The sequence below is a fragment of the Litoreibacter sp. JB4-2 genome (assembly GCF_055693445.1).
The window spans coordinates 1,521,945-1,576,070 of record NZ_CM146334.1 but is presented as its reverse complement, the minus strand read 5'-3'; the positions used below and the strand labels follow the sequence as shown (position 1 = coordinate 1,576,070).

The following is a 54,126-nucleotide window of genomic DNA, read 5'->3' as shown; positions in this document are numbered from 1 at the left end:
TAGGGTTCTTGCTGGGCATCCAGCTCGTCTTCGGCGTTCTCTTTGGCGGCGGGCTTGACTGGATCGCAGATGTGGCCGGCTTCGTCTGCGGCTTCTTGCTGTCCTTTCTGGTCAGCCCCGGCGGCTGGTCACGGGTCTTGGAAAAGATGCGCAACAGATAGCGTCAGCTATTGGGCCGCAAGGTCGGGTCTGCGGACAAAGCTGCCGTTCCAGCTTGGTGCTACGCTCCCGTACTTAGTCGATAGTCCTGACGACTTGTGCTCGGAAATCCGCGAAAGCGCCTATCAGTTCCGTCTCAGACCCAATATCGTAGTGGTTTGCAAAGACTTCGGCGCCCGACACGATTTCCAAGACCTCGCAAAATGCTGTGCCTTGTTCCCAGTAGGTAAGCCGACCAACTGCTGAGTTACTCTCGAATTCAACGTATACCGCCGGATTTGACGTCGGCTTACAAATCACCAGTCTGGGGTTTGGCAAAGCGGGGAGCAGTTGATGTTTGGCAAGCTCTGAAAACTGTCCGACGGATGGAGTCATCGACTTCACAAAACCAAACCTAAACTTTGTAGCCAACTTGTTGCCGGTTTGGCCGACCGTCAACACGCCAGTAGACTTGGAACATCGCCGCTGTTTCCTTTTATCTGCTAAGGGCTCATTGCCGCCGTAGAAAATCTGGTTGCTCCCTCTAACGCCGCAGCGCCTGCCTGATTTCGCTGGGGTGGAACGCTCCCAATGCCTTTCCGACAAGCACGTAAAACGCCCCGCCGCCGATCAGTAAAATCGCGAGTGCCGGGTACCGCACGCCGGGGGAGCCGAGCGCTTGTAGCAGCACGATCTGCAGAACATAAAGCATACCCCCCATCAAAAGGGACGCGATTACGATCCGTGGCATGCGCTTGGAAAACCGTGCATCCATTCGCGCCGCCGTGCCGAATTTGCGTGCCGAGCGCCACAAAAGCCACGCCATGGTCCAGCCTGCCAATGTGGTCGCCAGTGCTGCGGCGAGGTAGTCGAGATAGGCCCACAATCCAACGGCAATCACCGCATTCACAACCATAGCGACCACAGCGAAATAGAATGGGCGCTTCGTGTCTTCGCGGGCAAAGAAGATCGGCTGGTATATCTTTTGCAGAACAAACGCCGGAAGCCCCAGCCCGTAAACTGCAACAGCCAGAGCGGTCGCCGCCGCGTCATCCGACGTAAACGCCCCGCGCTCAAACAGGACCGAGATGATCGGCAAAGGAACCACCATTAAGGCCACTGCGCAAGGCAGGGTCAGGGCCAAAGCGACCTCACCTGCGCGGCTCAGGGCTTCTTGCCCACCGGCCTCATCGCCCGCTTGTAGACGGCGTGACAGCTCCGGCAACAGCACCACCCCAATCGCAATCGCGACGACGCCCAAAGGCAGCTGATAGAGGCGGTCCGCGTAGTTTACCCATGCAATCGCGCCCTCCGTCCAACTGGCCACATTGCGCCCGACCAGCAAGTTGATCTGCACCACGCCGCCTGCAAGCGCTGCGGGTGCGGCAATGATCGCCAGGCGTTTCAGCTCCGGCGTCATGCGCGGGCGGGTCGGGATCAGCCGGTATCCTGCTTTGGCGGCGGCCCACCAGACCAGTGCAAGCTGTGCTATGCCCGCAACGGGTACCGTCCAGGCGAGCGTCAAACCAAGGTCGAAGCCCAAGTAATAAGCCCCGCTTACCGCGACAATGAAAAGGATGTTGAGCAAAACCGGTGCGGCAGCAGCGGCTACAAACCGACCGGTCGCGTTCAAAACGCCAGACAAAAGCGCGGCCAGTGAGATGAACAAGATATACGGAAACGCGATGCGTCCAAACAGCGTTGCCAGCTCTAGCCGCTCATCGGCGGCAAATCCTGAGGCCATCAAAAGCACCAGCCCGGGCATGAAAATCTGGGCCAATGCGGTGAACACGATCAAGAGCGTCGCCAGCCCCGTAAAGGCGTCACGCGCGAATTCATGTGCGCCGTCACCGCTTTCGACTTTTTTCGAAAACATCGGCACGAAGGCCATGTTGAACGCGCCTTCCGCGAAAAAACGTCGGAACATGTTGGGCAAGGAGAAGGCGATGAGAAATGCCTCGGCAACCGGTCCCGCGCCGAGAAAGCCCGCGATCAGAACGTCGCGCACGAAGCCCAGAATGCGAGATAAAAGCGTCCAGATCCCGACCGTGGCAAAGCCGCGCATCAACCCGGACGGCTTGCTCACGGTTTGGCCCTTTCGACGCCCTGCGTGATCGCTGCGCGCAGTTTTTTCTCGATGCTGGCCTGCTTGTCTTTGGCGTGGAACTTCAACCCGAACATGTCCTTGACGTAGAACGTGTCTACCACCTGCTCGCCGTAAGTCGCTATCACGGCAGAGGCGATGTAGATGTTCGACGCCGCCAGGGTCCGTGTCAGATCGAACAGCAATCCGGGCCGGTCGCGGGTGTCGACTTCGATGATCGTGTAAATCTCCGAGCCGTCATTGTCGAAAGTGATCGAGGTGGGCACGCGGAATTGGCTTTCACGTTTCTTGACCTTGTCACGCGGCGCAAGCGCATCGCGGGCCAGTACTTCGCCCTTCAACGTCTTGTCGATCATGTTTTTCAGGCGCGGCAGTTTGCTCGCTTCATAGGGGTGGCCTTCAATGTCTTGCACCCAGAAAGCAGAGGTCACGAAGCCGTCTTTTGTGGTGTAGGTTCTTGCGTCAACGACATTGGCCCCGACAAGGGCAAGTGCGCCGCAAATGCGTGAGAAAATGCCGGGGTGATCGGCCATGGCAAAGCAAACGCGCGTCGCGTCGCGATCCTCATCGGGGGTCAGACGTGTTTGAATGTCCTCCGTCGCAAGCCCAAGCAGCAATTCCGCAAAATCAACATGGGCGGTGACATGCAGGCCTTGCCAATAGGGTGGGTAATGGCGCTGGGTTTCGCGACGCAAGGCTTTGCTGTCCCAGCCGGGAAGCGCCTCGCGCAGATTGCGTTTTGCCTCCGACCCGCGTGCTTCGCGGTTCAGCGCTTCCATCCCGTCCTCAAGGCCGCGCTTGGTCTGTCGATATAGCGCCCGAATGAGCGAGGCTTTCCAATTGTTCCACGTATTGGGCCCGACGCCGCGAATGTCGCACACGGTCAGCACGCAAAGCAGGTCGAGCCGTTTGACCGTTTTGACCGCCTTGGCAAAGTCGCGCACGGTGCGCGGGTCGGCAATGTCGCGCTTTTGGGCCATATCCGACATCAGCAAATGGTAGCGCACCAGCCATTCGACCGTTTCGCATTCCTCAGCGTTCAGGCCCAATCGCGGGGCGACTGTGCGCGCAATCTTGGCGCCAAGGATGGAATGGTCCTCGTCGCGGCCTTTGCCCATGTCATGGACCAGCAGGGCCACATAAAGCACCCGACGGTTGATCCCGCGCTTCAAGATGGAGGAGGCGACCGGAAGCTCTTCGATCAGCTCTTCGCGCTCGATTTGCGCCAACACAGAAATCGTCTGGATCGTATGCTCATCGACTGTGTAGCTGTGATACATGTTGAACTGCATCATCGCGACGATCTTGCCAAATTCGGGGATGAACGCGCCCAGAACGCCCAGCTCATTCATCCGGCGCAGCGCACGTTCCGGGTTGCCGTGCTTGAGCAGCGTATCAAGGAAGATTTTCGCAGCGTCCTTGTTCCACCGGGTTTTCTCATCCAGCAAATGCAGGTTGGCGTCGATCAGCCGCATCAGGTCGGGGTGAATCAAGTAGCCCGTGCGCAGTGCTTCTTGGAACACCCGCAACAGGTTGAGCGGGTCGCGCAAGAACGTCTTTGGCCCGGAAATATCCAGCCGGTTCTGGCGCAGCTTGTAGCCGGGTTTCAGCTTTTTGCGGCGCGCGTTGCGGAACATGGAAAAGAAGGTGGGCTCTTGTTTGACATGCTGGGCTTCCAGATCGGTCAGGATGATCCGGGTCAGCTCGCCCACGCGGGTGGCGTGGCGGAAGTAATCCTGCATGAAATGCTCAACCGCCCGCCGGCCGCCATGGTCGCGATAGCCCATGCGGGAGGCGACCTCTACCTGCATGTCGAAGCTCAGGACCTCATTGGCGCGGTTTGAGGCCAGGTGCAGATGCGACCTTGTGGCCCACAGGAAATTCTCCGCGGCGGCAAAATCTTCGCGCTCCTCTTCGGTGAAAACCTTGGCGTCCACCAACCCCGCGACTGTTTTGACGTGGCGGGTATATTTTGCAATCCAGAACAGCGATTGCAGGTCGCGCAGCCCGCCTTTGCCCTCTTTGATATTGGGCTCCACAAGATAGCGTTGCCCGCCATGGCGCTTCAGCCGGTCTGAGCGCTCGCTCAGCTTAGCCTCGACAAATTCGCGCTTGGTGTTGTCGAACAGCTTGGTCCAAAGCTTTTCGTCCAGCTCGGTCGCAAGTGCCGCGTCGCCCGCAATCAGCCGATGTTCCAACAGCGCGGTACGGATGGTGAAATCTTCCCGCGCAAGCCGCAGGCAGTCATTGACCGTGCGTGAGGCATGGCCGACTTTCAGCTTCAAATCCCACAGGATGTAGAGCATGGATTCGATCACGCTCTCTGCCCAGGGCGTTATTTTGTAGGGCGTCAGAAACAGCAGATCGACGTCCGAAAACGGTGCCATTTCCCCGCGCCCATACCCGCCAACGGCCATCAGGGACAGCCGCTCAGCTTCGGTCGGATTGGGCAGCGGATGCAGATATGTTTGCGCCACGTGCAGCGCCGCGCGCACCAGCCCGTCTGTGAGATAGGTGTAGGAATGGGTCAGCGGGTAGGCCGCCATCGGCTCCGCCACAAAGGCCTGCGCAATGTGCTCGCGGCCCAGCGCCATAGCGTCTTTCAACGTGGTCACGGTGGCGGCACGTATCGATTTCGCGTCGGTGGCATCAGACATGGCCACCTCTAGCGTTTTGCGCACCGCGTCCGCGTCAAAGATCTGTTGCGCGGGGCAAATCAGGTCGCCCAGATCGGCGGGCGACCCCATCAGCGATAAAGGATCAGAACCCGCCAGTGCTGAAGGATTTTGGAGCTGGGTCAATGATCTGGACCTGCGCGTCAGTTACTTGGGCCACGGCCAGAGCACGTTCGATGGTGCCATCCGCTTTCAGGCGGAATACCCCGTTCACCCCGGCAAAACCAGAGGCTTGCGTCAGGTTTGCGGCTGTAGGCGCCAGGTCTTTGGCGGCCAAAGCGCCGATTGCCGCTACGCCGTCATAGCCAAGCCCCGCAATCGCGCCAGGCGAAAACCCGTGCACCGCTTGGTAGCGCGCGTTGAATTGCGCCGTCAGGTTGGGGTCGGGCAGGGCGAACCAACCGCCTTGCAGGCCGCTCAGCTGCAGGGTCTGGGGCGGCACGTTCCAAGGCGTCAGGCCGATATATTTGGTGCTGGCCGGGTTGATGCCTTGTGACGGCAGCAATTCTGCAAGAAACGGCAGAGCGCCGGCGCTGCCATCGGTGATCATGATGGCATTGGCCGCATTGTCGCGCACGCTGGCCTTGATCTTCGGCATGGCCGAAGCGATGCCCGGCTGGCTGAATTCGAACGAGCCGTCGCCGACCACTTGCACGCCCGCATTGCCAGCTGCCCGCGCAATGGATGCGCGCGCGATCTGGCCCACAGGCGTGGTCGGATGCACGATCACCAGCCGGTTGCGCCCTTGGGCCGCGGCGTAGCGCATCAGCCGCGTCGCGGTGTTGTCAAATGTGTTGCCCAGCACGAACAGGTTGCCGCCCGCGATAGACGTGTTGTTGGAAAAGGCCAAAACACTGATGCCGGATTCCTGGGCTGCAACGGCCGCGGCATTGGCCGCATCAGACCGTAGCGGGCCCAAGATCACATCGGCCCCGTCCGCAATGGCTTGTTGCGCGGCGCTTGCGGCACGCGCGGACTGGCCTGCGGTCGGATACACCGTGATCTCAATCGTGCCGCCAAGGTCAGCTGCTGCAAGTCGCGCGGCGTTTTCCAGCGAGCGCGCAATCGCGTCGTCGCCGCTGTTGGGCGAGCCGTAGGGCACCAAAAGCGCAACCTTGCGGTCTGCACCGGGCGTTGTCACTGGCGATGTCGTGGGGGCGGGCAGGTCGCAGGCGGCGACGATGGCTGCCAGCCCAAGCGCGGCCCCCCAACGCGCGCCCTTGCGCACGGCTTTGAAAAGGTTGAACATCGTCGAAATCTCCTTGCTCCCCACTGGCGCGCGCATGACGCTTCCAGACTGTCTGAGCGCAAACTAGGCGTTCCGGGGAAGCAAGTAAATGTGAAGGATGGCGCAAAATTCCCATGACAGCGGCAAATCGCGTAGCTCTGGCGCCGGGGCTCTACTTTCTGGCAACTCCGATTGGCACGGCGCGCGACATCACGCTGCGCGCGCTTGATATCTTGGCCTCTGCTGACGTGTTGGCGGCAGAAGACACGCGGTCCTTGCGCAAACTGATGGACATTCACGGCGTGCCCTTAGAGGGCCGCCCGCTGATCGCCTATCACGACCACAATGGCGGTGCCGCGCGGCCAAAATTGTTGCGCGCCTTGGAAGAAGGTAAATCCGTGGCCTACGCCTCGGAGGCCGGAACGCCCCTGATCGCTGACCCCGGCTACCAGCTTGGCCGCGCGGTACGTGAGGCGGGCCATCTGGTCACGGCAGCGCCGGGCCCTTCGGCAGTTCTGAGCGCACTTGCCATCAGCGGGCTGCCCACGGACAGCTTCTTCTTTGCAGGTTTTGCACCCAACGCATCAGGGCCGCGCCAAACCTTCTTTCGCACGCTGGCAGAGGTGCCGGGCACGCTGGTTTTTTACGAGTCCCCCAACCGTGTTGCGAAATCTCTGGCCGATATGGTCAAGGTGTTCGGCCCGGAGCGGGAAGCCGTCATGGCCCGCGAATTGACCAAGAAATTTGAGGAGGTCTGCCGCGCGCCGTTGGGCGAGCTGGCGCAGGACATGGCGGCGCGCAAGCTAAAGGGTGAGGTCGTGTTGCTGGTGTCGCGCGGCGCGCAGGTCGTACTTGATGAAAGCTCTCTGGAAAAAATGCTGCTTGAGGCGCTGAAAGAGGGCTCTGTTAAAGATGCCGTAAATCTTGTCGTGCAAGAAACGGGCGAGAAACGCCGCAAAATCTATCAGATGGCGCTGAAGCTTGGGGATGACATATGAGCGGGATCGTCAGCTACCATGCCGGGTTAAGCGCAGAGGACTGCGTTGCGCGGCGTTATGTCGAGAATGGGTATGCGATCACCGCAAACCGGTTTCGTGGCGCCGGCGGCGAGATTGATCTGATAGCAGAACGTGACGGCGAATTGGTCTTTGTCGAAGTCAAGAAAAGCAAAACCCATGCCTCCGCCGCTGAACGGTTGCTGCCACGCCAGGTCGCGCGGCTGTTTGCGACAGCGTCAGAATTTCTGGCAAAAATGCCAAATGGCCAAAACACTGTCAGCCGCTTTGACGTTGCATTGGTCGACAGCGCTGGTCGCGTCGACATTTTGGAAAACGCGCTCTCCGCGTAACAGCGCACATCCCCTTTGCGCGGATCACGCATTGCCAGCCCCACAACTTCGCGGCATGTAGAGCCTGTCAAACGGACAGGAGACAGCGCCATGGCCCTCAAAGTTGCGATCCAGATGGACCCGATCGACGCGATTGATATCGACGGCGACAGTAGCTTTCGCATCGCCGAAGAAGCGCAGACCCGCGGTCATGAGCTGTTTTTCTATACGCCCGACCAACTTGCCTACCGCGAAGGCCGTGTCTTGGCGAAAGGCTGGCCGCTGACGGTGCGGCGCGAAAAGGGCAACCACTTTTCTTTAGGTGAAAAGCAGGAAATCGACCTCGCTGATTGGGACGTCGTGTGGCTGCGCCAAGACCCGCCTTTTGACATGGGCTACATCACGACAACGCATCTTTTGGACCGCATTCACCCGAATACCTTGGTCGTCAATGACCCGACATGGGTGCGCAACTGGCCTGAAAAGCTGAAAGTGCTCGACTACCCCGACCTGACCCCGCCCACAATGATTGCGCGCGATCTGGACACGCTGAAAGCCTTTCGCGACACGCATGGGACCGTGATCCTCAAGCCACTTTACGGCAATGGCGGCGCGGGCGTGTTCAAGTTGGGGGCGGATGACAGCAACATCAATTCGCTGCATGAGCTGTTCACCGGCATCAATCGCGAACCGCTGATCATGCAGAAATTCCTGCCCGATGTGTCAAAGGGCGACAAACGAGTGATCCTGGTGGATGGCGAACCCGTGGGCGGCATAAACCGGGTGCCCGCCAAGGGTGAGACACGGTCGAACATGCATGTCGGCGGCAGGCCAGAGCCGACCACCCTGACCGAGCGCGATTTAGAGATTTGCGCACGGATCGGCAAAGATCTGAAAGACCATGGCCAGGTATTCGTCGGCATCGACGTAATCGGCGGCTGGCTGACGGAGATCAATGTGACATCCCCCACAGGCCTTCAGGAATTGGAGCGCTTTGACGGGGTCAATGTCACCGCCAAAATCTGGGAAGCGATTGAGGCGAAACGCGGCTAACGGCGCGGTTTTGGAACTTTCGCACGCGAAAGCTTTTTGGCTAAGTCGTTGAAAGAAACCAGTCGGGACGCAGCTAGTTTGGTTTGGCAACGCTATGTTTTATATAGGTTTTGTTAACTTTTACGAGGCTAGGCCGCCACGCGAAAACTGACGGCCTCAGCCACATGGTTCGACAAGACCTGCTCGGATCCGGCCAGATCGGCAATCGTGCGTGAGACGCGCAAAATGCGGTGGTAGCTGCGTGCAGACAGCCGGAAATGCTCCGCCGCGCGGGTCAACAAAGCCGCGCCTTCCGCGTCCGGGGTGGCGACTTTTTTTAGGAATTCGCCCTCAATATCGGCATTCACGCGCAGCTCAGGGTGGTCGCAATATCGCGCGGTTTGCAACGCCCGCGCCTTCGCAACGCGCGCGGCGACCACGTCTGACGTGTCACCGCTTGCTGGCAAATCGAGATCGGTGAACGCGACGGGCGGCACGTCAATGCGCAGATCAAACCGGTCCATCAGCGGGCCGGAAATTTTGCCCATATAGTCTTCGCCGCAGCCGGGGACGCGGGCGCAAGCGCGTTCAGGATCGGACATGTAGCCGCAGCGACACGGGTTGGCGGCGGCCACCAGCATGAATTTGCAAGGGTATTTCACATGCGCATTGGCGCGCGCGACGACGACGTCGCCGGTTTCGATGGGTTGGCGTAGGGTCTCCAACACGGCGCGGGGGTATTCGGGAAATTCGTCCATGAACAAAACGCCGTTATGCGCCAACGAAATTTCACCGGGTTTTGCGCCGCGCCCACCGCCAACGATGGCCGCCATTGAGGCGGTATGATGCGGCGTGCGGAACGGGCGGTCGCGTGAGATGCCGCCTTCTTTTAAGAGCCCGGCCAACGAATGGATCATCGAGGTTTCCAAAGCCTCTTCCGGCATAAGCGGCGGCATGATGCCGGGCAAGCGCGCGGCGAGCATGGATTTGCCGGACCCCGGCGTGCCGACCATCAGCAGGTGATGCCGTCCGGCGGCGGCGATTTCCATCGCCCGTTTGGCGCGTTCCTGACCTTTGACGTCGCGCATGCATTTGGCATGCGTGGCACTGGCGACCTCCCCCGGAAGCGCGGTTTGCAGTGGCTTTTGGCCAGTAAAATGCTGGATGCAGGCATGTAAGGACGCCGCACCCAGAACTTGTGTGCTGTCTACCCACGCGGCTTCGGGGCCGCAGGTGTCGGGGCAAAGAAGTACGCAGTTTTCTTCGGCCGCGGCGAGGGCGGCGGGCAGGGTGCCGAGGACCGGAACCAGCGACCCGTCGAGCGACAGCTCCCCCAATGAGACCACGCCCGCGACATCTTCTACGGGCAGAATGTCAATCGCCGCAAGCAAGCTCAACGCGATGGGCAGGTCGAAATGGGAGCCTTCCTTGGGCATGTCTGCGGGCGACAGGTTGATCGTGACGCGCTTGGACGGCATCGCGATGGAAAGCGCAGACAGCGCGCTGCGCACCCGGTCACGGGCTTCACTGACGGCTTTGTCGGCAAGGCCAACGATGGAAAAGGAGGGCAGCCCGGGTGCGACGGCGCATTGCACCTCGACCATCCGCGCTTCGATCCCCTCAAAAGAAACTGTGTATGTGCGCGCGACCATGACCCATCCAAACCGACTCAACTTGGTTAACGGGTACGGAAGGATGGTTTATGTTTCGTAAATTGCCATGAAGGCGGGCCATGCGGCGGCGTCTATGACAGTTTTGTCGCGGCAAAAGGCGTTGCAGAAGCCGAAAACCCGACCCTCGATCCGCGCAAAATCCGTCACGGGCTTGCCAGAATAGGGGCAAACGTCGTTTACGGACGGGCCGTCCTCAACGCTCTCTGCCACCAGTGGGGTGGGGCCAGGCCAGATGGTTTGCGGAAAATCGCGGTTGTACCAAAGCAGTTCGGTCCCGCCCGCCAACCCCATGGCGCGCCAACGGCGCAACGCGGGATCGTTAAGGTGAGCGTCAACGTAGGTTTGCGCCTCCGGGCTTACCTTCAGGCCGTATCCTGCGATGCGCATAGCAATGGGAGCGTAAAACGCGTCGGCAATCGAATAGCCACCGGCCAACCATGGACCATCTGGCGCGGTCGCGGCGCGGGCGCGCGACCAGATATCTTCGATGCGGGCCAGGTCTTTTGCCACATCATCCGGAACAGGTACGTCTGTGTAAGCGGCGCCCAGATGCATTGGGCAATATTCGCGCAGCGCGCCGAAGCCTGCATGCATTTCAGACGACAGGTTTCGCGCAATCGCGCGGGCGCTGGGGTCTGCGGGCCAAAGGGCGAGGTCGGGGTGACGCGCCGCGAGTTCTTCGGCGATTGCGAGTGATTCCGAGATCACCGTGCCATCTTCGAGGCGCAAGGTTGGGACAGTGCGCGCCGGGGCGACGGCGGTCATTTGTGCCGCGACGCTTTCGGGTTTGTTGAAATCAACAAAATGCGTGCGCTTGGGGATTTCGAAAATCTCGAACAAAAGCCAAGCACGAAGCGACCAGCTGGAATAGGTGCGGTCGCCGAGGTAAAGATCATAATCCATACCGCGAAGCTTAAGCGGGGTGGCAGCGCATTGCCAAACCGCAATTTTTGGAGCGCTCCATCACGCGATTTGATTGACGCCGTTCACCGACCAATTGCCTGCCGCGAATGTCAGTTGCGTAAGCGATAGCGGCTCTATCTCTTGCGCAAGGGTTTGGTAGGCCGTTTTGCCGGAGGCGCGTTGCAGTTGCGTCAGGATGATGCCGAAATGGGCGACGGCGATGATGTCGCTATGCCCTTGCGCGTTGAGATCGTCGACGACCTGCGCTGCCCGCGCGGCGGCGGCATTCCAGCTTTCACCGCCCGGTGGCGCGACGTCGCCGGGGTCTTCCCAGTAGGCGCGTGACAGCTCAGGGTGGCGTTCGGACACCTCGCTGAAATGGAGGCCATCCCATTCACCGAAATTGAATTCCCGTAGCCCAAAGGCATGCGGCAAGCGTGTGAGCGCGCCTTGCAGCGCGTCGGCGGTTTGAATGGTGCGCCTCAGATCGGAAGAGATCATGACGGCGCTTTTTGGTAGCAATTCTTGTAGGCGCGCAATTTGGTCCGTGTCGCTCAGATCCGCAGGAACATCGCGCCAGCCGGTGAAACTGCGTTGATGCGTGGGCCCGTGGCGTATCCACCACCAGCGCGTCATGTGAGGCCTTCGGGCAGCGTACCTTTTAGCACCAGTGGCAGTCCGACCGTGACTTGGACCACCAAATCGGCCCGCTTGGCGAGAATGCGGTTTAACTGGCCCTGCGTTTGGCGAAACCGGCGGGCGAGCGCATTGTCGGGCACGACGCCCTGGCCGACCTCGTTTGTCACAATAACGACCGGGTAGCTCAAGCCATCGAGCGCCGAGATAAGCTTTTCAGCCTCCCGATCCAGATCGGCGTTTTGCATCATCAGGTTCGACAGCCACATGGTCGCGCAATCCACCAATGCAACCCCGCCGGCGGGCAATTCGGGCAGTGCGCCGGCCAGATCGAGCGGCTCTTCGAATGTGGTCCAGCCGTCTTCGGATCGGGCGTCTTTATGGGCCTCAATCTTGGCTTCCATTTCGGCGTCAAAGGCTTGCCCTGTCGCGACATAAAACCGGGGCCGGGAGGAGGCGCGCACCAGCGCTTCGGCGAAGTCTGATTTGCCCGACGCGGCCCCGCCGGTCACAAGGCTGATGGGCGAAAGTTGGGTCACCTTGAAATTCCTTTGATCCGACTTAGTGCACCCTCCGTATCAATCATGAGAAACGCCAAAAGGCTACGTAAAACTGACAGTGGAGAAAGCATATGGCTCTGGATGCAGACTACGACCGCACGTTATCTCGGACCGCGATGAAGGCGGAGCTTTTGGACGCGGAAACGGAACTCCGATTGGCCTACGCCTGGCGCGACGAGCGCGACGAGGAAGCGTTGCACCGCCTGATCACCGCTTACATGCGCCTCGCGATTTCGATGGCCGCCAAGTTCAAACGCTACGGTGCGCCGATGAACGACCTTATCCAGGAAGCGGGTCTGGGCCTGATGAAAGCCGCAGACAAATTTGACCCGGATCGCGGCGTGCGGTTTTCGACATACGCCGTGTGGTGGATTAAAGCGTCGATTCAGGACCACGTGATGCGCAACTGGTCTATGGTGCGCACCGGTTCGACATCGTCGCAAAAGTCGCTGTTTTTCAACATGCGCCGAGTACAAGCCCAGCTGGAGCGCGAAGCTGCACAACGCGGCGAAACGCTGGACCGGTTCCAACTGCGCGAGATGATCGCCGTCGAAGTGGGCGTGCCGCTACATGACGTGGAGATGATGGAGGGGCGCCTGTCGGGCTCCGATTTTTCGCTGAATGCGACACAATCGACCGAAGACGAAGGCCGCGAATGGATTGACGCGCTGGAAGATGACAGCCCGCAAGCCGCCGAACATGTCGAACATGAGCATGACACCGACACTTTGCGCCGCTGGCTGGTTGAGGCTATGACCAAGCTCAATGAGCGTGAACAATTTATCATTCGGGAGCGCAAACTGCGCGACGGGCCGCGGACGCTGGAAAGCCTTGGCAACGAGCTGGGCCTTAGCAAGGAGCGCGTGCGCCAGTTGGAGGCAGGTGCCTTTGCAAAGATGCGCAAGTCCTTGGAGCGTGACGCCAGTGAGGTGCAGGAGTTTCTGGCGCATTAACCTGATGCGCCAGTTCTGCCTTGTGATTGTGCTGGCGCTTGCCCCGTTTGCGGCTGCGGCCTCAGACCCCATGGCGGTCGCGATTCCCAGTGATGCGGACATCTACCTTTTGGGCGAGATCCACGACGACACGCGTCATCACCAAAAACAGGCGGCGATTGTGAAAGGGTTGCAGCCCCGCGCCATCGTGTTTGAGATGCTGCCCGCACCGCTTGAATTGGACCTGTCCGCGGTTGATGTACGCGATTTGGACGCGCTGGACGCGGCGCTTGGCTGGTCCAATTGGGGTTGGCCCGATCTGGAAGCCTATCAGCCGATTTTTGTCGCCGCCCGTGACGCGCTTGTGTTCGGGATGGCCTTGCCACGATCCGAGGTTAAGCGCGCCATAAGTGATGGCGCCGCTGATGTCTTCGGTGCTGATGCGGAGACCTACGGATTGACGGAAGCGCTACCGCCTTCGCAACAAAAGACCCGCGAAACGCTGCAAGATGAGAGGCATTGCAACGCTCTGCCACCCGAAATGCTGCCGGGCTTTGTCGAGGCGCAGCGCCTGCGGGACGCGGGTTTTGCCCGCCGAACATTGCAGGCGTTGGAAAGCACAGGCGGGCCTGTCGTTGTGATCACCGGCAATGGGCATGTCCGCGACTGGGGCATGCCTGCGTTTTTGGCCCGCGTTTCGCCGGATGCCAAGGTGGTCGCACTGGGCCAAGTTTATAGCGATGCGGAGGCGGGCGCCTACACCCATACCATGCTAAGCGAGCCAATTGAGCGTGAGGCCGACCCCTGCGCCGCGTTCCAATGATTGCCCTGACCCGCCAAAGCCCTTACCTATCATAGCGTTGACGGGTGAAGGACCATTCCCATGCTGGCTGGAAAACGCATTTTGCTGATCATTGGCGGCGGCATTGCCGCGTTCAAATCGCTGGACCTGATCCGGCGGTTGCGCGAGCGCGGCGCGACAGTGACACCGGTTTTGACCAAAGCGTCCGAGGAATTTGTGACGCCGTTAAGCGCGTCTGCCTTGGCCTCGCAAAAAGTCTACCGCGACCTGTTTGACCTGACCGACGAGGCCGAAATGGGCCATATCGAACTGTCGCGCGCCGCCGATCTTGTGGTCGTGGCCCCTGCCACAGCGGATTTGATGGCAAAAATGGCGGGCGGGCATGCGAATGACCTGGCCTCCACCCTTTTGATGGCCACCGATAAGCGCGTGTTGATTGCACCGGCCATGAACGTGCGCATGTGGGAGCATCCCGCGACCCAGCGCAATTTGGCGACATTGCAAGGCGACGGGATTTTGGTCGTGGGCCCCGATGAGGGCGACATGGCCTGTGGCGAATACGGGCCGGGCCGCATGTCTGAGCCTTTGGCGATTGTCGCTGCGGTCGAGGCCGCGCTGATGGATGGGCCGTTGAAGGGCAAGCGTGTCTTGGTGACCTCTGGTCCCACGCATGAGCCGATCGACCCGGTACGCTATATTGCCAACAGATCTTCCGGCGCGCAGGGTACGGCAATCGCGCGGGCGCTGTCTGCTTTGGGCGCGCAGGTGAGTTTTGTGACCGGCCCGGCGGATGTACCGCCGCCATTGGGTGTGGATGTGATCCGGGTCGAGACCGCTCAGCAGATGTTGGAAGCGGTCGAGGGCGCGCTGCCCGCCGATGCCGCTGTCTTCGCCGCAGCCGTCGCAGATTGGCGTATGGCAGAAGCTGCGAGCAGCAAGATTAAGAAAGGCAAAGACGGCACGCCGCAGCTGGAATTCGCGGAGAACCCGGACATTTTGGCGACCGTGTCGCAGATGAAAAAAGGGCGGCCCGGTTTGGTGGTCGGCTTTGCGGCCGAGACCGACGACGTTATTGAGAATGCTACCGCGAAGCGGAAACGCAAAGGCTGCGACTGGATCATCGCCAATGACGTGAGCCCGGAGACAGGGATCATGGGCGGGTCGGAGAACGCGGTGACGTTGATTTCCGTTGACGGGGCAGAGGCCTGGCCGCGCATGAGCAAGGAAGATGTGGCCCGCAAGATTGCGGCCCAGATCGCGGATGCGCTCGCGTGACGCCGGTTCTGCGGATTGTCTGGACCGAAAGCGCGGATCAAACGCTGGGCCTGCCACGATATGAGACGGCAGGTGCGGCGGGGGCCGACCTGCGTGCGAATTTCGACGATCGTGGCGGGATTGAACTTGCTCCGGGCGCGCGGGCTTTGATCCCCACGGGGCTGCGGTTGGCGATCCCTGAAGGGTTTGAGGCGCAGATCAGGCCCAGATCAGGGTTGGCGCTGAAACATGGGATTAGCCTGCCGAACACGCCCGGCACAATTGACAGCGACTATCGCGGGGCATTGGGGGTGATCGTGATCAACCATGGGACGGAGCCGTTTCGCATCAACCATGGCGACCGGATCGCGCAGTTGATCGTAGCCCCGGTGGTGCAGGCGCTGTTTGAGTTGGCGGAGAATTTGGACGACACCGCGCGGGGCGTGGGTGGCTTCGGATCAACGGGACGAGGCTGATGTTCGTTGTCTTGTTGATCATGGCTGGGCTCTACGTGCTGGGCGGCTATATGGGCGCGTCAAAACAAGCGCGGCTGATGTTACCGGCACTGGTCTTGCTGGCGGTTTTGTTGATCCAAGCGACCTTGCCTGCAGGCAATACATTGAAAGAGGCAACCGGCGGGAGCCTCGCCAATTGGTTGATTGTATTAGCGTTGGGCGCGTTGGTGCTGGCTTACCGGTATGGCCTGTCGAAACTACGGGCACGTCATGAGAAGACAGAGGCGGTTCTGGCCCCTCAAACAGGAACATTTTCGGATGCGGAACTCAACCGGTATGCGCGCCATATAGTATTGCGCGAAGTCGGCGGGCCGGGACAGAAAAAGCTGAAAAATGCGAAGGTTCTGGTGGTGGGCGCAGGTGGCCTAGGCGCGCCGGCATTGCAATATCTGGCGGCCGCTGGTGTTGGCACGATTGGGATCATTGACGACGACACGGTCTCTGTCAGCAATTTGCAGCGGCAGGTCATTCATCGGGACGATGATATAGGGAGGCCAAAGGTGCAATCGGCGATGGACGCTTTGCGGGCGCAAAACCCGCATGTTTCCATTAAAACCTATAACCGTAGGCTAGACGCTGAGATTGCGCCTGAATTGATCGCGGAGTTTGATTTGGTGCTGGATGGGTCCGACAATTTTGAAACGCGCTATTTGGTGAACGCGTCTTGTGTGGCGGCGGGCGTGCCGCTGGTTTCCGCCGCGATCACGCAATGGGAAGGGCAGATCAGCCTCTATGACCCCGCGCAGGGCGCGCCGTGCTACGCCTGTGTTTTCCCGAAAACGCCCGATGCGTCGCTGGTGCCAACCTGCGCGGAAGCGGGCGTGATCGGCGCATTGCCGGGCGTGGTCGGCGCGATGATGGCTACCGAGGCGATCAAATGGATCACTGGCGCAGGTGAGACGCTGTCGAGCCGCCTGATGATCTACGACGCGCTTTACGGTGAGACCCGGGTGATCAGCGCCAAGAAGCGCCCGGACTGCGCGGTTTGCGGAACTGGTGGATAACTCGCCATAAATAGCGAGGTATTTAGGCAAAACCACAATCTCTTGTGGGCAAACCCAAATAAAGCCTTTACAGAGTCCGCGCTTCGGCACACCATATGTTGTAAGGGGCGCAAAAACCGTAGCGACCCTTTGATTTGGACCCAGTGTTTAGCGGCGATCAACGCGGCAAACACCAGAGCAGTTAGGGGCCGCATATGTCGCAGCTTGACCATTACCTTGAGACCGAGGACCTTCACCCTATCGATCTGGTGGAAACCCTCGCGGAACATCATGACTGGGATTTCGACCGCATTGCCGAGGACCAGATCGCCATGGCCATCGAAGGCCAGTGGCGCACCTATTCCATCACCCTGGCCTGGTCCGGCTATGACGAGACCCTGCGCATGGTTTCCACCTTTGAGATGGAGCCGCCAGAGGAGCGGATGCCAGCGTTGTATGAGGTGCTGAACCGCGCCAATGACCAGACCTGGACGGGCGCATTCACCTATTGGCGGGCGCAGAAGCTGATGGTGTTCCGCTACGGGTTGCTGCTGTCTGGCGGAGCAGGCGCGGGCGCGGACCAGATCGACCGGATGCTAAGCGCGGCCGTGCTGGCTTCCGAGCGGTTCTATCCGGCGTTTCAGCTGGTTTGCTGGGGCGACCGAACCCCGGCGGAAGCGATGCAGGTTGCCATTGCGGAGGCCTACGGGCGCGCCTAATCTTTGCCCTCGAATGACGCGAGGGCAGATATGGATTTATCAGACGTAAACCGCCGCGGGCTTGTGCTTTTGGGCTGCGGCAAGATGGGATCGGCCCTGTTGCAGGGCTGGCTGGCGCAAGGCGTTTTGCCGAGTGCTGTGCATGTAATCGATCCGCACCCCTCGGAGTGGCTGCTCGCGCAGGGCGTGGGCGTGAACGGCGATTTGCCTGCCGCGCCCGCCATCGTGTTGATCGCCGTGAAGCCGCAAATGATGGGCGACGCGTTGCCCAGCTTGCAGGCGTTTGGCGCGGACACGGTCTATGTCTCGATTGCTGCCGGAACCGCGATTGCTGCGTTTGAAGCGGCGTTTGGCGCGGGTGCGGCGATCATACGCTCCATGCCCAACACACCTGCCGCCGTTGGGCGCGGTATCACCGCAATTGTCGGCAACGCCAATGCGACGCCGGCGCAAATGGATTTGGCGGAAGGTCTGCTCGGCGCGGTCGGCCAAGTGGTGCGGCTTGACGAAGAAGACCAGATCGATGCCGTGACGGGCGTCTCAGGCTCGGGCCCTGCCTACGTCTTTCACATGATCGAGACGCTGGCAGCCGCGGGCGAGGCGGAGGGTTTGAGTGCGGAATTGTCGATGCAACTGGCCAAGGCCACGGTCGCAGGCGCGGGGCATCTGGCGATGGAAGCGACCGAAAGCCCCACCCAATTACGCATCAATGTCACCAGCCCAAATGGCACCACGCAGGCGGCGTTGGAGGTGTTGATGGACGAAGAAAACGGATTGCCAGCGCTTCTGCGGCGCGCGGTCAAAGCCGCCGCGTCGCGCGGGCGCGAATTGAAAGGCTAGGCCATGGCGCAGATCACATTCGACGATTTCGCGAAGGTCGACATTCGCGTGGGCCAGATCACTCGGGCAGAACCTTTCCCCGAGGCGCGCAAGCCCGCGATCAAGCTCTGGGTCGATTTTGGCCCGGAAATTGGTGTGAAAAAAAGCTCGGCGCAGATCACGGCGCATTATTCTGTTGACGATCTTCCCGGTAAACGGGTGCTCGCGGTGGTTAATTTTCCGCCGCGCCAGATTGGGCCGGTGATGTCGGAGGTGTTGGTCCTAGGCGTGCCGGACGCGGAGGATGAGGTGGTTCTGCTGACCCCCGACAAAGACGTGCCTTTGGGCGGGAGGATGTATTGATGAAGAGGTTGCTGATTTCGAAAAAACTGCCGGAAAGCGTGCTGGAAGCGGCGCGCGACCGGTTCGATGTGACCCTGCGGGAGACGGAGGCCTCGATGACCGAGGCTGAGGTCACGCACGCGTTGGAGCAGTTCGACATCGTCCTGCCGACGCTTGGGGACCAGTTCAGTACCGCCGCGATCAACGCGGCCAACGAACCGCGCTGCGGGCTGATTGCCAATTTCGGGGTAGGCTACAACCATATTGACGCTGCAACGGCGCAGGCGCGTGGAATCGCGGTAACGAACACGCCGGGTGCCGTCACGGATGCGACGGCCGATATCGCTTTGATGTTGATCCTGATGACCGCGCGGCGCGCGGGAGAGGGTGAACGGATGGTACGCGCGGGTGAGTGGATTGGTTGGCAACCCACGCAGATGCTGGGGATGCATATCAGCGGCAAAACCGTCGGGATCATCGGCATGGGCCGCATCGGACAGGCGATCGCGCATCGCTGTCGGGCAGGGTTTGGCTGCAAAATCGTCTTTGCGAACCGGTCTGAAAAGACAGTGGAGGGGGCTACGCAACTGGCGTCCCCCAATGCTGTGGCAGAGGTCGCCGATATCGTGGTTCTGGCCACGCCGGGCGGCGCTCAGACGCGTCACCTGATCGGGGAAAGTTTCTTTGACGCGATGCAATCCCACGCCATCCTCGTTAATATTTCACGCGGCGATGTAATCGACGAGGCGGCCCTGATTTCAGCTCTGGAAGACGGCATCATCGGCGGCGCCGGGCTGGATGTCTATGAGCAAGAACCGGTCGTGCCCGAAGCACTGATGGCAATGGAAAACGTGACGTTGTTGCCGCATCTGGGCACCGCAGCCTTGGAAGTTCGCGCGGATATGGGGCGGATGGCGCTTGCCAATGTCATCGCTTTTGCGGAAGGCGCGGAGCTGCCAAACCCGGTCTAGCTACCTTCCAACGGCCTCACGCCAGTGACGGCGGCATAGCGAGGCATAGGTCTCATTGCCACCGACCTGCACCTGCGCGCCATCTGTCAGCGCTTTGCCGTCGGACCCCTTTCGGATCACCATCGTGGCCTTCTTTCCGCAATGGCAGATCGTGCGAACCTCCCGCATCTCGTCGGCCAAAGCGAGCAGTGTGGCAGAGCCGGGAAACAGCTCGCCCCTGAAATCGACGCGCAGACCATAGCACATGACCGGCACATTCAGATCATCGACCGCGCGGGCCAATTGCCAGACCTGATCCTTCGACATCCACTGCGCCTCGTCGACCATCACACAGGCGATTGGGCCTTTGTCCAGCCGCGCGGCGATCATAGCGTAGAGATCCGAGCTGTTGCCATACATGTCAGCCGGGCGCGCGATGCCGATGCGCGACCCGATCTGCCCGGAGCCGGCGCGGTCGTCGAAATTTGCGGTCAGCAAATAGGTTTCCATGCCCATTTCCTGGTAGTTATGGGCGGCTTGCAGCAGCAGCGTCGACTTGCCGGCATTCATCGTGGAATAGTGGAAATAGAGCTTGGCCATGCCGTGTGATTAGCGCGCCGGAAAACCCGTTGCAAGCAACGCTGCCGACGCTACGGCAGCGGAATTTTTGCTAGACTTTGCAAGGATTTGCCTTAATGGGAATGCAGCGCTATTTTTCACCTTCTGGGGAAGTCTGAAACGTCGCGATAGGGAGTGGCATGAGCGAGAATTACAGATATTTGCGCAAGCATACGGAGGCCCTCGTCAAGGATGTGGGGCTGCAGATGGCTTGTGAGCTAACGGGGCGGTCCAAGGCCACTTTGGGACGCTATTATTCGGACGCCGAAGAGCATTCGGATCGGTTTATGCCGATTGATGCGGTGGTCGCTTTGGAGAGCAAATCTTCCTACCCGCATGTCACCTCTGCCTTGGCGGAGGTGAACGGTAACCATCTGAATAAAAGCGATTATTCGGGGCGGAACACCGACACGGTGAACTCTGATATTGTCAATCTGGCGCAAAGATTTGCGCAGTTGATGAGCGAATATAACATCTCGATCGAAGATGGTGTCATCACCGCGAATGAGGCCAAACGGATGCTTCAGGAAACGCTGGCGCTGCAGAAGGTGCTGGTCGAAATGAAGCTTCATCTGGAAGAAGAATCCAACTGATCCGAGTGCGTTAACCTTCGCGGCTTTGGAAAGAATCAGGCGTACACAGCCCGTACACAACGCGTACACACCCCGTCGTGACACGGTGGTGTGACGCGTCGTTAACCTTTGGGTGGCAATAATCGGCCTCTTTCACCAAAGGGGGCCTTTATGGGTGAGCCGACGATACGCAAAAAGATGACGCGCGGGCAGCGCAACCACCATTCCGAACTGGTCGATCTGATGCGTCAGATGACGTTCGATCTGCACCACCGCGCCTTTGCGGAGGGGTTCGCATTGCCGTCCGGCTGGCAAGAGATTGCGGACCAGCCGGCGCGGCCGGGCAAGGAACGGATGACGCTGCGGCTGGACGCGGATGTGGTCAAATTCTTCCGCGCCACGGGGCAGGGATTTCAAACCCGCATGAACGACGTGCTGCGCGCCTATATGAAAGCGCGGCTGAGCGGGTTGCTGGAGGACAGCGCCCGATGGGACGACTATACCGACGGTGTGCGGTACGAGGAGCGGCCTTTGCCGGGCACATATAATCCGGCGACGGGGTCAAATGATGGCGGAGCTTAGAGCCCGCTGGGGACGGAATAGAGGATGTAGCCGTCTTTGCGGGCGACTTCCTGCGCGCCGGTGTCGGTGACGAAAACGCCGAGGTTTTCCATGTCTTCGGGGCAGCCGACGAGATCGGCAGTGTGGTCGAGAAATTCGCCGGTGAAGTCATTTTCACCGAGGCGGCGGCATTGGTCGCCCTCGGCCCGGTAGCCGTCCCCGAAGAAGGGGAGGTCGGTCTCCGGAGGGGTCATGGGGGCGCAGGCGGCGAGGAGGGCAGCGGTGGTGATCAGGATTGTGGGGCGCATGAGAAAACTCCTTCTTGGGAAATGAAGGGAGCTTAGCATGGGCTTGGCATTTTCGTGAATTTTGACGGATTTGAGGCCGACCCGCATGCGGGGAGTCTTGTAACGGTTTGATATTGTTTTATTTTTGAAACTTTTTAACGAGTTGGAAAGGTCTGGTTTTGAGGTGTTTGTCGTTGGGCTGGTGGGCAAAATTTCTCAACGCATGCTTGCTTGTTGTTGAAATACGGGCTCGCCGAAATCGAGATAGCGCCACTATATAGTGTGGAAGTCTGTTCAGAGTTCACTTGATTTTGCGGCTTCACCGAAATATGGTGAACTTCATATTTGGAGAGATTGGGTTAAAAATGAGATCTGGATTTGGCAAATACGCGTTGGAGCTTAGGGTCGCTAAAGGTATGTCTCAAAAAGAGTTCTGCGAATTAGCGGGATGGTCTCTTTCTAGAGTCAGCAATCTTGAATATCAGAGATCTGCAGTCAGCGACAACGTCGTCGGAATATATGTATCTATATTGAACTTAACCGGTGAAGAGGCATACGAACTGCGAAAGAGAGCCACTTTCTCAAATTCGGTCAGAAGTTTTCCAGAAGTATCAGCAGAAATCTCACCACTCCAAGCGATGCTTGATCAATTTGGAGAAAAGGTGTCACCAAAGGCTCGAAGAAAGATTCGTGAGATACTCGAAAAGGAAACGGGCGAGAGTCTTGACGCGCTTTGCTTTTCGTCTACGGGCCGCTCAGGTGCGACCAAGGTTACGAAGCGACCAACGCTGACCTTGGAGAGATTTGTCGATATAGCTTTGGAGGCTGAGAAAATTCGGTCGCGAGTTTGTGGCGAAACTGAATATCTTCAGATTGGCCAAGCAATTGAGAAATTGACGCAGTTTGACACTTCGTTCGACTACAGAGTTCAAGAGAAGTTAAATTCACAATTCCAAGGTGCATTTGCTTATATTGTAGGCCATTCAGAAGGGCACACAATTGTGGTGGAAGAAGAAAGATTCATGAGTGCGTTAAACGGAGTTTATTTTGCGCGCCACGTAATCGCGCACGAATTGGGACATCATGTTCTCCACTCGGATTTGCTAAAAAGTGAAAAGGAGGTTTTCTTTTTACCTCAACAGCTTGCCAAGAACAGTAGTCCTGACATCTCATCCGATACTCAAATTGAGCAAGTAGTCGATACCATAGAGGAAGTAGAGGCAGAGTGTTTTGCGACTCTCTTTTTGGTTCCTTGGAGTTCGTTTTTCAAAGGAACTGAACCAAGCTATTTGAGCAGTGACTTTGGCGAGCAACCTCAAGAAGTAAAACGGTACTCTAAATTTATGAAACAAAGAGCTGTCAAAAACGAATTCAGAAGACGGCTTTGGTTGGACGGTCGAAAGAAACATCCAGTGTTCGAAGATAAATAGCCGGCTGACACCCGACAATTCGCCCTCACTAAATGGTTGCCCGGCATCGCCGGGCAGCGCCCGAACTCCCCCATGGGAGGGCGCTTCGCACCCACCCGAGTTCGGGCTCTGCCCTGTGTTGGGGTGAGCGGCAGAGTTAGCGGGTGGCTTTAAGTGCGGGTTAGGCTTGGAGGGCCATAACCCCGACATCCCCTTCAACCCGTGCCTGCATGGCCATCGCCGCAGCCTGCGAACCCGCAGCGGTCGTGTAGTAGGGGATTTTGTCGTAGAGGGCGATGGAGCGGATGGATTTGGAATCCTCGACGGCCTGGGCGCCTTCGGTGGTGTTGAAGACTAGGCTGATCAGCCCGTCTTTGAGCTGATCGGTGACGTCGGGGCGGCCTTCGTAGACTTTGTTGACGATTTCGACCTCCAGCCCGGCCTCTTTCAGCCATTTGGCGGTGCCGCGCGTGGCGAGCAGATTGTGGCCAAGCTTGGCGACCGTCTGGCAGGCCTGCATCATGGCGGCGGTTTTGTCCTCGTTGCGGATGGAGATGAAGACCTTGCCTGCGCCGTCCTTTGGCAGCTCCGTGCCCGCGCCCATCTGGGCTTTGAGGAAGGCACCGGCGAAGGTGGGGTCGGAGCCCATGACCTCCCCCGTGGAGCGCATTTCGGGGCCGAGGATCGTGTCGACGCCGGGGAAGCGGGCGAAGGGGAGGACGGCTTCCTTGACGGCGAATGTGTCGATCATTGGGTCGATCAGCGTGAAGTCCGACAGTTTTGCACCGGCCATGACCTGCGCGGCGATAGCGGCGATAGGGGAGCCGATGGCTTTGGCGACGAAAGGCACGGTGCGGGAGGCGCGGGGGTTTACCTCGATCAGGTAGATTTCGTCGGCCCCGCTGTCCGCGTCGGACTTTATGGCGAATTGGACGTTCATCAGGCCGACGACGTTCAGGGCCTTGGCGAGCGCTTCGGTCTGGCGTCGGATTTCCTGAATTGTGCTGTCCGAGAGGGAGTAGGGCGGGAGCGAGCAGGCGCTGTCGCCGGAATGCACGCCGGCTTCTTCGATATGCTGCATGATGCCTGCGACATGGACTTGCGCGCCGTCTGACAGCGCGTCAACGTCCAGCTCAATCGCGCCGGAGAGGTAGCTGTCGAGCAGCACCGGGCTGTCGCCTGAGACGACCACGGCCTCCGAGATGTAGCGCTCTAACTGGGCTTGGTCGCGCACGATTTCCATGGCGCGGCCACCGAGCACGTAAGAGGGGCGGATCACCAGCGGGAAGCCGATTTCGGACGCTTTTTCAAAGGCTTCGGCGTCGGAATGGGCGAGGGCGTTATGGGGCTGCTTGAGGTTCAGGGACTGGACCAGCTGCTGGAAGCGTTCGCGGTCTTCGGCCAAGTCAATCGCGTCGGGCGTGGTGCCGAGGATCGGGATGCCTTCGTCTTGCAGGGCTTGGGCGATCTTGAGCGGGGTTTGTCCGCCGAACTGGACGATGACGCCGTGCAGCGTGCCGTTTTCCTGCTCGACGCGGAGGATTTCCATGACATGTTCGAAGGTCAAGGGCTCAAAATACAAGCGGTCCGAGGTGTCGTAATCGGTGGAGACCGTTTCGGGGTTGCAGTTGATCATGATCGTCTCATAGCCCGCCTTGGTCAGCGCGTAGCAGGCGTGGACGCAGCAATAGTCGAACTCGATCCCCTGGCCGATGCGGTTGGGGCCGCCGCCGAGGATGACGACCTTTTTGGCGTCGCTCGGACGGGCCTCGCATTCCACTTCGCCCATCATCGGGGCCTCGTAGGTGGAGTACATGTAGGGGGTCTGCGCTTCGAATTCTGCCGCGCAGGTGTCGATGCGTTTGAAACAGGCGGTGACGCCAAGGTTTTGACGGGCCTTGCGGACGTCTTTTTCATTGCGACCGGTGAGCTTGGCGAGGCGGGCATCGGTGAAGCCTAGCATTTTGAGCGCGCGGAGGCCGTCTTCCGTCATGGGGAGGCCGTCGCGGGCGATTTCAGCCTCCTTGGCGATGATTTCGCGGATGCGAGCGAGGAACCACGGATCAAAAGCCGTGATTTCGTTAATCTCATCGTTGGAGAAGCCGAAGCGCATGGCGTGGGCGATGACGCGCAACCGGTCGGGTGTCTGCTGGGCAAGGGCGCGCGTGAGGGTCTTGTCGATGGCTTCCTGCGCGGTGGCGTCTTTGCCGACCACAATGCGCGGAATGATGTCGTCGTCGGTGACCTTCCATTCGACGGCGTCGGTGCCGGGCATGCCATCGAGCGCGACCTCATCAAAGCCGGTGAGGTCGTTTTCCATGGAGGCGAGGGCTTTTTGCATGCTCTCATGGATGGTGCGGCCGATGGACATGACCTCCCCCACGGATTTCATGGCGGTGGTGAGGTAAGGCTCGGACCCGGGGAATTTCTCAAACGCGAAGCGGGGGATTTTGGTGACGACATAGTCGATTGTCGGCTCGAAAGACGCGGGCGTGACCTTGGTGATGTCATTGTCGAGCTCATCGAGCGTGTAGCCAACGGCGAGTTTGGCGGCGATCTTGGCGATGGGGAAGCCGGTGGCTTTCGACGCCAAAGCGGAGGAGCGGGAGACGCGCGGGTTCATCTCGATCACCACCATGCGGCCATCGGCGGGGTTCACGGCCCATTGCACGTTGGAGCCGCCGGTCTCCACGCCGATTTCGCGCAGTACGGCGATGGAGTGGTTGCGCATGATCTGATATTCTTTGTCGGTCAGCGTCAGGGCAGGGGCGACGGTGATGCTGTCGCCTGTGTGGACGCCCATCGGGTCGACGTTTTCAATGGCGCAGACGATGATGGCGTTGTCGGCGTGGTCGCGGACGACCTCCATCTCATATTCTTTCCAGCCCAAAAGACTTTCGTCGATCAGGATTTGCGTGACGGGGGAGGCGTCGAGGCCGGATTTGCAGAAATGTTCATAATCGTCGCGGTTATAGGCGACGCCGCCGCCGGTGCCGCCCAGCGTGAAGGCGGGCCGGATGATGGCGGGCAGGCCGATATCTTCGAGCGCGGCCATGCATTCATCCATATTGGTGGCGATGGTCGCGCGCGGGTTTTCGATGCCGAGACGGTCCATGGCTTCGCGGAAGAGCTTGCGGTCTTCGGCCATTTCAATGGCGTCGCGCTTGGCGCCGATCATCTCGACGTTGAATTTGTCGAGCACGCCCATTTCTTCCAGCGCGAGAGATGTGTTCAGGCCCGTCTGGCCGCCCATCGTGGGCAGCAGCGCGTCTGGGCGTTCTTTTTCGATGATTTTGGCGACAATCTCGGGCGTGATCGGCTCGATATAGGTGGCGTCGGCCATGTCCGGGTCGGTCATGATCGTGGCGGGATTGGAGTTTACCAGGATAACCCGGTAGCCTTCCTCGCGCAGGGCCTTGCAGGCCTGTGCGCCGGAATAGTCGAACTCACACGCTTGGCCGATAATAATGGGGCCCGCGCCGATGATCATGATGGATTTGATATCGGTTCTTTTTGGCATGGTCCCGTCCCCAGATCATTGAGACCCGAGCCGGACTCGGGTGCGCGCAAATTATCGTGGGTTTAAGGAAGTGCCTGCATAGGCGCAAGGCGCAAAACAAGGGTTTGAACGCGAAAACGCCGCCCCGTTTGAGGCAGCGCTGGTCTGGCATTGGCGACGTGGCTTTAGCGGCGATGTTTTCGGATCATGCCGAGCCCGCCGAGACCGGCCAAAAGCAACAGAGCGCTTGGTGGCAGCGGTACCGGCGTCAACGCCGAAAGCGTTTCGGTGTTGGTCGTTACCGTTGGCGTGTTGGGGTCGTTCGGGCTGCCGTCATCACCTGTTGTTGTCGGCAGGCTGATCGCGGTGGGAATGGTCGCGGCGGGGTTTGCGGTGCTGCCCGTACCGCCTGTGCCCCCAACGGAAAACGGAGCGATCCCGGACGGAGGTCGCGTGTTTTGCGCCAGCTTGACGGGTGTTGGCCCGGATTGGCTTGCGAAGACGCCGGTCAATAACGGGGTTTCGATGAAGCCCAACGCGAAATTCAGCTTGGGTGCATTTTGAAACCCGCATGTGTTCAGCGGCTCGGCGCCGTCTGAGACGGCGACGACCTCTAACGCCCATTTGACGCGATCTGCGGCGCCCGGAACAAAGTCAGGTGACAGCTGGGTCAAGGTGCCGTGCCCATGGGCGAAGTCCATCGGCAGGTCGGCCGCTTCTTGCTGAACCAAAGCCGCGATGTCCCACAGTGGCGAGTGGACCTCGCATTGCGGCAGCAACAAAGGATTGCCCGATGTTTCGGGCGTCTCAGTCGCCGCAAAGCTGCCGAAACAGGGCAGAATTGCGGCGAGACCTAGATAAAATGAACGCATTGTTCGTACTCACTAACGCGCCCCCACAAGTTGGATAGCCTCAATCCCCTAGCAAACAAAGGGAATTCCGCAAAAATTAAGGAGTTGGAAACATTAACCAAAATGTGGCCCAAATAAGATGAAATTGGGCGACAAGGTGGCGGGACAGTTACCGTCAAATATTCCCATTGTGGACGGTTTGGAAACGGTGGCCTAAAGCATGGATATGCGCGCGCTCGAATCCCTCATCTTTTACATGCTGATTCCCGTGGTGATTGCCGTTGCGCTGCCGCCGTCGGCGATGTTTCCGGCCTTGTTTGTGATGACCGCCCTGGGCATTTTCCTGCTTGCGATAACGCCCGGGTTTAGGTGGCGGTCGCTGTTTTCCGGGATCACCCAGATGTCGATGGTTTTGGTTTTTCTGGTCGGTTTGGGAAGTTTTGCGGCGTCTTATGTGGTGCTGTTTGAAACCGACCCCGAGCGGCTATTTGCATTGATAGGTGAGGGCGCGCCGCGCGAGCGAAACACCGGATGGCCGCTGATCGTGTTTATTGCGCTGCTTTATCCCGTTGTCAGTGCCTTGCCGCAGGAGCTGGTTTTCCGCCCGCTGTTTTTCCGCCGCTACGGGCATTTGTTTGGGCGCTGGGGGATTTTGGTCAATGCCGCGCTCTTTTCATGGGCGCATCTGATGTATTGGAGCTGGGTTGTGGCCGCGATGACATTTGCCGGTGGGCTGGTTTTCGCTTGGTCTTACGAGCGGCGCGGCAATTTCCCTGAAGCTGTTCTGGCGCATTCGGTTGCTGGTGTTGTTTTGTTTGCTGTGGGAATGGGGACATATTTCTATTCTGGCAATGTTGTCCGACCGTTTTGATCGCGCAATCGCGTTGTGACCGAACGTCTGTTGACCAAAAGCGGCTTCACAATCGGGTCGAAAACGCTTAACGCGCCATATGATCTTGATGACGGGAGACAAAATCATGGCCAAAGTGGACCTTAAAGGACTCAAGCTTTCAGAACTCAAAGCGTTGAAGGCACGCGTTGAGAAAGCAATTGAGCGCCACGAGAAAAAGGCAAAAACGGAAGCACTGGCGTCTTTGAAGGCACAGGCCAAGGCGATGGGGTTCAGCCTTGAAGACCTGTTGAGCAGCAAAGCACCAGCGGCCAAGTCAAAGGCGAAACCTGCGAAGGCGAAAGCCGCCCCTGCATATCGTGACCCGGCGAACCCGGACAATACATATGCCGGCCGTGGGCCGCGCCCCGCATGGCTGAAGGCGGCCCTCGAGGGCGGCGCGAAGCTGGAAGACTTCAAAGTTTAAATCAATACGCTCCCGCGCGTTTACTTGCGCGGGACGAATCCGTCGGGGAAAGAGCTGTGCGGCTCTGGCGCGCCCTCAACATAGAGGTAGTCGCGGGTGATTGGCACTGTGGTTTGATGTTTGTGCAGCTGCACATGGTAGAGCACATGCGGCATGTCTGAGAGGCTCAGCTCGGACGCGATCAGGTAGTAGCGCCACATGCGGATGAAGCGTTCATCATAGCCCATCTCGCGCACCTCTTGCAGGCGGGCCTCAAAGCGGATCAGCCATTCGTAAAGCGTGCGGTCGTAGTGGGTGCGCCATACCTCGATATCAGCGGCCTCCAGCGTTGATTTCTCAACGACTTTGATGACTTCGGACAGGGACGGCGTGTAGCCGCCGGGGAAGATGTATTTCTGGAACCATGGGGACAGGTTGCCCGGCGGGCCAGTGCGGCCAATGAAATGGATCAGCGCGACGCCGTCTTCTTTGAGGTTCTTTTCGATCTGTTGGAAGTAGCGCTTATATTGCGGCTCGCCGACATGCTCTAACATGCCGACGGACACGATGCGGTCGAACTGCTCGGTCACGTCGCGGTAATCTTGCAGCCGGAATTCGACCAGATCCGCGACGCCTTCCTCCTTGGCGCGTTTGGTAGCGGCCTTGCGCTGTTCATCTGACAGGGTGACGCCCACCACTTTCGCGCCGTAGTCCTTGGCCAAGGTGATGGCGAGCCCGCCCCAGCCGGAGCCGATATCGAGCACCTTCATGCCGGGCTTGATCAACAGCTTGCCTGCGATGTGCTTTTTCTTGGCGATCTGCGCCTCCTCCAACGTGTAGGAGGGGTCGCGGAAATAGGAACAGGTGTATTGCCGGTCCTCATCGAGGAAGAGGTAGTAGAAAGGGGTCGAGATATCATAGTGGTGCTCGGCGTTTTTCTTGGCGGTGCTCAAGGGGATCCATTGATCCCATTTGCGCTTGGCGATGCGCGCGGCGCGGGCCAGCTTTTGGGTTGCGGGCAGGTTGCCTTGGCCGAAATTGCGCACGATCAGGGTTAGAAAGCCGCGCACATCATCGCCGTCAATGGTGAGCTGCTCGTCCATGTAAGCCTCACCCATCGCAAGTTCGGGGTTGAGGATCAGTTTGCGGGGCAGGGTGGGATCATGCAGCGTCACTGAAACGGAAGGGGCCTGCCCGTCGCCCAGGTGGATCACCTCGCCACCGGGCAACCGCAGGGTCAAATCCCCCGTCTTCAGCAATTGGCGGAGCAGCCCCACCAGCATTTTAGTCCACATACAAGTCGTCCCGTCCCCAGCAAGGCTGTCGAGTTATAGCAGCCGTGCCCGCAGATGGGTTAACGGCCAAAATACGGCAAATTTATGTTAAACTGTGAGTGTACCAGGCAAAAACAGCGCGCATTTTTGCGATAGATTCTGCAAAAAGGTCAATTCAACGAAACCATTTCGTCCAGTTTCGGCGCTGGGGGCCGTGTTCGCTTGACTTCCCGGGCCAGCCCATGTGTATCGACCCGACAGAATTTTCCGACCTTTTGACGCCTGAGGACACACATCATGCATGAATTTCGCAGCCATACCTGTGCGGGCCTGAACAAATCCAATGTGGGCGAAACCGTGCGCCTGTCGGGCTGGGTGCACCGGGTGCGCGACCATGGCGGTTTGCTGTTCATTGATTTGCGCGACCATTACGGGATCACGCAGGTCATGGCTGACCCGGATAGCCCGGTTTTCGCCGAGATTGAAAAGGTGCGCAGCGAATGGTGTATCCGCATTGATGGCAATGTCATGGCGCGCGATGAAAGCCTAGTGAACCCCAAAATCCCGACCGGCGAGATTGAGGTCTTTATCCGCGATATCGAAGTGCTGGGTGCTGCGGAAGAGCTGCCTTTGATGGTGTTCGGCGATCAAGAATACCCAGAAGAGACGCGGTTGAAATACCGCTTCCTGGACCTGCGCCGCGAGAAATTGCAGCGCAATATGACTTTGCGCTCGGACGTGGTCGCTTCGATGCGGCGTCGGATGTGGGACGCGAAATTCAAGGAATTTCAAACGCCGATTATCACCGCCTCGTCGCCTGAAGGCGCGCGTGATTTCTTGGTGCCGTCGCGGCTGCATCCCGGCAAGTTTTACGCGCTGCCGCAAGCGCCACAGCAGTTCAAACAGCTGTTGATGGTGTCCGGCTTTGACAAATATTTCCAGATCGCGCCGTGTTTCCGCGACGAAGATCCGCGTGCGGATCGCTCGCCCACCGATTTTTACCAGCTCGACCTTGAGATGTCTTTCGTGACCCAGCAGGACGTGTTCGACACGATCCAGCCGGTTGTCGGCGGCATTTTTGAGGAATTCGGCGGTGGCCGCAAAGTTGATCAGGAGTGGGAGCAGATTTCCTACAAGGACGCGGCGCTGTGGTACGGTACCGACAAGCCTGACCTGCGTAACCCATTGAAAATGCAGTTGGTCTCTGACCATTTCCGTGAGTCCGGTTTTGCGATCTTTGCAAAAATTCTGGAACAAGAGGGCACGGAAATTCGTGCGATCCCTGCGCCGACTGGTGGATCGCGCAAGTTCTGCGACCGGATGAACGCTTTTGCGCAGAAGGAAGGCTTGCCCGGGATGGGCTATATTTTCTGGCGCGATCAGGGCGAGGGCATGGAAGCGGCAGGGCCGTTGGCGAAGAATATCGGGCCAGAGCGGACGGAAGCGATCCGGCAGCAATTGGGCCTGGGTGTTGGCGATGCGGCCTTCTTCCTGGGCGGCAAACCGTCGGCCTTTGAAGGGGTCGCCGGGCGCGCCCGCGTTGAGATCGGCAATGAGCTGAAACTGACCGATCTGGACCGGTTTGCCTTTGCATGGATCGTGGATTTCCCGATGTATGAGGCGGATGAGGAAAGCGGCAAGATCGACTTTTCGCATAACCCGTTTTCGATGCCGCAAGGCGGAATGGACGCGCTGGATGGCGATCCGCTGGATGTTTTGGGCTACCAATATGACCTGGCCTGCAACGGCTATGAGCTGATTTCGGGCGCCATTCGGAACCACAAGCCTGAGATCATGTTCAAAGCGTTTGAGCTGGCCGGTTACGGCGAAGATGAGGTGCGCAAGCGCTTCGGTGGCATGGTTAACGCGTTCAAATACGGCGCCCCGCCGCATGGTGGCTGCGCGGCTGGCATCGACCGGATCGTGATGCTGCTGGCTGATGAGGCGAACATTCGGGAAGTGATCCTGTTCCCGATGAACCAACGCGCCGAAGACCTGATGATGGCCGCACCAAGCGAGCCTATGTCGGACCAGCTTATGGAGCTGGGCTTGCGGGTGATCCCGCAGGACTAAGCGTTTACGTTTCTAAATGCGCGGGCTCTGGCTGATTGCCGGGGCCCGCTTTTTTTGCGACGGAACCGGCGGCCTCGCGCGTTAGACTATGTGAGAGCGACACCAAAAAGGGGCCTCGCATATGGCGTTTTCGCCGGAAAAAGCAGCGATCAGGTTTGGGGAGGGGTTGTCCCCTTTGTCCCCGGCTCCGAGCTCGATTGAGGCGCTTTTGGGCCAACTTGAGGGTCCCGACCTCTCGGCAGAAGCGCACGCCATCCCCCGGTTTGATGCGCTTCTGCCTGCTCTGGGGGAGGTGGACGCGGCGCGAAAAGCGTATCGGCGCGCGCGCGGCGATGACGCAGAAAAAGCCGCGCGTGACGCGTTCAAGGCCGTGCGGCGGCGTGCGCAACGGGCCCGAATGGCCGATCACCAACAGTTATTGGCGCGCAGCCTGACGACGGAGGCCCCGTTTCGCGAACGTTTGACGCGGTTTTGGGGCGATCATTTCACCTGTGCCCCTCGGCTGCCATTGTTGCGGTTAACCACGCCGAACTATCTGGAGGATGCGATCCGCCCGCATGTATCTGGCCGGTTTGCAGATATGTTGAAGGCGGTGGTGACGCATCCGTCGATGCTGATCTACCTTGATCAAGTGGCCTCTTTTGGGCCGAATTCGGCCGCCGCGCGGGGGCGGCGGGGGCTGAATGAAAACTTGGCGCGAGAGCTGATTGAGCTGCACACATTGGGCGTTGGCGGCGCTTATGGACAGGGCGATGTGCGTCAATTGGCGGAGCTTTTGACCGGGCTGACGGCGGGTTTGCCCGATGGGTTTGCCTTCCGCCCCGCGCGTGCTGAGCCGGGTGCGGAGGTCGTGTTGGGGCGCAGCTACGGCGGTGATGTGCCGGCGCTTGATGATATTTTTGCAGTGCTTGAGGATTTGGCGATGCACCCGGATACGGCCGCGCATTTGGCGCGTAAATTGGCGGTGCATTTCTGTTCTGATACGCCTGATCCGGGGATGGTGTCGACGATGGCGGAAGCCTATCTGTCGTCGGGTGGTGACTTGAAACCGGTCTATGCCGCGATGGTGAACCACCCGTTTGCGTGGGAAAGCTTCGGCCAGAAAGTCAAGCAACCTATTGATTTCATGACATCATCGTTGCGTGCCATTGCAGTGCCGCCCGCGTCTTTGACCAAGTTGGACCTGCGCGAGCTGCGCAGCTTTTTGACGGGGCCACTGGCGGCGATGGGGCAGCCGTTGTTTCAGCCGCAAGGGCCGGATGGCTGGCCGGAAGAGGCACAGGCCTGGATCACGCCGCAGGGGTTGGCGGCGCGGTTGCAATGGGCGATGGCGGCGCCGTCTGCGTTTTTTCGCAGCTTGCCGGACCCGCGTGGATTTGTGGAAACGAGCTTAGGCAATTTGGCGGATGACCGGGTGCGGTTTGCAGCTGGTGCGGCGGAAACGCGGCGTGAAGGCGTGGGGCTGATCTTGGCCTCGCCCGGATTTCAACGGAGGTGAGGGGCATGGACAGACGTGGATTTATCGCGGGGCTTGGATGTTCGTTGGCAGCGAGCCCGTTGATGACGCCGGTGAGTTTTGCCGCGACCCCGGGCGACAAGCGGTTGGTCGTGATCATCTTGCGCGGTGGCATGGACGGGTTGGATGTGGTGCGGCCGGTTGGCGATCCATTGTTGGCCAAGTACCGGCCGCGCGTGATGGGCGAGCCCGGGTTCGATCTGGACGGGTTTTACGCATTGCACCCGGCCCTGTCAGAGCTGATGCCGCTTTGGGAGGCGGGCGATCTGGGATTTGCGCAGGCGGTGTCGACGCCCTATCGCGACAAACGCAGCCATTTTGATGGGCAGGATTTGTTGGAGGCGGGCACGGGTATGGATGTCGCACTTCCACGGGACGGGTGGTTGAACCGGTTGTTGCAAGTGATGCCGGATGCGAGGTCTGAGACTGCTTTTGCGGTTGGGCGTGAGGATATGCGGCTGCTTGCGGGGGCTGCGCCAAGTTCGAGCTGGTCGCCGGATGGGCGGTTGGATATGTCGCCGCAGGCGCGGCTATTGCTGGAAGAGGTGTACCATGATGATCCGCTGTTTCGCGATGCTGGCGCCGAGGCCGTGGCCATTGCCGATGCTTTGGGCCTGTCGAGCGAGGACAGTTTTGGGCTGTCGAAATCGGACATGCGCGCCGCGGTAAAGCGCAATGCGCAAGCGAGTGAAGCGGATGTTTTGGCGGCGTTCGCGGCGAACCGGTTAAATGCCACTGCCCGGATTGCGGCGTTTTCGCTATCGGGTTGGGACACGCATCGCGGGCAACCCGCTGGCATGACGCGGGCGCTGAAAAAACTGCAAAGTGCAATTTTGACGCTGAAATCAGAATTGGGAAGAAATTGGGGCAACACCGCAGTCGTCGCGATGACGGAGTTTGGCCGCACAGCACGCGAGAATGGCACGCAAGGCACCGATCATGGGACCGGTGGCGCGCTGATTTTGGCGGGTGGGGCCATCAATGGTGGGCAGGTATTTGGCGACTGGCCGGGGTTGGATGAGGCGGCGCTGTATGAACGGCGCGACCTCATGCCTGTTGCTGATGTTAGGGCATACCCGGCGTGGCTGATGCGGGGTCTTTTTGGGGTAGAACGCTCCGCGTTGGAGCTGAGCATCTTTCCGGGGCTGCGCTTGCAGCGCGATCCCGGAGTTTTGCTGTAGCCTTGAAATTAAGGCGTTTTCTTACCAAGCGGCGCCGACAGGACGATCAACCAATGTCTGGCTCAGATCTTCCGTTTGGTTTTCCATACCGTTGGTGACTTGAACGGTCACAGCAAGGCAAAGGCCTACGAGGGCAGCCATCAACATGGTCATATCAACAACGGTCGCACCGCTTTCGTCGTTCAGAAAATATTTTACAGCATCAAACATTACAGGTCTCCGCATCAAAAGTTTTTGTTACCCAGCGCATCATGCGTCATTGGGATTAAGATGATCGCAAAACAAGGCAGGAATGTGCCAATTTGAGGCTAGACTAGAGGTGATTTCGCGCCCATTTTAACTAAGATAATGACAAAAGTGGCGGGCAATCGCGGCAAGCCCGGTCGTTGATTGAGGCTTATTGCACATGTCGTCGAAGATTTTTGGGGCGCCTTTACCGGATTGGACCCCGCCTGAAAAACCGGGCGAAACCATTTTACAAGGCCAGTTTGCGCGGTTGGAACCGCTCGATGCGGATCGCCATGCAGCAGATATCCACCGTGCAAACAGCGCTGATGACGCAATTTGGGACTATCTGCCCTATGGACCGTTCTCTTCGGCTGCGGGCTACCACAAATGGGTGCGTGACGTCACGCGCGCCGAGGATCCGCGTTTCTATGCGGTGCGCTCAGAGGCGACGGGGCAATATTGCGGGGTGCTGAGCTATCTTCGTATTACGCCAGAGGCTGGCTCTATCGAGGTCGGACATATCAATTTTTCGCCCGAATTACAGCGCAGCCGCGCGGCGACCGAGGCGGTCTATTTGATGATGGAATGGGCGTTTGAGGCGGGCTACCGGCGGTTCGAATGGAAATGCAACGCTTTGAACATTGGCTCGCGCCGGGCGGCGCAGCGGTTTGGGTTCAGCTATGAAGGTGTTTTCCGCCAAGCGACGGTGAGCAAGGGGCGCAACCGCGATACGGCCTGGTTTGCCTGCATCGATCAAGAATGGCCCGCATTGAAGGAAGCGTATCGCGCGTGGTTTGCGCCGGAAAATTTTGACGCAGAGGGCCGGCAGATCGAACGGCTGGGAGCCCTGACCAGGCTTGTCCGAGTTGCTGATGACCCGACTTTGTAGGGTCAGACCATTTCGGCGACAGCCAGGCGTTTTTTGATCAGTGCGCGAATTTTTGTGATCGGCTCTGAGGTGGAGCGGCCCTTAGAGCAGGCTTCCGACAGCTCGTCAGAGGCTGATTTTAGCGTCTCGTCCCCGGCCAACCGCGCCAAACCTTGCAAGAATGGGGCAACATAGCTCAGCTGATCGGGTGCGGATTGCAACAGCTCATCAAGGTGGGACAGGTCTTCGCATAGCGACAGCGTGTCAGGTTCGATCACCTCATCCGACATGACGCGCGGGCCGGAGGGGTGCATGTCTTTGGGCAGATGTTCGAGAATGGCTTGTTGAAACGCGCTGACAGATTCGATGGGTTTGGGCAAAAACCCGTCTGCGCCCGCGTTCATGGCCTGCGACCCCCACCCTTCGCCATCGGCGCCGGACGTGGCGATCAGGACAGGTCGATCATCGCGAATGGAGCTGGCGACATCGCGGATCAGATCAATGCCGGAGCCATCCGGCAGCCCGATATCGGTGATCATGACCGACGGGCGATAGAGCCGCAGATGCTTATGCGCGGCCTCAAGGCTGTCGGCGCGCCGGATACGGGCCCCGGACCTGATACATAGAAGCCGAATGGCTTCCGATGCATAGCGGCTGTCTTCCACCACCAGCACGGTCAGTCCCAAAAGCGGGCGCATGGCGGTGGGATGGATCGTCATCGACAAATGTCCAAGGTCTTCTGGCATGGCGGTCTCCAATGGCAGGCGGGTCGTATCCTTTGATTCTTATTGTCGTGCAGTTTGCCTAACAGATCGTGAATCCCTGCCAATCGCCTGCGGCACCGCTGCCCCTTTGCAATTTCCGCAGCGCGGCGCATAAGGGCACAAAGACGAATTTTGCGAGGACCTGACATGATCGGACGATTGAACCATGTGGCCATTGCGGTGCCCGACCTTGAGGCCGCGGCCGAGCAATATCGCGGCACTTTGGGCGCGAGCGTGGGCGAACCGCAGCCGGAACCTGACCACGGCGTGACGGTGATCTTCATTGAACTGCCAAACACCAAGATTGAGCTGCTGCACCCGCTGGGCGAGGACAGCCCGATCAACGGGTTTCTGGAGAAGAACCCGTCGGGCGGCATCCACCATATCTGCTACGAGGTGGACGACATTCTCGCCGCACGCGACAAGCTGAAAGACAGCGGGGCGCGCGTGCTGGGCAGTGGCGAGCCGAAAATTGGCGCGCATGGCAAGCCCGTGCTGTTCCTGCACCCCAAGGATTTCACCGGCACTCTGGTTGAGCTGGAGCAAGCGTAATGGCCTTCACCTCCATGTGCGTGGTCTACGCGGTGACGTGGTTCATGACGCTGTTTGTGGTGCTGCCCCTGGGCAACCGCAGCCAGGGCGATGTGGGCGAGGTTGAGGTGGGCACCCCGGCCTCGGCGCCATCAGGCTTTGTGATGCGCCGCAAGTTCCTGTTGACGACGATTTGGGCGACGCTGATTGCGGTGCCGTTGATTTGCGTGATCCATTTCCAGTGGATCACGGTGGATCAGATTGACCTGTTCAAGCGGTTTGGGCCGGGCAGCTAAACCGACAGCCTGCGCACCAGATGGGTGAAGGCCGCGACGCCGATGATCGGCATCACCAGGTTCATGATCGGGATGGTCAGCGGGATCGCCATGAGCACACCCGCGACCCAGATCACCGTCGCATGGCGCTTGCGGAAATCGCGGACCTCGCTTGGTTGCATACGGCGTCGGGCGACCATGGTGGCGTATTCGCGGCCCAGCAGCAGGCCGTTTACCCCCCAGAAGATCAGCGGCGCGAAGGGCGGGAAGATCAGGTACAGCACCAGCGCCATTAGGTTGGCGGCGAGTAACACGCCCAAGAATTTGAGCGTCTCGGTGATGGTCTCAGAGAACGGGATGTGGGCGACCGGGGGCAGGCCGGGGTAATGGCGTTCTTCAACCGCGTCGGCGACGGAATCGAGAAATAGCGCTGTGAAAGCAGAGGCCACGGGCACCATCAAAAAGACCGAAGCGCCGATCATGACAGGGATCACGGCAAGCGAGGCCACATTGTCGATCCACGTGATTTCGCCGATCCACGGGATCGAAAAGCTGTCGGGCACGACAAGGCCGACCGTCCAAGCAAAGAGCACGGTGAAGCCGAAGAGCAACGCGATGGTCAAGCCAACCCCCAGTGCCAGCACGCGCAGGAAGCGGCTGTCAGTGATTTGGCCCAGTGCCTTGAGATAGTCGCCGATGATCACGCGCTGACCCATTCAGTTATGGCGTCCAGATCGGGGCGCGGTCGGTCGGGCGGCGGGGAGGTTTCCGTGCCCAGATGCAGAAAGCCCGCAACATACTCCTGCGACGCGAGGCCAAGCGCATCGGTCAGGAACGGGCGGTCAAAGGCGGCCCATGAGGTCAGCCAATTGGCGCCCCAACCGGCGGCGAGGGCGGCGTTGAGCAGCGCCAGGCAAACGGCGCCGGCACTGAGGGTCTGCTCAATCTCAGGGATTTTGTCGGAGGGCTTGGGGGAGGCCACGACCGCGATGGACAAGGGCGCCGCTTCAAACATGGTGGCGACTTTGTCGGTTTTGTCAGGCTCATGGCCCAATTCGGCGGCGCGGGTGCGGGCTGTGGTGCCAAGACGGAGTAGGGCCGCCTGTTCAAGGACGATAAAGCGCCAAGGTTCCAGCTTGCCATGATCGGGGGTGCGGGCGGCGGCGGTCAGGATTTGGGTGAGCGCGTCGCGGTCGGGTGCAGGGGTGGTCAGGGTCTTGGCCGGGCGGGACCGGCGGCTGAGCAAAAACTCCAGCGCCGCGTGATTTGGTGTTGGCATAACGTCCCCTCGTTGCGTTGCCTCTTATGTCGGAGGTCTGCGCGGTTTGTTCAAGAGGCGTGTCGCACGCGCCAGGCAATAAAGGGCGTTCGGCCATTTGGCGCACAGTTTCCCGGCGAACTACATGACGTAACGATAATTGGGACTTTCTAATTTAAAGCAACTTTATGCCACTTTTTCGTCTTTATGCGTCGGTATCGACAACAATAATGCGATTGGTGGTGGATTGTTCACAGAGGATGATTTTGAAGACAAGCCCTCGCCGCAACGAGAAAAATTGAGGTTAGACTTATGAAAAATGCATTCAAGAGGTCCTTGCGCGGCATGAGATTTGTCGCACCCGCTGTTGTAGCTTTGGCTGTGCCGACATTGGCGCTTGGTGAGGGCGTACACCTGAAATCGAGCGATGGTGCGGTCGATTTGAAGGGCGAGCTGATCGAATTCAAGGACAACACTTATATTATCAAATCCAAATTCGGCGCGTTGCGCGTGGATGCCAGCCGGGTCGAGTGTTTCGGCGCAGGCTGCCCGGGCGGCATCGAGCTGCCTGAGGGCGTCACGCTTGTTGCACCGGCCGAGTCCGTTGACCCGAATGTGGTTACTTGGGACGTCTCGCTGTGGGGCAAACGCCGCGCCTTTACCGAGCATGTTGAAAAGCTGGCTGAACTGGTCTCAGAGAAGACCGACGGCGCTTTCCAGTTGAACATATCTTATGGTGGCCTGTCTGACAGCCGCGAGAACCTTGACGGGATCTCGGCAGGTTCGTTTGAGATGGCGCAGTTCTGTGCGGGCTACCACCGTGACAAAAACCCCTCCATCACCGTTTTGGAATTGCCGTTTCTCGGCGTCGATAGCCTTGAGCAGGAGATCGATTTGTCTATGGCGGTGTACCAACACCCCGCAACACGGGCTGATTTGGCGCGCTGGAACGCGACGCTGCTGATGCCGTCACCTTTGCCGCAGTATAATATTGTCGGCACCGGCTTCCCGCCGACATCGTTGGCCGATTTCAAAGGGCTGACAGTGCGCGCGACAGGCGGCGTCGGCAATGCGATCGCGTCGCTGGGCGCAGAGCTGGTCAGCTTGCCCGCCACGAAAGTGCGTGAGGCCATGGATGACGGCACTGTGCGTGCGGTGAGCTTCGCGCCGCATGCCCATATGGCGTTCGACACGATTGAGAACGGCACCTGGTGGACGACAAACCTGAACCCTGGCACAGTAAACTGCCCGGTTGTGATCAACACGGACGCGTTGAACGAACTGAGCAACGCCAATCGCATCGCGCTGGTATCTTCCGTTGATGCGGCCCTGGATCACTACGTCGCTAATTACGAGGGCGCCACGATGGACGCCTGGGGTCCGGCGCTGGATGAAAAAGGCATCAGCCAGCTGACGATCAACCCGAGCATCATCACCGCCATTAAAGAGGAGGTCGCAGCACCTGCTGCCGCCGCCTGGATCGCGGAGAACGCGCGCAACGGCCTTCCGGCGCAAGAGCTTTACGACCTTGTGACAGACAAGATCGCGACCGGCTCCTAACGGTTTCGACATTCATAAAAAAGGCGGCGCGGGCTCAGGCCCGCGCCGCTTTCGTTTTTGGCCTTTGGCCGTTTGGCGCATTTGACCTATTTCAGGCCCATGCAGCTGGCATAGTAGCTGGTGGTCGCTGGCCAATCCGAAAAGACGCCGACCGCGCCCACATCGCGCGCCAGCACATCGAGCAATTCGAACATGACCCCGTCATCGGTCGTGGCTTCTTCAATTGACTGGTAATACCAGCCGCCGCCCGTTTTCAGCGGGCCCGAGCGCTCCAATGTCCAGGTGATGATGTTGAGACCTGCGGTCTTGGCTTCTTTGGCATAGAGCGAGGGGACGATCTTGCCGTTTTCCAGCGTCACGAGCACCCATTGCGGCGGCGCGATGTAGTTGACGCCCATCTCTTTCAGTTCCGCCATGGAATGGGTCCATGTGCTTGCATCCATCGGCGACCAGCCGTCGATGTCATAGCTGTCATCGAGATAGACGGCTTGCGCACCGAATTCCGGCTCGGCCTTGATCCAGTAGAGCACATCATCGAGGTTGAAGCTTTGCGGCCAAACGTCTTGGGGTGGGATGCCTGCGGCCTTGTATTCATCGATCATCTTCTGGGCGTATTCTTCTTGGGTGAAACCATCGAAAGGCATATCAACCGATGGGCTTTTCAGCTCGGGCGTGAATTTCGCGCCGAGGTCTTTGAACAGCGCGATGGATTCGGCATGGGTCATCAACGTGCCGCCATCGGCGGCATAGAGATCGGTGCGCCAGCCTGCGGTCCCATCCATATAGGCCGCGACATCTGTGGCGGAGCTGTCAGCGGCGTCCATTTTGCCGGTGAGGGTGCGGAACTCCGCCAGAGTCAGATCAGAAGTTCGGCATTCGGCGGTCGCCTTGTCGTCGCCAGAGGCGGGCGTGAAGCCAGCGGTACATTTGGCCGCCAGATCGCTGCCCAAGATGTTGGTTGTTGTGTGCAGATCGTTTTGCGCGTGGCGGCAGACGAGCTGTTTGTCGGCCGTAAAGGTGACATCGCATTCCAGGATACCTGCGCCCATGCGCGCGGCGGCAACGTAGCTTTCGACGGTATGTTCAGGGAATTGCATCGGCGCGCCACGGTGCCCGATGGAAAAGTCGGTTTTCATAATTGGCGCGGCGGCGCAGGAGGCCAGTTTGTCCTTCAAGGGGCCGTCGGCCATCTTGTCGATCAAGTAAAGCGGGCGCGGGCCGGCTTGGTAATTTTCAGCAAGCACGGGCAGTGTCATCGCAGCACAAGCGAGCGCGACGAGCGGGAATGTGGTCTTCATCGTAGAGGCCTTTCAAATGAGTTATCCGGCTCATTGAAGGGCTGTGTTGCTAAAGCTGCGTGACGGTTCGATGAAATTCCGGTGACATCTGCCCCGCTGCCTGCACCGGCTTCATCTTGACCCAGAACAGCAGCGCCACCAGAACAATGAACAGGCCCAAAAAGATGGCCACGCCCTTCATTCTTTTTTAGCCGCTGTTTTCTTTGCCGTGGCTTTTTTGGCTACGGGCTTTTTGGGAGCTGCTTTCTTCTTGGCGGGCGCCTTGCGCTTCGTGCCTTTCTTGGCGGCTTTTTCATCAAGCAGTTGCACGGCCTGATCGATGGTCAGCGCGTCGGGTTCAATGTCTTTGGGCAGCGTTGCGTTGAGCTTCTCCCATTTCACGTAAGGCCCGTATTTGCCTTCCATGATCGCGATGGGCCCGCCCTGATCTGGATGTTCACCCAAATCCTTCAGCGTTTTGGCCGCGCCGCCGCGATTGCCGCGGGAGGCGACTTTGGCGGCCAGCAGCTCAACCGCGTGGTTCATGCCGACGGTGAAGACGTCGTCCATCGTGGGCAGGTTGGCATTGGTGCCGCCGCGCTCTGACGTGCTTTCGGCGTGTTTCAAGTAAGGGCCGTAGCGGCCGATATTGGACCAAACATTGACGCCGTCCTCTGGGTGCGTGCCGATCAGGCGGGGCAGGGAGAGCAGCTTGAGCGCGTGTTCAAGGTCGATATTTTCCAGCGCGAAGCCTTCCTCCGGCCAGTCTTTGGGCACGGATTGGCGCTGGGGTTTTTTGTTTTCTTCGGTCACGTCGCCGCGCTGGACGTAAGGGCCGAAGCGGCCTTTGTGGATCCAGATTTTGTCGTCGCCATCCATGCCCAACATCTTGCCTTCGGGTGGAATGCCGGTGTCCTCGTCACCGCCGGGAGGTCCGAAGGCGCGTGTGTAGCGGCAGTCGGGGTAGTTGGAGCAGCCGATGAAAGCGCCGCCGGAGCGCGCGGTGCGCATGGACAGCCGCCCTTCGCCGCAATTTGGGCAAAGGCGGGGATCGGTGCCGTCCTCATTAGGCGGGAAGATATGGGGCGCGAGCGCGTCGTTGATCTTTTCCAGCACCTCGGTGATTGACAGGTCCATCGCCTCAGAGATCGCCACGGCGAAATCGCGCCAGAACCGGTCGAGCACGTTTTTGTAGTCGCGTTCCCCGGCGGAGACGTCGTCGAGCTCTTCCTCAAGGTTGGCGGTGAATTCGTAGCCCACATATTTGCGGAAGAAATTGGTCAGGAAGACCGTGACAAGCCGGCCTTTATCCTCTGGGATCAGGCGGTTCTTCTCTTTGCGGACGTAGTCGCGGTCCTGAATCGTTGTGACGATAGAGGCGTAGGTGGAGGGGCGGCCAATGCCCAGCTCTTCCATGCGTTTGACCAGTGTCGCCTCGGTATAGCGCGGGGGCGGCTGGGTGAAGTGCTGCTCGGGTGTGACGGATTGTTTGCCGGTGGCGTCGCCCTGATTGATCTGGGGCAGCGACTTGTCGTCGTCATCCAGCACCGCGTCGTCGCGGCCTTCTTCATAGACGCGCAGGAAGCCGTCAAAGAGCATGACCTGACCCGAGGCGCGCAATTCCACCTGCGCATCGTCGGAGCCGATGATCGCGGTGGTGCGTTCCAGCCGCGCGGCGGCCATTTGGGACGCGATGGTGCGCTTGTAGATCAGGTCGTAGAGCTTGCGCTGATCGGCATCGAGAATTTTCAGGCTTTCCGTGTCGGCCATCATATCCGTTGGGCGGATACATTCATGCGCTTCCTGCGCATTCTTGGCCTTGTTTTTGTACATGCGCGGGTCGGCGGGCACGTATTCGCCGCCGAACTTGGTTTTGATCGCGTCGCGGGCGGCGTGCACGGCTTCGGGCGCCATGTCGATGCCGTCGGTCCGCATATAGGTAATGTGTCCCGCCTCATAGAGGCGCTGGGCGCTGGACATGGTTTGGCGCGCGCCCATACCGAATTTGCGCGATGCCTCCTGCTGGAGGGTCGAGGTCATGAAGGGCGGCGACGGGTTGCGGTTGGCGGGCTTCGCCTCAACTGATTTGACGGAGAGGTCGCGCGACTGGATGGCCTGGACGGCCAGCTCTGCGGCGGTTTCATTGGCGAGATCGAACTTGTCGAGCTTGTCGCCGCCCAGCACGGTGAGGCGGGCTTCAAAATTCTGGCCGCGTGGGGTGGAGAGCACGGCTTTGACGGACCAATATTCCTGCGCGATGAATTTCTCGATCTCCATCTCGCGCTCGACGATGATGCGCAGGGAGACAGATTGCACGCGGCCTGCGGATTTCGCGCCGGGCAGGCGGCGCCACAAAACCGGGCTGAGCTTAAAGCCAACCAGATAGTCCAGCGCGCGGCGGGCAAGGTAGGCGTGTACCAGAGGCTCATCGACTTGCCGTGGGTTTTTCATCGCCTCGGTCACAGCCGCCTTGGTGATCGCGTTGAACACGACGCGGCTGACGGGGGTGTCCTTCTTGATGGCCTTGCGGTTGCGCAGGGCTTCTTCAAGGTGCCAGCTGATCGCCTCCCCCTCGCGGTCGGGGTCGGTGGCGAGGATCAGCGCATTGTCGTCCTTCAGCGCATCAGCAATGGCTTTGACATGCTTTTTGCTATCGCTGGCGACCTCCCATTTCATATCAAATTCGTTTTCGGGGTCGACGGAACCGTCCTTCGGAGGCAGATCGCGGACATGGCCGTAGGAGGCCAGAACGGTGTAATCGCTGCCCAAATATTTGTTGATTGTCTTGGCTTTAGCCGGTGATTCTACGACAACAACGGGCATATATACCTCTGATTCAATGTACTGCTCTAGCGGCGATACATGTGGGCTGCGTTGGGGGTATGTCAACCACGCTTGGCAAGGCTGCGGCAATTCGGAGCCGAAAGCGCCAACGAAACTGCGGTGAAAATGACGTAATGTTCCCCGGTTTCGGTGATGAAATTGAAATCAACTATGACTAGGTTACCAACATGTGGCGTTTGGTTGCTTTATTGGTGGTGATGCCGTCCCTTGCGTGGGCGGACTGTGTCGTGTTGTTGCACGGGCTTGCGCGCAGTTCCTTCTCGCTGAGCGTGATGGACGAAAGTCTTGAGGTCGCGGGGTTTCAGACGGTGAACCCGGGCTATTCCTCCACCTCCGACACGATCATGGATTTGGCCGATGGGACCATCCCGGCGGCAATCGAGGAATGCGCGGACAACACCCCCATTCATTTCGTGACGCATTCCATGGGCGGCATCATGGTGCGCGCCTGGCTGGCGGAGAATGAGCTGGACAGCCTCGGGCGCGTGGTGATGTTGGCCCCGCCCAACCAGGGTTCTGAACTGGTCGATGAGCTGGGCGATCTGACGCCGTTTGAATGGGTCAACGGCCCTGCAGGATTGCAGCTGGGCACGGGCGCGGACAGCTTGCCCAAGATGCTGCCCCCAGTGACATTCGAGCTGGGGGTTTTGGCGGGAACGCAATCGCTGAACCCGATCTATTCGGCGATTATCCCGGGCGAAGATGACGGAAAAGTCTCCGTCGCCAGCACCAAGGTTGCGGGCATGTCGGACCACATGGTGTTCCCGGTGACGCATACATTCATGATGAACGCGCCGCTGGTCGTGGCCCAAACCATCCGCTTCCTGCAAGGCGGCGCGTTTGAAGACGGGCTGACTTTGGGCGACGTGCTTGAGGATGTGACCGATGCAGTGACTGAGGGGACGATTTTGCAGTAATAGAGAGTTAGAAAGCTTGACCCGACCACCCGGTTCAGGAACACCTATTTGCGACCGGTATTTGAAGCCGTGCAGAATTTTGAACTTTGGAGATATTTTAGGATGAAAACAGGTTTTGCCCCGTTTGGTCTTTTTGCACTACTTTTTGTGGCTGGCTGTGTAGAGCCTCAATCGAGTGAACCGCCTACGATCCAAAGATTTAGTGATATCGAACTTAAGGGCCCGATGCCCAAGGCTTACCGCGATTTTGTCAATTCGGTCGACCCATATGGTGCCTTATATGTGACCGGGACCGGCGGTGGCGGGGGCCGGATAGGGGGGCAATCATCCCTTGAGCTTGCCAAAAGTGCCGCACGCGCGCAGTGTATTGAACTCAATCCTGACAGTGACTGCGTCTTATACGCGACCAAAACGCCCTGAGGCGCTTAAGATAGGGCGCAAAATGGAGTCCGTGAGGCTACCTTCCCGTGAGCCGATTGAAATGGCCCATTTTGCGACCGGGTTTGACCTCGGCCTTGCCGTAGAGATGCAGCGCCACGGTGGGGTCTGAGGCCAGTTCGGGCAAGCGGTCCATGTCGGCGCCGATCAGGTTTTCCATCACCACATCGGCGTGGCGCGATCCGTCGCCTAGCGGCCATCCGGCGACGGCTCGGATATGTTGTTCAAACTGGTCAATGACGCAGCCGTTCTGGGTCCAATGCCCGGAGTTGTGCACGCGCGGCGCGATTTCGTTGACGATGAGGCCTTGCGGGGTGACGAACAGCTCAACTCCCAAGACGCCGACATAGTCCAGCGCGTTCAGGATGCGACCCGCCATGAGCACCGCATCAGTGCGCTGCGCGGTGGAGAGCGTGGCGGGCACGGTGGTTGTGTGCAGGATGCCGTCGCGGTGGACATTCTCGCCGGGGTCAAAGCAGGCGACCTGCCCGTCGACCGCGCGCGCGCCGATGACGGAGACCTCATGCGTGAAGTCGACAAAGCCCTCAAGCACGCAAGGTGCGTCGTTCATTTGAGCGTAGATCGCCGCCGGGTCGTCGCCGTCTTTCAGCCGGATTTGACCTTTGCCGTCATAGCCGAACCGGCGGGTTTTCAGGATTGACGGCGTGCCCAGTTTTTCGATCGCGGCGGCGAGGTCACCTGCGCTTTCGACATTTGCGAAGGGCGCGACGGTCAGGCCGAGGCCTTCTAGGAACTGTTTTTCGACCAACCGGTCTTGCGATGTCGCGAGCGCCAGCCTGCCGGGGCGGATCAAAGCGGCGCCGTCCAGAATGTCGAGCGCGGCTGTGGGGATGTTCTCAAACTCGTAGGTGATGACGTCGCAGACGGCGGCGAAGGCTTTCAGCGCATCCGCGTCATCATAGGGTTTTTGAAAGTGGTAATTGGCCACATGGGAGGCCGGGCAATCGCCGCCGGGCTCAAATATGCAGGTTTTGAACCCGAGGCGCGAGGCCGCGACTGACAGCATCCGGCCCAGCTGGCCGCCGCCTAGAATGCCGATCACGGCGCCTGTTGGAAGCGGCTCAGACATCGGAAGGCGCGTCAGGGATGGACGCCGACAGCGCGGCGCGCCAATCGTCCAGGCGGGCTGCGAGCGCGTCATCTTGCAAGGCCAGAATGCCCGCGGCCATCAGCCCGGCATTGGCCGCGCCCGCGGCGCCGATGGCCATGGTCGCGACGGGGAAGCCTTTGGGCATTTGGACGATGGAATAGAGACTGTCGACGCCGGACAAGGCCTTGGTTTGCACCGGCACGCCCACCACGGGCACCCGCGTTTTCGACGCCATCATGCCGGGCAAATGCGCGGCCCCGCCGGCGCCTGCGATGATCACTTGCAGGCCGCGGGTCGCGGCGGTTTTGCCGTAATCCCAAAGCCTGTCGGGGGTGCGATGCGCCGAGACGATCTTGGTCTCATAGGTCACGCCCAAAGCGTCCAAAATCTCAGCCGCCTCTTTCATGGTGGGCCAGTCGGACTGGCTGCCCATGATGATGCCCACTTGTACCTCTGCCATGGCGTGTCACCCCGTCCGCATTGAAGGAAGCGGCACTATAGCCAGCTTGCAGGGCTACGCAATGATATCTGGTGTCAGGTCATCTTCGATCTGTTGGATGCGGTCTTTGAGCGAAAGCTTCTGCTTTTTCAGCCGTTTGATGGTCAGTTGGTCGGCCACGGCGCGGTCTTGAAGCGCTTCAATGGCGTCATCCAGGTCGCGATGTTCGCGTTTGAGGACCTCCAGCTTCACGCGCATCACCTCGTTCTGGTCCATCGTGTGGGGCGTGGTCATGGGGCTGGCGATCCTAAATGCGGGCTTTGAACAAAGGCTAGTCTATATTTCAAAACGTTAAAATGGTTTTGATCCGGTTTTGGCGCTGCCCCTTGCAAACAGGGATATTCGCCCCCATCTTTTTAACAGGCGCGTTGCCAGAACGGGGCGGGCCAAACCCAAGTCGCTTGAACCGTTAAGGGCTTTTAAAGATGACAAAACTTGCTTTGGGATCGCATCCCTTTTTGCTGGGCTTCGACCAGCTGGAGCGCTTGGTAGAGCGCACCGCCAAATCCGGCACAGACGGATACCCGCCTTTTAATATCGAACAATCAGACCGCAACACGTTCCGCATCACCCTGGCCGTGGCCGGGTTTGGCGAGGATGATCTGTCGATCACCGTCGAAGACCGCCAATTGGTGATCCGCGGCAAACAACCCGAGGCCGATGAGGCCCGCGTCTTCTTGCATCGCGGCATTGCGGCGCGCCAGTTTCAAAAGGCTTTCGTGCTTGCCGATGGCGTCGATGTGGCCGGTGCGGCGACGCATAACGGGTTGCTGCATATCGATCTGGAACGCGCCGTGCCCGAAAGCGTCGTGCAGACCATAGAAATCAAGAAAGGATGATGCGATGAACACTCCGTTTGACCTGAATTTCGACCAAAAGACCGGCATGGATGAGCGCATCGTCTATGTGCGCGCCGTTGACGTGTCCGAGCTGCCCGAAGAGGTGCAGGGCGAAACCGGCGGGCGCGAACAGATCTACGCGCTGCACAGTGCGGATGGCGAGCGTATTGCCTTGGTGCGCGACCGCCACACGGCCTTTGTGTTGGCGCGGCAAAACGATTTCGCGCCGGTCACCGTACACTAAACGCGATTAGACAATCGCCCCGCGCCGGGCCATAACCTTCGGGATAAGGCCATCAAGAGCCTCACCCGAGGGGAGCCCGCATGCGCAACAGTTTAGCCGCTGAAAAATCCGGATGGTTGCCTGACAACCCGCTGAAATCATTGCGCCATTACGATCTGGGAAATTACACGCCAGAGGCAATTTCGGGGCGGGTTGCCCCGAAATATTTGGGCCGCAACATGAATTTGCGGCGTGCCTGGGTGCGTATTTGCACGCATCTGCCCGAGACAACCATGCCGGGCGAACGCTTCGATATTCTTGAATTTTCGACCGCCCATGGCGCCATGCTGGAGCTTTGGCAAACGCTGGGGCACCGCGTGCGCGGCACCGATTTTGAGGTGCCGCAAGAGCATATCAAGACCTATGCCAAGATGAAGCCCGCGATGCAGGCGGCGTTCAAAACCAATCACCCGTTTGAATGTGCCCCCGACCGGCCCGGTTGGGCGTATCAGCCGATCATTGAAAGCATCGGCGTGCCCGTTGATCTGTTTGATGCGGGCGCCACGCCCTACGCTTATGCGGACAAAAGCTTCGACTACATTTGCTGCTATCAGGCGCTTGAGGCCTATGCCGATCCCGAGGACTGGGGGCGGATCGTAGCCGAGTTTTGCCGCATCGCGCGCCGCGCTGTGGTGATCGGGTTCAACCCGCCGGGCCGCGGGCAGGAAGTTGACAGTAATTGGAAACGCTCCCGCGCGGCATGGGAAGCATTGCGGCTGTACAATGAGAATGGCTTTCGCAATGTCTTGTTTGAGCTGGAAGAAACCGGGGTCGGGCTGCACCCGACGGCGGTAAAGCTGGTCGCGGTGTAGCGCGAAAGACGCGACATTCGCGTGGCACAAGCGAAGGGATTCACAAGAACCGCCGTGCGCGCTACATTTGACCCCAACAACAAGCGCCTAAAGGCGCGTGCAGAGCAGGCAGGGGGCATTCCGATGCAAAACCTCAATCCCGACGCCGTCAAAGGCGACAGCTACTATGGCAAGGTTGCCCGCAACTACGAGACGCGGCGCGCGCGCCAGGCGTGGTGGGGCGTTGAGCAGACGCAGATGCAAGAGCTGCTGGACCAATTGCCACGCGGGCTGCGGGTGTTGGACGTGCCGTTTGGCACCGGGCGCTTTGTGCCGATGCTGCTGGAACGCGGCGATCAGGTGCACGGGCTCGACAGCTCCGACGAGATGATCGCGCAGGGCGCAAAGCAGCTTGGACCCGCTTTTCGGCGCTGCGCCACGCAGGTCGGCGACGCCATGGCGCTGCCTTACGGTGACGCGGAGTTTGATCTCGTGATCTCCACCCGGTTTTTGCGTGATATCATTGTGTTCAAAGACGCCAAACGCGCGCTGCTGGAATTTGCGCGCGTGACCAAGACCTACGCGATTGTGCAGCTGGGCCAGACGACATTGCCGAAAGGCATGGTGCCGCGTCAGACCCGCGCGATGCGCTCGCATATGTCGGGGCGTCAGATCGACAACCTGCTGGCAAAATCCGGGTTTGACGTGATCGAACGGCGGCTGGTGAAGGAAGACCCGGGCGAGCATTCGGAGATTTTCCACATCCTGTGCCGGAAGCAATAACCCGATGCTGATCGAGCTTCTTGGATTGCCGGGATCGGGGAAATCAACGCTGATCAAAGCCTTGGTGCCGGGGTTACGTCAGGCCGGCTTCAGCGCGCGGCGGGCCGACAAGATGGTTGGGTTGGACAGCACGGACCCGGACGCCCCGCGATATCTTAAACGTGGGCCGGATCGCACGACGCTGTACCGAACGCTGGCGTTTCGCCGCGCGCATCCAGAGCTGATGGATCATGTCGAACGCACATTGGCGATGCCTGCCGCTGACGCGTTTCTGTTTTCCTGGACCACCAATCTTTACGAGGCGAGCCGCGAACATGCCGGCGCTGTCGATGTGGCGTTTCTGGATGAAGGGTTCGCGCATCGCGGTGTCTCGGCGCATTTGCAGGCGGATGACGCGTTGTTTGACGCCTATTTGGCGCTGATGCCGTTGCCCGACCTGATCCTGCACCTTTGCCCGCCGCCACGCATGGCGTTTCGCCGCGCCATTCACCGGCGCGCGGATCGCAGCTTTTCGAAGCGCAAAGTGCAGGCCAAGCTAGGCGACCGTTTCGTGTTTCGCCGCCGCCACCGGCTGATCGAGGCCGGGCTTGTCGCGTTGAAGGCGCGCGGCGCAAGGGTGATTGACGTCAACACCGCGCAAGACATTGAGACTTGCGTGGCTGAGCTGTTGCCGCAGCTGATCGCGTTGCAGGACGGCCAGCGTTTGGCGGCGGAGTAGGGCCCGGACATGCAAAAAGCGGCGCCCGTATGAGCGCCGCTTTCTGTTTGGTTTTGCCTGAGGCTTAGGCTTTGATCAGACCCATCGCTTCGAGCTTCAGGATGACCTGATGGGCGCAGTTGTCGACCTCGACATTTTCGGTTTCAACCACCAGCTCGGCGTTTTCTGGCACGTCGTAAGGATCTGAAATACCTGTGAATTCCTTGATCTTGCCTTCGCGGGCCAGCTTGTAGAGGCCCTTGCGGTCACGGCGTTCGCATTCCTCGATGGAGGTGGCGACATGGACCTCGATGAAGGCGCCGAATGCCTCGATATCTTCGCGCACTGCGCGGCGGGTCGTGGCATAGGGCGCGATAGGCGCACAGATGGCGATACCGCCGTTTTTGGTGATTTCCGAGGCCACGTAACCGATGCGGCGGATGTTGAGGTCGCGGTGCTCTTTGCTGAAGCCCAGCTCGGAAGACAGGTTTTTCCGCACGATATCACCGTCGAGCAATGTGACCGGACGACCGCCCATTTCCATCAGCTTGACCATCAACGCATTGGCGATAGTCGATTTGCCTGAGCCGGAGAAACCGGTGAAGAACACGGTGAAGCCTTGGCTGGCGCGCGGCGGGCGCGATTTGCGCAGCTCTTGCACCACTTGCGGGAAGGAGAACCATTCCGGGATTTCCAAACCTTCGGCCAAACGGCGGCGCAGCTCGGTGCCGGAGATGTTCAGGACAGTCACCTCGTCCTTGTCGGCAATCTCATCGGCGGGTTCGTATTGGGCGCGGTCCTGCACATAGACCATGTGCTTAAAATCGACCATTTCGATGCCCATTTCTTCCTGATGCTCGCGGAAGAGATCCTGCGCGTCATAGGGGCCGTAAAAGTCTTCGCCAGCGGAGTTGGAACCGGGGCCGGCGTGGTCGCGGCCAACGATGAAATGCGTGCAGCCGTGGTTTTTGCGGATCAGACCATGCCAGACGGCTTCACGTGGGCCGGCCATACGCATGGCGAGGTTCAAGAGGCTCATGGATGTGGTGGAGGCGGGGTATTGGTCCAGAACCGCCTCGTAGCAGCGCACGCGGGTGAAGTGGTCGATATCGCCGGGTTTTGTCAGGCCGACAACGGGATGGATCAGCAGGTTGGCCTGAGCTTCTTTGGCTGCGCGGAAGGTCAGTTCCTGGTGCGCGCGGTGCAGCGGGTTGCGGGTCTGGAAGGCCACGACTTTGCGCCAGCCCATTTTGCGGAAATAGGCGCGCAATTCGTTGGGTGTGTCGCGGCGGGCGCGGAAATCATAATGCACGGGCTGTTGAATGCCTGTGACAGGGCCGCCCAGATAGATTTTGCCCGCTTGGTTGTGCAGGTAGTTCACGGCTGGGTGGGCGCTGTCATCGGCGCCGAAGACTTTTTCGGCTTCCTTGGCTTTGTTCGGCTCCCACCGGTCGGTGACGGTCATCGTGCCGAGGATCACGCCTTCCTGGTCGCGCAGGGCGATGTCCTGGCCGATTTCCAACGAGTTAGCGAAGTCTTCGGAGACGTCGAGCGTGATCGGCATTGGCCAAAGTTCACCTGTCGACAGGCGCATGTTGTCGACGACGCCGTTGTAATCTTCTTCGGACAGGAAGCCTTTCAGCGGGTTGAAGCCGCCATTCATCAGCAGCTCCAAATCGCAGATTTGGCGGGGCGTCAGGTCGTGGGAGGTCAGCTCAGCCGCCTCCAGCTTCATTTTCTGAGCGCTGTCATAGGAGACATAAAGCTCCGGGATTGGGGCGAGGTTGTTTTGCATGGATTTAATCCTGTCACTGAAATGGGTGAGGGCGGTCGATGTGCCGGTAAGTTCGGAATGGAGCGCGTCATATTCCGCGAATTTCCGCGCCAGAAAGGCGTTGATCAGGCGGTTCTTTTCGGACGTGCCGTGGGAGGTGAGCGCATAGGCGAAACGTTGGCGTTTATCGGGGCTGTCGCGGTCGGTGATCTTGACCAGCCCTGCCTCTGTTGCGCGTTTCAAGACGCCGTTGAGCCGTCCAAGTGAAACGCCTAAAGCCGCCGCTGTCACCCGTTGTGAGGCATCAGGCGACAGCTCAAGCTGGCGCAGGACACGGAAGATCAGGTCTTCCTCCTCCCGGGATTGGGCGTTTGACTTCATCACTCACGACTCAATGTTTGTTCACGAGTGAACGTATATCGCAAAAACTATGTTCAGCCAAGAACAAACTTGTGGTGGATGTGGAAACAAAGTGTTCTCAGCGTCGAAAACCTGTCTGTCTGGCCGGAGGTCTAGCGCTTCAACGCGAGCCGAATGTCCTCAATCGCGTCAACCTGACCAGGGGACAGATCACCGGACACAAGGCTGGGTAAGATGTCTTGCAGCTGTGCCCAGGACGCGTCGCCATCAATCTTGTAGAGCCTGCGGCTAAGACGAGAGATCGCGGGGCTGGGCCCTTTGCATTGCGCAATCAGCCACTGGCCGAGACCTTCAAGCTCATGCGCTTCTTCTTCGGAACAACGCAGCTTGCTGCGCAATAGGACATGAAGCGTCTGGCGCTGCTCCTTCGTTGGCAAATCGTCCAGCTCAATAAACGCCTGCGCGATCGCACCGATTGCGATGCGCGGGTCGTCAATGCCCTCGACCGGGTGTTCTTTGGTTTGCTTGCGAAACGCCAGACGGCGGGGCGCATTGCGGATCGTGGTGGCCACATCTTGCGCCGTATCAAGCGCTTCACGCGGATTGCTGCGCATCCACCACCAGATTGCGCCACCAATGGCGGACAGAATTAAGATCAAAATAGGCATATGAACGGGACCTTTGGCTGCTCAAATTCGTGAAAGTAATGTCGTGAAGCATTACTCGATAGAAGCGAGCAATGGGTATAGTTTTGTGTCACGTGCGGGGTCATTCGAATTTCCACCTTAACGACGAACTTTGTTTTCGGCGGGCCAGATCGAGCCTTGCGACAAGCTCTTTTTCGACACTCCAGCCGTCTGGCAAGCCGTCATGATGGCCAAGCGCGGCATAGGCTTTTTGCATGAACGGGGCCCCGTAAAGCCGGGCACCTGCCTCTGGTCGCGACATCACGAAACTGCTCAGAAGCAACCCTGAGATAACAACGCCCGACACCATCGCTGTGACGCACAGGCTTTCGCGCAGCCGCATCACAAAGAAGGCGTAGAGCAGCGGCAGAATAACGGCCAATACCGAGCCGACCCAGAACATCCGTCGCAATTGCGGCTCAGCGGAGAGCGGATCAAACAGATATGTCGCGGCATTTGGCACAAACTGCGCGACCAAAACCATATAGAGCAGGATCACGACGCTGCCCCACAGGAGCGCAAAGGTGATGTCGCGCAGTTCTATCTTGAAGGCCGGGGGCTCTACTTCGGCGACGCGGTAATGGGCGTCGGCGCCGATATAAGGATCGGACAGAT

The 54,126-nt window shown here is 59.3% G+C and carries 57 protein-coding genes (2 of these 57 running past the window's edge); 31 read left to right on the top strand and 26 right to left on the bottom strand.

The features are described 5' to 3' along the window. Nucleotides 1-161 carry the 3' portion of a rhomboid family intramembrane serine protease gene (locus ACZ1G7_RS07880; protein WP_472663267.1) on the top strand. The gene continues 529 nt to the left of window position 1, outside the view, so the window shows 161 of its 690 coding nt (coding positions 530-690); the start codon falls outside the window, past its left edge; its stop codon occupies nucleotides 159-161. A 73-nt stretch (nucleotides 162-234) separates the two neighbouring features. Here ACZ1G7_RS07880 and ACZ1G7_RS07875 read toward each other — a convergent pair whose 3' ends face one another. The 4 genes from ACZ1G7_RS07875 to ACZ1G7_RS07860 form a co-directional block, all read right to left on the bottom strand. Further along, nucleotides 235-534, bottom strand: a complete 300-nt coding sequence (locus ACZ1G7_RS07875; RefSeq protein WP_472663693.1) for an immunity protein TriTu family protein — start codon at nucleotides 532-534, stop codon at nucleotides 235-237. A 148-nt stretch (nucleotides 535-682) separates the two neighbouring features. Further along, the gene (murJ, locus tag ACZ1G7_RS07870) at nucleotides 683-2,203 is read right to left on the bottom strand and encodes a murein biosynthesis integral membrane protein MurJ (RefSeq protein WP_472663692.1); all 1,521 of its coding nucleotides are present in this window, start codon (nucleotides 2,201-2,203) and stop codon (nucleotides 683-685) included. Between the two features lie 17 nt (nucleotides 2,204-2,220). Then, the gene (locus ACZ1G7_RS07865; protein ID WP_472663691.1) at nucleotides 2,221-4,989 is read right to left on the bottom strand and encodes a [protein-PII] uridylyltransferase; all 2,769 of its coding nucleotides are present in this window, start codon (nucleotides 4,987-4,989) and stop codon (nucleotides 2,221-2,223) included. Nucleotides 4,990-5,002: 13 nt separating this feature from the next. Continuing rightward, a complete protein-coding gene (locus ACZ1G7_RS07860; protein WP_472663266.1) occupies nucleotides 5,003-6,166 on the bottom strand; it encodes a penicillin-binding protein activator in 1,164 nt (387 codons plus the stop codon). 113 nt (nucleotides 6,167-6,279) lie between these two features. Here ACZ1G7_RS07860 and rsmI point away from each other — a divergent pair, with 113 nt between their 5' ends. The 3 genes from rsmI (at nucleotide 6,280) to gshB (ending at nucleotide 8,525) form a co-directional block, all read left to right on the top strand. Further along, nucleotides 6,280-7,143, top strand: a complete 864-nt coding sequence (gene rsmI / locus ACZ1G7_RS07855; protein ID WP_472663265.1) for a 16S rRNA (cytidine(1402)-2'-O)-methyltransferase — start codon at nucleotides 6,280-6,282, stop codon at nucleotides 7,141-7,143. After that, complete coding sequence (locus ACZ1G7_RS07850; RefSeq protein WP_472663264.1) at nucleotides 7,140-7,493, top strand: YraN family protein; 354 nt, start codon at nucleotides 7,140-7,142, stop codon at nucleotides 7,491-7,493. The genes rsmI and ACZ1G7_RS07850 overlap by 4 nt, the downstream gene beginning before the upstream one ends. A 90-nt stretch (nucleotides 7,494-7,583) precedes the next feature. After that, nucleotides 7,584-8,525 carry a glutathione synthase gene (gene gshB / locus ACZ1G7_RS07845; protein WP_472663263.1) on the top strand — a complete coding sequence of 314 codons (942 nt, stop codon included), beginning with the start codon at nucleotides 7,584-7,586 and terminating at the stop codon, nucleotides 8,523-8,525. 128 nt (nucleotides 8,526-8,653) lie between these two features. Here gshB and ACZ1G7_RS07840 read toward each other — a convergent pair whose 3' ends face one another. Genes ACZ1G7_RS07840 through cobU form a run of 4 tightly spaced genes read right to left on the bottom strand, consistent with a single transcriptional unit; the run spans nucleotide 8,654 to nucleotide 12,255 of the window. Beyond that, nucleotides 8,654-10,156: a YifB family Mg chelatase-like AAA ATPase gene (locus tag ACZ1G7_RS07840; RefSeq protein ID WP_472663262.1), complete on the bottom strand. Its 1,503-nt coding sequence runs from the start codon at nucleotides 10,154-10,156 to the stop codon at nucleotides 8,654-8,656. A gap of 48 nt (nucleotides 10,157-10,204) precedes the next feature. Beyond that, nucleotides 10,205-11,080: a glutathione S-transferase gene (locus ACZ1G7_RS07835; protein WP_472663261.1), complete on the bottom strand. Its 876-nt coding sequence runs from the start codon at nucleotides 11,078-11,080 to the stop codon at nucleotides 10,205-10,207. 60 nt (nucleotides 11,081-11,140) lie between these two features. Next, nucleotides 11,141-11,716 carry a histidine phosphatase family protein gene (locus tag ACZ1G7_RS07830; protein ID WP_472663260.1) on the bottom strand — a complete coding sequence of 192 codons (576 nt, stop codon included), beginning with the start codon at nucleotides 11,714-11,716 and terminating at the stop codon, nucleotides 11,141-11,143. Next, nucleotides 11,713-12,255, bottom strand: coding sequence for a bifunctional adenosylcobinamide kinase/adenosylcobinamide-phosphate guanylyltransferase (gene cobU / locus ACZ1G7_RS07825; RefSeq protein ID WP_472663259.1), 543 nt, complete (start codon nucleotides 12,253-12,255; stop codon nucleotides 11,713-11,715). The genes ACZ1G7_RS07830 and cobU overlap by 4 nt, the downstream gene beginning before the upstream one ends. A 92-nt stretch (nucleotides 12,256-12,347) precedes the next feature. Here cobU and ACZ1G7_RS07820 point away from each other — a divergent pair, with 92 nt between their 5' ends. From ACZ1G7_RS07820 to ACZ1G7_RS07780, 9 genes are all read left to right on the top strand, one after another. Further along, a complete protein-coding gene (locus ACZ1G7_RS07820; protein WP_472663258.1) occupies nucleotides 12,348-13,229 on the top strand; it encodes an RNA polymerase factor sigma-32 in 882 nt (293 codons plus the stop codon). Continuing rightward, on the top strand, nucleotides 13,201-14,031 hold the full coding sequence (locus ACZ1G7_RS07815) for a ChaN family lipoprotein (protein ID WP_472663257.1): 831 nt from the start codon (nucleotides 13,201-13,203) through the stop codon (nucleotides 14,029-14,031). The genes ACZ1G7_RS07820 and ACZ1G7_RS07815 overlap by 29 nt, the downstream gene beginning before the upstream one ends. Nucleotides 14,032-14,091: 60 nt before the next feature. Beyond that, nucleotides 14,092-15,285, top strand: coding sequence for a bifunctional phosphopantothenoylcysteine decarboxylase/phosphopantothenate--cysteine ligase CoaBC (gene coaBC, locus ACZ1G7_RS07810; protein WP_472663256.1), 1,194 nt, complete (start codon nucleotides 14,092-14,094; stop codon nucleotides 15,283-15,285). Next, a complete protein-coding gene (dut, locus tag ACZ1G7_RS07805; RefSeq protein WP_472663255.1) occupies nucleotides 15,282-15,740 on the top strand; it encodes a dUTP diphosphatase in 459 nt (152 codons plus the stop codon). Before coaBC ends, dut begins: the two co-directional genes overlap by 4 nt. Beyond that, nucleotides 15,740-16,783 carry a HesA/MoeB/ThiF family protein gene (locus ACZ1G7_RS07800; protein WP_472663254.1) on the top strand — a complete coding sequence of 348 codons (1,044 nt, stop codon included), beginning with the start codon at nucleotides 15,740-15,742 and terminating at the stop codon, nucleotides 16,781-16,783. Before dut ends, ACZ1G7_RS07800 begins: the two co-directional genes overlap by 1 nt. Nucleotides 16,784-16,977: 194 nt before the next feature. Beyond that, nucleotides 16,978-17,481, top strand: a complete 504-nt coding sequence (locus tag ACZ1G7_RS07795; protein ID WP_472663253.1) for a type III secretion system chaperone family protein — start codon at nucleotides 16,978-16,980, stop codon at nucleotides 17,479-17,481. A 30-nt stretch (nucleotides 17,482-17,511) separates the two neighbouring features. Further along, entirely contained in the window at nucleotides 17,512-18,321 is an 810-nt protein-coding gene (gene proC, locus ACZ1G7_RS07790) for a pyrroline-5-carboxylate reductase (protein ID WP_472663252.1), read from the top strand. Nucleotides 18,322-18,324: 3 nt separating this feature from the next. Then, a complete protein-coding gene (locus ACZ1G7_RS07785) occupies nucleotides 18,325-18,663 on the top strand; it encodes a tRNA-binding protein (RefSeq protein WP_472663251.1) in 339 nt (112 codons plus the stop codon). Beyond that, entirely contained in the window at nucleotides 18,663-19,613 is a 951-nt protein-coding gene (locus tag ACZ1G7_RS07780) for a 2-hydroxyacid dehydrogenase (protein ID WP_472663250.1), read from the top strand. Before ACZ1G7_RS07785 ends, ACZ1G7_RS07780 begins: the two co-directional genes overlap by 1 nt. Here the strand turns inward: ACZ1G7_RS07780 and ACZ1G7_RS07775 are convergent, their stop codons facing one another. Beyond that, nucleotides 19,614-20,192, bottom strand: coding sequence for a thymidine kinase (locus ACZ1G7_RS07775; RefSeq protein WP_472663249.1), 579 nt, complete (start codon nucleotides 20,190-20,192; stop codon nucleotides 19,614-19,616). Between the two features lie 158 nt (nucleotides 20,193-20,350). Here ACZ1G7_RS07775 and ACZ1G7_RS07770 point away from each other — a divergent pair, with 158 nt between their 5' ends. After that, nucleotides 20,351-20,803 (top strand): hypothetical protein, encoded by a 453-nt coding sequence (locus ACZ1G7_RS07770; protein ID WP_472663248.1) that lies wholly within the window; start codon nucleotides 20,351-20,353, stop codon nucleotides 20,801-20,803. A gap of 150 nt (nucleotides 20,804-20,953) precedes the next feature. Continuing rightward, complete coding sequence (locus ACZ1G7_RS07765) at nucleotides 20,954-21,364, top strand: BrnA antitoxin family protein (RefSeq protein WP_472663247.1); 411 nt, start codon at nucleotides 20,954-20,956, stop codon at nucleotides 21,362-21,364. On the opposite strand, the gene ACZ1G7_RS07760 is transcribed toward ACZ1G7_RS07765, so the two are convergent. Further along, the gene (locus ACZ1G7_RS07760; protein WP_472663246.1) at nucleotides 21,361-21,651 is read right to left on the bottom strand and encodes a hypothetical protein; all 291 of its coding nucleotides are present in this window, start codon (nucleotides 21,649-21,651) and stop codon (nucleotides 21,361-21,363) included. The two genes, ACZ1G7_RS07765 and ACZ1G7_RS07760, sit on opposite strands and share 4 nt — an antisense overlap. Nucleotides 21,652-21,995: 344 nt before the next feature. On the opposite strand from ACZ1G7_RS07760, the gene ACZ1G7_RS07755 reads away from it, so the two are divergent. Continuing rightward, nucleotides 21,996-23,060, top strand: coding sequence for an XRE family transcriptional regulator (locus ACZ1G7_RS07755; protein ID WP_472663245.1), 1,065 nt, complete (start codon nucleotides 21,996-21,998; stop codon nucleotides 23,058-23,060). A gap of 160 nt (nucleotides 23,061-23,220) precedes the next feature. Here ACZ1G7_RS07755 and carB read toward each other — a convergent pair whose 3' ends face one another. Continuing rightward, complete coding sequence (gene carB, locus ACZ1G7_RS07750) at nucleotides 23,221-26,559, bottom strand: carbamoyl-phosphate synthase large subunit (protein ID WP_472663244.1); 3,339 nt, start codon at nucleotides 26,557-26,559, stop codon at nucleotides 23,221-23,223. A gap of 164 nt (nucleotides 26,560-26,723) precedes the next feature. Next, nucleotides 26,724-27,410, bottom strand: coding sequence for a VPLPA-CTERM sorting domain-containing protein (locus ACZ1G7_RS07745; protein WP_472663243.1), 687 nt, complete (start codon nucleotides 27,408-27,410; stop codon nucleotides 26,724-26,726). 205 nt (nucleotides 27,411-27,615) lie between these two features. Between ACZ1G7_RS07745 and ACZ1G7_RS07740 the strand changes: the two genes are divergently transcribed. Further along, complete coding sequence (locus ACZ1G7_RS07740; RefSeq protein WP_472663241.1) at nucleotides 27,616-28,260, top strand: lysostaphin resistance A-like protein; 645 nt, start codon at nucleotides 27,616-27,618, stop codon at nucleotides 28,258-28,260. A 106-nt stretch (nucleotides 28,261-28,366) separates the two neighbouring features. Further along, a complete protein-coding gene (locus tag ACZ1G7_RS07735; protein ID WP_472663240.1) occupies nucleotides 28,367-28,705 on the top strand; it encodes an H-NS histone family protein in 339 nt (112 codons plus the stop codon). A 20-nt stretch (nucleotides 28,706-28,725) separates the two neighbouring features. On the opposite strand, the gene ACZ1G7_RS07730 is transcribed toward ACZ1G7_RS07735, so the two are convergent. Continuing rightward, complete coding sequence (locus ACZ1G7_RS07730; protein ID WP_472663239.1) at nucleotides 28,726-29,979, bottom strand: class I SAM-dependent methyltransferase; 1,254 nt, start codon at nucleotides 29,977-29,979, stop codon at nucleotides 28,726-28,728. 276 nt (nucleotides 29,980-30,255) lie between these two features. Here ACZ1G7_RS07730 and aspS point away from each other — a divergent pair, with 276 nt between their 5' ends. From aspS to ACZ1G7_RS07715, 3 genes are all read left to right on the top strand, one after another. Continuing rightward, nucleotides 30,256-32,031, top strand: a complete 1,776-nt coding sequence (gene aspS, locus ACZ1G7_RS07725) for an aspartate--tRNA ligase (protein ID WP_472663238.1) — start codon at nucleotides 30,256-30,258, stop codon at nucleotides 32,029-32,031. A gap of 121 nt (nucleotides 32,032-32,152) precedes the next feature. Further along, nucleotides 32,153-33,529 (top strand): DUF1800 domain-containing protein, encoded by a 1,377-nt coding sequence (locus tag ACZ1G7_RS07720; RefSeq protein ID WP_472663237.1) that lies wholly within the window; start codon nucleotides 32,153-32,155, stop codon nucleotides 33,527-33,529. 5 nt (nucleotides 33,530-33,534) lie between these two features. Next, entirely contained in the window at nucleotides 33,535-34,728 is a 1,194-nt protein-coding gene (locus ACZ1G7_RS07715; protein ID WP_472663236.1) for a DUF1501 domain-containing protein, read from the top strand. Nucleotides 34,729-34,749: 21 nt separating this feature from the next. Here ACZ1G7_RS07715 and ACZ1G7_RS07710 read toward each other — a convergent pair whose 3' ends face one another. Further along, nucleotides 34,750-34,938 (bottom strand): hypothetical protein, encoded by a 189-nt coding sequence (locus tag ACZ1G7_RS07710; protein ID WP_472663235.1) that lies wholly within the window; start codon nucleotides 34,936-34,938, stop codon nucleotides 34,750-34,752. Nucleotides 34,939-35,134: 196 nt separating this feature from the next. Between ACZ1G7_RS07710 and ACZ1G7_RS07705 the strand changes: the two genes are divergently transcribed. After that, nucleotides 35,135-35,845, top strand: a complete 711-nt coding sequence (locus tag ACZ1G7_RS07705) for a GNAT family N-acetyltransferase (protein WP_472663234.1) — start codon at nucleotides 35,135-35,137, stop codon at nucleotides 35,843-35,845. 2 nt (nucleotides 35,846-35,847) lie between these two features. Here the strand turns inward: ACZ1G7_RS07705 and ACZ1G7_RS07700 are convergent, their stop codons facing one another. Further along, the gene (locus tag ACZ1G7_RS07700; protein WP_472663233.1) at nucleotides 35,848-36,570 is read right to left on the bottom strand and encodes a response regulator; all 723 of its coding nucleotides are present in this window, start codon (nucleotides 36,568-36,570) and stop codon (nucleotides 35,848-35,850) included. Between the two features lie 165 nt (nucleotides 36,571-36,735). Here ACZ1G7_RS07700 and mce point away from each other — a divergent pair, with 165 nt between their 5' ends. Further along, nucleotides 36,736-37,140 (top strand): methylmalonyl-CoA epimerase, encoded by a 405-nt coding sequence (gene mce / locus ACZ1G7_RS07695; RefSeq protein ID WP_472663232.1) that lies wholly within the window; start codon nucleotides 36,736-36,738, stop codon nucleotides 37,138-37,140. Beyond that, nucleotides 37,140-37,415: a DUF1467 family protein gene (locus ACZ1G7_RS07690; RefSeq protein ID WP_472663231.1), complete on the top strand. Its 276-nt coding sequence runs from the start codon at nucleotides 37,140-37,142 to the stop codon at nucleotides 37,413-37,415. The genes mce and ACZ1G7_RS07690 overlap by 1 nt, the downstream gene beginning before the upstream one ends. Here ACZ1G7_RS07690 and ACZ1G7_RS07685 read toward each other — a convergent pair. Together ACZ1G7_RS07685 and ACZ1G7_RS07680 are read right to left on the bottom strand one after the other, a co-directional pair. After that, complete coding sequence (locus ACZ1G7_RS07685) at nucleotides 37,412-38,098, bottom strand: EI24 domain-containing protein (protein ID WP_472663230.1); 687 nt, start codon at nucleotides 38,096-38,098, stop codon at nucleotides 37,412-37,414. The two genes, ACZ1G7_RS07690 and ACZ1G7_RS07685, sit on opposite strands and share 4 nt — an antisense overlap. Then, entirely contained in the window at nucleotides 38,095-38,673 is a 579-nt protein-coding gene (locus ACZ1G7_RS07680; protein WP_472663229.1) for a nitroreductase family protein, read from the bottom strand. Before ACZ1G7_RS07680 ends, ACZ1G7_RS07685 begins: the two co-directional genes overlap by 4 nt. A gap of 324 nt (nucleotides 38,674-38,997) precedes the next feature. On the opposite strand from ACZ1G7_RS07680, the gene ACZ1G7_RS07675 reads away from it, so the two are divergent. Further along, the gene (locus tag ACZ1G7_RS07675; protein WP_472663228.1) at nucleotides 38,998-40,212 is read left to right on the top strand and encodes a type 2 periplasmic-binding domain-containing protein; all 1,215 of its coding nucleotides are present in this window, start codon (nucleotides 38,998-39,000) and stop codon (nucleotides 40,210-40,212) included. Nucleotides 40,213-40,298: 86 nt separating this feature from the next. Here the strand turns inward: ACZ1G7_RS07675 and ACZ1G7_RS07670 are convergent, their stop codons facing one another. From ACZ1G7_RS07670 to topA, 3 genes are read right to left on the bottom strand one after another with little or no spacing between them, the layout of a single operon-like run. Beyond that, a complete protein-coding gene (locus ACZ1G7_RS07670; RefSeq protein ID WP_472663227.1) occupies nucleotides 40,299-41,510 on the bottom strand; it encodes a glycerophosphodiester phosphodiesterase family protein in 1,212 nt (403 codons plus the stop codon). A gap of 49 nt (nucleotides 41,511-41,559) precedes the next feature. After that, nucleotides 41,560-41,682: a hypothetical protein gene (locus ACZ1G7_RS07665; protein ID WP_472663226.1), complete on the bottom strand. Its 123-nt coding sequence runs from the start codon at nucleotides 41,680-41,682 to the stop codon at nucleotides 41,560-41,562. Between the two features lie 5 nt (nucleotides 41,683-41,687). Further along, complete coding sequence (gene topA / locus ACZ1G7_RS07660; protein WP_472663225.1) at nucleotides 41,688-44,312, bottom strand: type I DNA topoisomerase; 2,625 nt, start codon at nucleotides 44,310-44,312, stop codon at nucleotides 41,688-41,690. A gap of 188 nt (nucleotides 44,313-44,500) precedes the next feature. On the opposite strand from topA, the gene ACZ1G7_RS07655 reads away from it, so the two are divergent. After that, nucleotides 44,501-45,250, top strand: a complete 750-nt coding sequence (locus tag ACZ1G7_RS07655) for an esterase/lipase family protein (RefSeq protein ID WP_472663224.1) — start codon at nucleotides 44,501-44,503, stop codon at nucleotides 45,248-45,250. 457 nt (nucleotides 45,251-45,707) lie between these two features. Here ACZ1G7_RS07655 and ACZ1G7_RS07650 read toward each other — a convergent pair whose 3' ends face one another. The 3 genes from ACZ1G7_RS07650 to ACZ1G7_RS07640 are packed head-to-tail and all read right to left on the bottom strand — an operon-like array spanning nucleotide 45,708 to nucleotide 47,532. Beyond that, nucleotides 45,708-46,778, bottom strand: a complete 1,071-nt coding sequence (locus tag ACZ1G7_RS07650) for a 5-(carboxyamino)imidazole ribonucleotide synthase (RefSeq protein ID WP_472663223.1) — start codon at nucleotides 46,776-46,778, stop codon at nucleotides 45,708-45,710. After that, nucleotides 46,771-47,259 carry a 5-(carboxyamino)imidazole ribonucleotide mutase gene (gene purE / locus ACZ1G7_RS07645; protein ID WP_472663222.1) on the bottom strand — a complete coding sequence of 163 codons (489 nt, stop codon included), beginning with the start codon at nucleotides 47,257-47,259 and terminating at the stop codon, nucleotides 46,771-46,773. Before purE ends, ACZ1G7_RS07650 begins: the two co-directional genes overlap by 8 nt. 54 nt (nucleotides 47,260-47,313) lie before the next feature. Next, a complete protein-coding gene (locus ACZ1G7_RS07640; RefSeq protein ID WP_472663221.1) occupies nucleotides 47,314-47,532 on the bottom strand; it encodes a YdcH family protein in 219 nt (72 codons plus the stop codon). A 191-nt stretch (nucleotides 47,533-47,723) separates the two neighbouring features. On the opposite strand from ACZ1G7_RS07640, the gene ACZ1G7_RS07635 reads away from it, so the two are divergent. The 5 genes from ACZ1G7_RS07635 to ACZ1G7_RS07615 all read left to right on the top strand — a co-directional run bounded on the left by ACZ1G7_RS07635 (nucleotide 47,724) and on the right by ACZ1G7_RS07615 (nucleotide 50,712). Then, on the top strand, nucleotides 47,724-48,137 hold the full coding sequence (locus ACZ1G7_RS07635; RefSeq protein WP_472663220.1) for an Hsp20 family protein: 414 nt from the start codon (nucleotides 47,724-47,726) through the stop codon (nucleotides 48,135-48,137). A gap of 4 nt (nucleotides 48,138-48,141) precedes the next feature. Then, nucleotides 48,142-48,381: a DUF1150 family protein gene (locus ACZ1G7_RS07630; RefSeq protein ID WP_472663219.1), complete on the top strand. Its 240-nt coding sequence runs from the start codon at nucleotides 48,142-48,144 to the stop codon at nucleotides 48,379-48,381. An 80-nt stretch (nucleotides 48,382-48,461) separates the two neighbouring features. Continuing rightward, nucleotides 48,462-49,232 (top strand): class I SAM-dependent methyltransferase, encoded by a 771-nt coding sequence (locus ACZ1G7_RS07625; protein WP_472663218.1) that lies wholly within the window; start codon nucleotides 48,462-48,464, stop codon nucleotides 49,230-49,232. A 54-nt stretch (nucleotides 49,233-49,286) separates the two neighbouring features. Then, nucleotides 49,287-49,994, top strand: coding sequence for a class I SAM-dependent methyltransferase (locus ACZ1G7_RS07620; RefSeq protein WP_472663217.1), 708 nt, complete (start codon nucleotides 49,287-49,289; stop codon nucleotides 49,992-49,994). A gap of 4 nt (nucleotides 49,995-49,998) precedes the next feature. After that, nucleotides 49,999-50,712 (top strand): nucleoside/nucleotide kinase family protein, encoded by a 714-nt coding sequence (locus ACZ1G7_RS07615; protein ID WP_472663216.1) that lies wholly within the window; start codon nucleotides 49,999-50,001, stop codon nucleotides 50,710-50,712. Nucleotides 50,713-50,776: 64 nt separating this feature from the next. On the opposite strand, the gene ACZ1G7_RS07610 is transcribed toward ACZ1G7_RS07615, so the two are convergent. The 3 genes from ACZ1G7_RS07610 to ACZ1G7_RS07600 form a co-directional block, all read right to left on the bottom strand. Next, nucleotides 50,777-52,846 carry a bifunctional sulfate adenylyltransferase/adenylylsulfate kinase gene (locus ACZ1G7_RS07610; RefSeq protein WP_472663215.1) on the bottom strand — a complete coding sequence of 690 codons (2,070 nt, stop codon included), beginning with the start codon at nucleotides 52,844-52,846 and terminating at the stop codon, nucleotides 50,777-50,779. A 131-nt stretch (nucleotides 52,847-52,977) separates the two neighbouring features. Beyond that, nucleotides 52,978-53,493, bottom strand: a complete 516-nt coding sequence (locus ACZ1G7_RS07605) for a hypothetical protein (RefSeq protein WP_472663214.1) — start codon at nucleotides 53,491-53,493, stop codon at nucleotides 52,978-52,980. A gap of 100 nt (nucleotides 53,494-53,593) precedes the next feature. Then, nucleotides 53,594-54,126: the 3' portion of a hypothetical protein gene (locus ACZ1G7_RS07600; RefSeq protein ID WP_472663213.1), read on the bottom strand. It continues 223 nt past the right edge of the window; the window shows 533 of its 756 coding nt (coding positions 224-756); its start codon lies off the right edge, out of view; the stop codon is at nucleotides 53,594-53,596.

What these genes read in the sequence shown, in the direction of transcription:
- ACZ1G7_RS07875 (WP_472663693.1), bottom strand. Translation starts at nt 534, where the DNA reads ATGACTCCATCCGTCGGACAGTTTTCAGAGCTTGCCAAACATCAACTG.
- murJ (WP_472663692.1), bottom strand. Translation starts at nt 2,203, where the DNA reads ATGCGCGGCTTTGCCACGGTCGGGATCTGGACGCTTTTATCTCGCATT.
- ACZ1G7_RS07865 (WP_472663691.1), bottom strand. Translation starts at nt 4,989, where the DNA reads ATGGGGTCGCCCGCCGATCTGGGCGACCTGATTTGCCCCGCGCAACAG.
- ACZ1G7_RS07860 (WP_472663266.1), bottom strand. Translation starts at nt 6,166, where the DNA reads ATGTTCAACCTTTTCAAAGCCGTGCGCAAGGGCGCGCGTTGGGGGGCC.
- rsmI (WP_472663265.1), top strand. Translation starts at nt 6,280, where the DNA reads ATGACAGCGGCAAATCGCGTAGCTCTGGCGCCGGGGCTCTACTTTCTG.
- ACZ1G7_RS07850 (WP_472663264.1), top strand. Translation starts at nt 7,140, where the DNA reads ATGAGCGGGATCGTCAGCTACCATGCCGGGTTAAGCGCAGAGGACTGC.
- gshB (WP_472663263.1), top strand. Translation starts at nt 7,584, where the DNA reads ATGGCCCTCAAAGTTGCGATCCAGATGGACCCGATCGACGCGATTGAT.
- ACZ1G7_RS07840 (WP_472663262.1), bottom strand. Translation starts at nt 10,156, where the DNA reads ATGGTCGCGCGCACATACACAGTTTCTTTTGAGGGGATCGAAGCGCGG.
- ACZ1G7_RS07835 (WP_472663261.1), bottom strand. Translation starts at nt 11,080, where the DNA reads ATGGATTATGATCTTTACCTCGGCGACCGCACCTATTCCAGCTGGTCG.
- ACZ1G7_RS07830 (WP_472663260.1), bottom strand. Translation starts at nt 11,716, where the DNA reads ATGACGCGCTGGTGGTGGATACGCCACGGGCCCACGCATCAACGCAGT.
- ACZ1G7_RS07820 (WP_472663258.1), top strand. Translation starts at nt 12,348, where the DNA reads ATGGCTCTGGATGCAGACTACGACCGCACGTTATCTCGGACCGCGATG.
- coaBC (WP_472663256.1), top strand. Translation starts at nt 14,092, where the DNA reads ATGCTGGCTGGAAAACGCATTTTGCTGATCATTGGCGGCGGCATTGCC.
- ACZ1G7_RS07800 (WP_472663254.1), top strand. Translation starts at nt 15,740, where the DNA reads ATGTTCGTTGTCTTGTTGATCATGGCTGGGCTCTACGTGCTGGGCGGC.
- ACZ1G7_RS07795 (WP_472663253.1), top strand. Translation starts at nt 16,978, where the DNA reads ATGTCGCAGCTTGACCATTACCTTGAGACCGAGGACCTTCACCCTATC.
- proC (WP_472663252.1), top strand. Translation starts at nt 17,512, where the DNA reads ATGGATTTATCAGACGTAAACCGCCGCGGGCTTGTGCTTTTGGGCTGC.
- ACZ1G7_RS07785 (WP_472663251.1), top strand. Translation starts at nt 18,325, where the DNA reads ATGGCGCAGATCACATTCGACGATTTCGCGAAGGTCGACATTCGCGTG.
- ACZ1G7_RS07780 (WP_472663250.1), top strand. Translation starts at nt 18,663, where the DNA reads ATGAAGAGGTTGCTGATTTCGAAAAAACTGCCGGAAAGCGTGCTGGAA.
- ACZ1G7_RS07775 (WP_472663249.1), bottom strand. Translation starts at nt 20,192, where the DNA reads ATGGCCAAGCTCTATTTCCACTATTCCACGATGAATGCCGGCAAGTCG.
- ACZ1G7_RS07770 (WP_472663248.1), top strand. Translation starts at nt 20,351, where the DNA reads ATGAGCGAGAATTACAGATATTTGCGCAAGCATACGGAGGCCCTCGTC.
- ACZ1G7_RS07765 (WP_472663247.1), top strand. Translation starts at nt 20,954, where the DNA reads ATGGGTGAGCCGACGATACGCAAAAAGATGACGCGCGGGCAGCGCAAC.
- ACZ1G7_RS07760 (WP_472663246.1), bottom strand. Translation starts at nt 21,651, where the DNA reads ATGCGCCCCACAATCCTGATCACCACCGCTGCCCTCCTCGCCGCCTGC.
- ACZ1G7_RS07755 (WP_472663245.1), top strand. Translation starts at nt 21,996, where the DNA reads ATGAGATCTGGATTTGGCAAATACGCGTTGGAGCTTAGGGTCGCTAAA.
- carB (WP_472663244.1), bottom strand. Translation starts at nt 26,559, where the DNA reads ATGCCAAAAAGAACCGATATCAAATCCATCATGATCATCGGCGCGGGC.
- ACZ1G7_RS07745 (WP_472663243.1), bottom strand. Translation starts at nt 27,410, where the DNA reads ATGCGTTCATTTTATCTAGGTCTCGCCGCAATTCTGCCCTGTTTCGGC.
- ACZ1G7_RS07740 (WP_472663241.1), top strand. Translation starts at nt 27,616, where the DNA reads ATGCGCGCGCTCGAATCCCTCATCTTTTACATGCTGATTCCCGTGGTG.
- ACZ1G7_RS07735 (WP_472663240.1), top strand. Translation starts at nt 28,367, where the DNA reads ATGGCCAAAGTGGACCTTAAAGGACTCAAGCTTTCAGAACTCAAAGCG.
- ACZ1G7_RS07730 (WP_472663239.1), bottom strand. Translation starts at nt 29,979, where the DNA reads ATGTGGACTAAAATGCTGGTGGGGCTGCTCCGCCAATTGCTGAAGACG.
- aspS (WP_472663238.1), top strand. Translation starts at nt 30,256, where the DNA reads ATGCATGAATTTCGCAGCCATACCTGTGCGGGCCTGAACAAATCCAAT.
- ACZ1G7_RS07720 (WP_472663237.1), top strand. Translation starts at nt 32,153, where the DNA reads ATGGCGTTTTCGCCGGAAAAAGCAGCGATCAGGTTTGGGGAGGGGTTG.
- ACZ1G7_RS07715 (WP_472663236.1), top strand. Translation starts at nt 33,535, where the DNA reads ATGGACAGACGTGGATTTATCGCGGGGCTTGGATGTTCGTTGGCAGCG.
- ACZ1G7_RS07710 (WP_472663235.1), bottom strand. Translation starts at nt 34,938, where the DNA reads ATGTTTGATGCTGTAAAATATTTTCTGAACGACGAAAGCGGTGCGACC.
- ACZ1G7_RS07705 (WP_472663234.1), top strand. Translation starts at nt 35,135, where the DNA reads ATGTCGTCGAAGATTTTTGGGGCGCCTTTACCGGATTGGACCCCGCCT.
- ACZ1G7_RS07700 (WP_472663233.1), bottom strand. Translation starts at nt 36,570, where the DNA reads ATGCCAGAAGACCTTGGACATTTGTCGATGACGATCCATCCCACCGCC.
- mce (WP_472663232.1), top strand. Translation starts at nt 36,736, where the DNA reads ATGATCGGACGATTGAACCATGTGGCCATTGCGGTGCCCGACCTTGAG.
- ACZ1G7_RS07690 (WP_472663231.1), top strand. Translation starts at nt 37,140, where the DNA reads ATGGCCTTCACCTCCATGTGCGTGGTCTACGCGGTGACGTGGTTCATG.
- ACZ1G7_RS07680 (WP_472663229.1), bottom strand. Translation starts at nt 38,673, where the DNA reads ATGCCAACACCAAATCACGCGGCGCTGGAGTTTTTGCTCAGCCGCCGG.
- ACZ1G7_RS07675 (WP_472663228.1), top strand. Translation starts at nt 38,998, where the DNA reads ATGAGATTTGTCGCACCCGCTGTTGTAGCTTTGGCTGTGCCGACATTG.
- ACZ1G7_RS07670 (WP_472663227.1), bottom strand. Translation starts at nt 41,510, where the DNA reads ATGAAGACCACATTCCCGCTCGTCGCGCTCGCTTGTGCTGCGATGACA.
- topA (WP_472663225.1), bottom strand. Translation starts at nt 44,312, where the DNA reads ATGCCCGTTGTTGTCGTAGAATCACCGGCTAAAGCCAAGACAATCAAC.
- ACZ1G7_RS07655 (WP_472663224.1), top strand. Translation starts at nt 44,501, where the DNA reads ATGTGGCGTTTGGTTGCTTTATTGGTGGTGATGCCGTCCCTTGCGTGG.
- ACZ1G7_RS07650 (WP_472663223.1), bottom strand. Translation starts at nt 46,778, where the DNA reads ATGTCTGAGCCGCTTCCAACAGGCGCCGTGATCGGCATTCTAGGCGGC.
- purE (WP_472663222.1), bottom strand. Translation starts at nt 47,259, where the DNA reads ATGGCAGAGGTACAAGTGGGCATCATCATGGGCAGCCAGTCCGACTGG.
- ACZ1G7_RS07640 (WP_472663221.1), bottom strand. Translation starts at nt 47,532, where the DNA reads ATGACCACGCCCCACACGATGGACCAGAACGAGGTGATGCGCGTGAAG.
- ACZ1G7_RS07635 (WP_472663220.1), top strand. Translation starts at nt 47,724, where the DNA reads ATGACAAAACTTGCTTTGGGATCGCATCCCTTTTTGCTGGGCTTCGAC.
- ACZ1G7_RS07630 (WP_472663219.1), top strand. Translation starts at nt 48,142, where the DNA reads ATGAACACTCCGTTTGACCTGAATTTCGACCAAAAGACCGGCATGGAT.
- ACZ1G7_RS07625 (WP_472663218.1), top strand. Translation starts at nt 48,462, where the DNA reads ATGCGCAACAGTTTAGCCGCTGAAAAATCCGGATGGTTGCCTGACAAC.
- ACZ1G7_RS07615 (WP_472663216.1), top strand. Translation starts at nt 49,999, where the DNA reads ATGCTGATCGAGCTTCTTGGATTGCCGGGATCGGGGAAATCAACGCTG.
- ACZ1G7_RS07610 (WP_472663215.1), bottom strand. Translation starts at nt 52,846, where the DNA reads ATGAAGTCAAACGCCCAATCCCGGGAGGAGGAAGACCTGATCTTCCGT.
- ACZ1G7_RS07605 (WP_472663214.1), bottom strand. Translation starts at nt 53,493, where the DNA reads ATGCCTATTTTGATCTTAATTCTGTCCGCCATTGGTGGCGCAATCTGG.